Origin of the sequence: Amycolatopsis dongchuanensis, from assembly GCF_039542405.1 — a bacterium.
Taxonomy (GTDB): domain Bacteria; phylum Actinomycetota; class Actinomycetes; order Mycobacteriales; family Pseudonocardiaceae; genus Amycolatopsis_E; species Amycolatopsis_E sacchari.
In genome coordinates this window covers 1-48,184 of the sequence record NZ_BAABIB010000100.1, presented here as the reverse complement: position 1 = coordinate 48,184, position 48,184 = coordinate 1, and the positions used below count along the sequence as shown (strand labels likewise).

The 48,184-nt window shown below is 68.6% G+C and carries 47 protein-coding genes; 19 read left to right on the top strand and 28 right to left on the bottom strand.

The genetic code is table 11. From position 1 onward, the window contains the following. Positions 1-56: 56 nt before the first annotated feature. On the bottom strand, positions 57-731 hold the full coding sequence (locus ABFX51_RS27145; RefSeq protein WP_017984999.1) for a helix-turn-helix transcriptional regulator: 675 nt from the start codon (positions 729-731) through the stop codon (positions 57-59). Between the two features lie 233 nt (positions 732-964). On the opposite strand from ABFX51_RS27145, the gene ABFX51_RS27140 reads away from it, so the two are divergent. The 4 genes from ABFX51_RS27140 to ABFX51_RS27125 are packed head-to-tail and all read left to right on the top strand — an operon-like array spanning position 965 to position 4,484. Beyond that, complete coding sequence (locus ABFX51_RS27140; protein ID WP_017985000.1) at positions 965-1,663, top strand: DUF2249 domain-containing protein; 699 nt, start codon at positions 965-967, stop codon at positions 1,661-1,663. Next, a complete protein-coding gene (locus tag ABFX51_RS27135; RefSeq protein ID WP_346055302.1) occupies positions 1,656-2,093 on the top strand; it encodes a cupin domain-containing protein in 438 nt (145 codons plus the stop codon). The genes ABFX51_RS27140 and ABFX51_RS27135 overlap by 8 nt, the downstream gene beginning before the upstream one ends. Continuing rightward, on the top strand, positions 2,090-3,829 hold the full coding sequence (gene ctaD / locus ABFX51_RS27130; RefSeq protein ID WP_346055301.1) for an aa3-type cytochrome oxidase subunit I: 1,740 nt from the start codon (positions 2,090-2,092) through the stop codon (positions 3,827-3,829). Before ABFX51_RS27135 ends, ctaD begins: the two co-directional genes overlap by 4 nt. Positions 3,830-3,860: 31 nt before the next feature. After that, the gene (locus ABFX51_RS27125; protein ID WP_017985003.1) at positions 3,861-4,484 is read left to right on the top strand and encodes a TetR/AcrR family transcriptional regulator; all 624 of its coding nucleotides are present in this window, start codon (positions 3,861-3,863) and stop codon (positions 4,482-4,484) included. 15 nt (positions 4,485-4,499) lie between these two features. Here ABFX51_RS27125 and ABFX51_RS27120 read toward each other — a convergent pair whose 3' ends face one another. From ABFX51_RS27120 to ABFX51_RS27065, 12 genes are all read right to left on the bottom strand, one after another. Next, positions 4,500-5,216 (bottom strand): hypothetical protein, encoded by a 717-nt coding sequence (locus ABFX51_RS27120; protein WP_346055300.1) that lies wholly within the window; start codon positions 5,214-5,216, stop codon positions 4,500-4,502. Positions 5,217-5,240: 24 nt separating this feature from the next. After that, entirely contained in the window at positions 5,241-5,792 is a 552-nt protein-coding gene (locus ABFX51_RS27115; protein ID WP_346055299.1) for a hypothetical protein, read from the bottom strand. Positions 5,793-5,824: 32 nt separating this feature from the next. Then, a complete protein-coding gene (locus tag ABFX51_RS27110) occupies positions 5,825-7,075 on the bottom strand; it encodes an MlaD family protein (RefSeq protein ID WP_346055298.1) in 1,251 nt (416 codons plus the stop codon). Further along, positions 7,075-8,253 (bottom strand): MCE family protein, encoded by a 1,179-nt coding sequence (locus tag ABFX51_RS27105; RefSeq protein WP_017985007.1) that lies wholly within the window; start codon positions 8,251-8,253, stop codon positions 7,075-7,077. Before ABFX51_RS27105 ends, ABFX51_RS27110 begins: the two co-directional genes overlap by 1 nt. Continuing rightward, a complete protein-coding gene (locus ABFX51_RS27100; RefSeq protein ID WP_346055296.1) occupies positions 8,253-9,425 on the bottom strand; it encodes an MCE family protein in 1,173 nt (390 codons plus the stop codon). Before ABFX51_RS27100 ends, ABFX51_RS27105 begins: the two co-directional genes overlap by 1 nt. After that, on the bottom strand, positions 9,422-10,453 hold the full coding sequence (locus tag ABFX51_RS27095) for an MCE family protein (protein WP_017985009.1): 1,032 nt from the start codon (positions 10,451-10,453) through the stop codon (positions 9,422-9,424). The genes ABFX51_RS27100 and ABFX51_RS27095 overlap by 4 nt, the downstream gene beginning before the upstream one ends. Further along, positions 10,450-11,490: an MCE family protein gene (locus tag ABFX51_RS27090; protein ID WP_017985010.1), complete on the bottom strand. Its 1,041-nt coding sequence runs from the start codon at positions 11,488-11,490 to the stop codon at positions 10,450-10,452. The genes ABFX51_RS27095 and ABFX51_RS27090 overlap by 4 nt, the downstream gene beginning before the upstream one ends. Then, on the bottom strand, positions 11,487-12,845 hold the full coding sequence (locus ABFX51_RS27085) for an MCE family protein (RefSeq protein ID WP_346055295.1): 1,359 nt from the start codon (positions 12,843-12,845) through the stop codon (positions 11,487-11,489). Before ABFX51_RS27085 ends, ABFX51_RS27090 begins: the two co-directional genes overlap by 4 nt. Continuing rightward, positions 12,842-13,702, bottom strand: coding sequence for an MlaE family ABC transporter permease (locus ABFX51_RS27080; protein WP_017985012.1), 861 nt, complete (start codon positions 13,700-13,702; stop codon positions 12,842-12,844). The genes ABFX51_RS27085 and ABFX51_RS27080 overlap by 4 nt, the downstream gene beginning before the upstream one ends. Before the next feature lie 3 nt (positions 13,703-13,705). Further along, the gene (locus tag ABFX51_RS27075) at positions 13,706-14,497 is read right to left on the bottom strand and encodes an MlaE family ABC transporter permease (protein ID WP_017985013.1); all 792 of its coding nucleotides are present in this window, start codon (positions 14,495-14,497) and stop codon (positions 13,706-13,708) included. Beyond that, the gene (locus tag ABFX51_RS27070) at positions 14,494-15,600 is read right to left on the bottom strand and encodes an ABC transporter ATP-binding protein (protein WP_017985014.1); all 1,107 of its coding nucleotides are present in this window, start codon (positions 15,598-15,600) and stop codon (positions 14,494-14,496) included. The genes ABFX51_RS27075 and ABFX51_RS27070 overlap by 4 nt, the downstream gene beginning before the upstream one ends. Before the next feature lie 248 nt (positions 15,601-15,848). Next, entirely contained in the window at positions 15,849-17,147 is a 1,299-nt protein-coding gene (locus tag ABFX51_RS27065; RefSeq protein ID WP_346055293.1) for a PucR family transcriptional regulator, read from the bottom strand. Positions 17,148-17,314: 167 nt separating this feature from the next. Here ABFX51_RS27065 and ABFX51_RS27060 point away from each other — a divergent pair, with 167 nt between their 5' ends. The 4 genes from ABFX51_RS27060 (at position 17,315) to ABFX51_RS27045 (ending at position 23,168) form a co-directional block, all read left to right on the top strand. Then, the gene (locus ABFX51_RS27060) at positions 17,315-18,355 is read left to right on the top strand and encodes an AraC family transcriptional regulator (protein WP_346055291.1); all 1,041 of its coding nucleotides are present in this window, start codon (positions 17,315-17,317) and stop codon (positions 18,353-18,355) included. A gap of 130 nt (positions 18,356-18,485) precedes the next feature. Beyond that, entirely contained in the window at positions 18,486-19,955 is a 1,470-nt protein-coding gene (locus tag ABFX51_RS27055; protein WP_346055305.1) for a class I adenylate-forming enzyme family protein, read from the top strand. 35 nt (positions 19,956-19,990) lie between these two features. After that, positions 19,991-21,760: a DUF3556 domain-containing protein gene (locus ABFX51_RS27050; RefSeq protein ID WP_346055290.1), complete on the top strand. Its 1,770-nt coding sequence runs from the start codon at positions 19,991-19,993 to the stop codon at positions 21,758-21,760. Beyond that, positions 21,753-23,168 carry a phytoene desaturase family protein gene (locus ABFX51_RS27045; RefSeq protein WP_346055289.1) on the top strand — a complete coding sequence of 472 codons (1,416 nt, stop codon included), beginning with the start codon at positions 21,753-21,755 and terminating at the stop codon, positions 23,166-23,168. The genes ABFX51_RS27050 and ABFX51_RS27045 overlap by 8 nt, the downstream gene beginning before the upstream one ends. Positions 23,169-23,441: 273 nt before the next feature. On the opposite strand, the gene ABFX51_RS27040 is transcribed toward ABFX51_RS27045, so the two are convergent. Further along, complete coding sequence (locus ABFX51_RS27040) at positions 23,442-24,119, bottom strand: response regulator (RefSeq protein ID WP_346055288.1); 678 nt, start codon at positions 24,117-24,119, stop codon at positions 23,442-23,444. Positions 24,120-24,194: 75 nt separating this feature from the next. On the opposite strand from ABFX51_RS27040, the gene ABFX51_RS27035 reads away from it, so the two are divergent. The 6 genes from ABFX51_RS27035 to ABFX51_RS27010 all read left to right on the top strand — a co-directional run bounded on the left by ABFX51_RS27035 (position 24,195) and on the right by ABFX51_RS27010 (position 32,019). Further along, positions 24,195-25,484, top strand: a complete 1,290-nt coding sequence (locus ABFX51_RS27035; protein ID WP_346055287.1) for a sensor histidine kinase — start codon at positions 24,195-24,197, stop codon at positions 25,482-25,484. Positions 25,485-25,620: 136 nt separating this feature from the next. After that, positions 25,621-26,601 (top strand): R2-like ligand-binding oxidase, encoded by a 981-nt coding sequence (locus ABFX51_RS27030; protein WP_017985023.1) that lies wholly within the window; start codon positions 25,621-25,623, stop codon positions 26,599-26,601. After that, positions 26,598-27,599, top strand: coding sequence for an NAD(P)/FAD-dependent oxidoreductase (locus ABFX51_RS27025; protein ID WP_017985024.1), 1,002 nt, complete (start codon positions 26,598-26,600; stop codon positions 27,597-27,599). The genes ABFX51_RS27030 and ABFX51_RS27025 overlap by 4 nt, the downstream gene beginning before the upstream one ends. Positions 27,600-27,613: 14 nt before the next feature. After that, complete coding sequence (fdxA, locus tag ABFX51_RS27020) at positions 27,614-27,931, top strand: ferredoxin (RefSeq protein WP_017985025.1); 318 nt, start codon at positions 27,614-27,616, stop codon at positions 27,929-27,931. Further along, entirely contained in the window at positions 27,931-29,970 is a 2,040-nt protein-coding gene (locus ABFX51_RS27015) for a fatty acid desaturase (protein WP_428832503.1), read from the top strand. The genes fdxA and ABFX51_RS27015 overlap by 1 nt, the downstream gene beginning before the upstream one ends. A gap of 324 nt (positions 29,971-30,294) precedes the next feature. Beyond that, positions 30,295-32,019, top strand: coding sequence for a GMC oxidoreductase (locus ABFX51_RS27010; RefSeq protein WP_346055286.1), 1,725 nt, complete (start codon positions 30,295-30,297; stop codon positions 32,017-32,019). 846 nt (positions 32,020-32,865) lie between these two features. On the opposite strand, the gene idi is transcribed toward ABFX51_RS27010, so the two are convergent. Then, the gene (gene idi, locus ABFX51_RS27005) at positions 32,866-33,468 is read right to left on the bottom strand and encodes an isopentenyl-diphosphate Delta-isomerase (RefSeq protein ID WP_346055285.1); all 603 of its coding nucleotides are present in this window, start codon (positions 33,466-33,468) and stop codon (positions 32,866-32,868) included. A 172-nt stretch (positions 33,469-33,640) separates the two neighbouring features. Here idi and ABFX51_RS27000 point away from each other — a divergent pair, with 172 nt between their 5' ends. The 4 genes from ABFX51_RS27000 to ABFX51_RS26985 all read left to right on the top strand — a co-directional run bounded on the left by ABFX51_RS27000 (position 33,641) and on the right by ABFX51_RS26985 (position 36,789). Then, positions 33,641-34,384, top strand: a complete 744-nt coding sequence (locus ABFX51_RS27000; protein ID WP_346055284.1) for an IclR family transcriptional regulator — start codon at positions 33,641-33,643, stop codon at positions 34,382-34,384. A gap of 135 nt (positions 34,385-34,519) precedes the next feature. Then, positions 34,520-35,494: a thiamine pyrophosphate-dependent dehydrogenase E1 component subunit alpha gene (locus ABFX51_RS26995; RefSeq protein WP_017985030.1), complete on the top strand. Its 975-nt coding sequence runs from the start codon at positions 34,520-34,522 to the stop codon at positions 35,492-35,494. A gap of 18 nt (positions 35,495-35,512) precedes the next feature. Beyond that, positions 35,513-36,559, top strand: a complete 1,047-nt coding sequence (locus tag ABFX51_RS26990) for an alpha-ketoacid dehydrogenase subunit beta (RefSeq protein WP_345397946.1) — start codon at positions 35,513-35,515, stop codon at positions 36,557-36,559. Next, positions 36,556-36,789: a biotin/lipoyl-containing protein gene (locus ABFX51_RS26985; RefSeq protein WP_346055283.1), complete on the top strand. Its 234-nt coding sequence runs from the start codon at positions 36,556-36,558 to the stop codon at positions 36,787-36,789. Before ABFX51_RS26990 ends, ABFX51_RS26985 begins: the two co-directional genes overlap by 4 nt. A 5-nt stretch (positions 36,790-36,794) precedes the next feature. Here the strand turns inward: ABFX51_RS26985 and ABFX51_RS26980 are convergent, their stop codons facing one another. The 12 genes from ABFX51_RS26980 to ABFX51_RS26925 all read right to left on the bottom strand — a co-directional run bounded on the left by ABFX51_RS26980 (position 36,795) and on the right by ABFX51_RS26925 (position 45,801). Beyond that, positions 36,795-37,766 carry an AraC family transcriptional regulator gene (locus tag ABFX51_RS26980; protein WP_026153516.1) on the bottom strand — a complete coding sequence of 324 codons (972 nt, stop codon included), beginning with the start codon at positions 37,764-37,766 and terminating at the stop codon, positions 36,795-36,797. A 146-nt stretch (positions 37,767-37,912) separates the two neighbouring features. Next, the gene (locus tag ABFX51_RS26975; protein ID WP_013673005.1) at positions 37,913-38,203 is read right to left on the bottom strand and encodes a putative quinol monooxygenase; all 291 of its coding nucleotides are present in this window, start codon (positions 38,201-38,203) and stop codon (positions 37,913-37,915) included. A 20-nt stretch (positions 38,204-38,223) separates the two neighbouring features. Further along, positions 38,224-38,985: an iron-sulfur cluster assembly protein gene (locus tag ABFX51_RS26970; protein WP_017985034.1), complete on the bottom strand. Its 762-nt coding sequence runs from the start codon at positions 38,983-38,985 to the stop codon at positions 38,224-38,226. Between the two features lie 27 nt (positions 38,986-39,012). Then, positions 39,013-40,254, bottom strand: coding sequence for an NAD(P)/FAD-dependent oxidoreductase (locus tag ABFX51_RS26965; protein ID WP_346055282.1), 1,242 nt, complete (start codon positions 40,252-40,254; stop codon positions 39,013-39,015). After that, positions 40,251-40,577 (bottom strand): Rieske 2Fe-2S domain-containing protein, encoded by a 327-nt coding sequence (locus tag ABFX51_RS26960; RefSeq protein ID WP_346055281.1) that lies wholly within the window; start codon positions 40,575-40,577, stop codon positions 40,251-40,253. Before ABFX51_RS26960 ends, ABFX51_RS26965 begins: the two co-directional genes overlap by 4 nt. Beyond that, a complete protein-coding gene (locus tag ABFX51_RS26955; RefSeq protein WP_013673009.1) occupies positions 40,577-41,629 on the bottom strand; it encodes a ferritin family protein in 1,053 nt (350 codons plus the stop codon). Before ABFX51_RS26955 ends, ABFX51_RS26960 begins: the two co-directional genes overlap by 1 nt. Then, the gene (locus tag ABFX51_RS26950; RefSeq protein ID WP_013673010.1) at positions 41,626-41,943 is read right to left on the bottom strand and encodes an MmoB/DmpM family protein; all 318 of its coding nucleotides are present in this window, start codon (positions 41,941-41,943) and stop codon (positions 41,626-41,628) included. The genes ABFX51_RS26955 and ABFX51_RS26950 overlap by 4 nt, the downstream gene beginning before the upstream one ends. After that, on the bottom strand, positions 41,940-42,248 hold the full coding sequence (locus tag ABFX51_RS26945; RefSeq protein WP_013673011.1) for a toluene-4-monooxygenase system B family protein: 309 nt from the start codon (positions 42,246-42,248) through the stop codon (positions 41,940-41,942). Before ABFX51_RS26945 ends, ABFX51_RS26950 begins: the two co-directional genes overlap by 4 nt. Next, entirely contained in the window at positions 42,245-43,777 is a 1,533-nt protein-coding gene (locus ABFX51_RS26940) for a ferritin family protein (protein ID WP_017985037.1), read from the bottom strand. Before ABFX51_RS26940 ends, ABFX51_RS26945 begins: the two co-directional genes overlap by 4 nt. Positions 43,778-43,820: 43 nt before the next feature. Further along, positions 43,821-44,297, bottom strand: a complete 477-nt coding sequence (locus tag ABFX51_RS26935; protein WP_026153521.1) for a nuclear transport factor 2 family protein — start codon at positions 44,295-44,297, stop codon at positions 43,821-43,823. Between the two features lie 8 nt (positions 44,298-44,305). Continuing rightward, positions 44,306-44,785, bottom strand: a complete 480-nt coding sequence (locus ABFX51_RS26930; RefSeq protein ID WP_013673014.1) for a nuclear transport factor 2 family protein — start codon at positions 44,783-44,785, stop codon at positions 44,306-44,308. Then, a complete protein-coding gene (locus tag ABFX51_RS26925; protein ID WP_017985040.1) occupies positions 44,782-45,801 on the bottom strand; it encodes a DJ-1/PfpI family protein in 1,020 nt (339 codons plus the stop codon). The genes ABFX51_RS26930 and ABFX51_RS26925 overlap by 4 nt, the downstream gene beginning before the upstream one ends. A 260-nt stretch (positions 45,802-46,061) precedes the next feature. Here ABFX51_RS26925 and ABFX51_RS26920 point away from each other — a divergent pair, with 260 nt between their 5' ends. Next, complete coding sequence (locus tag ABFX51_RS26920; protein ID WP_017985041.1) at positions 46,062-46,787, top strand: type 1 glutamine amidotransferase domain-containing protein; 726 nt, start codon at positions 46,062-46,064, stop codon at positions 46,785-46,787. 74 nt (positions 46,788-46,861) lie between these two features. Here ABFX51_RS26920 and ABFX51_RS26915 read toward each other — a convergent pair whose 3' ends face one another. Further along, on the bottom strand, positions 46,862-47,842 hold the full coding sequence (locus ABFX51_RS26915) for an AraC family transcriptional regulator (RefSeq protein ID WP_017985042.1): 981 nt from the start codon (positions 47,840-47,842) through the stop codon (positions 46,862-46,864). Positions 47,843-48,184: the final 342 nt, after the last annotated feature.

Below are 48,184 nucleotides of genomic sequence, written 5' to 3'. Positions count from 1 at the left end.
GCCGACTGACTGCAACACCAGCCCCACCAACCACAACACGAGTTACGAGACATCCCTTAGGCGGTCCGCGCGTTCGCGGGCGCAAGGTGGGTGACGCAGGCGTCTGGCTCTGCGAACGGTTCCAGCGCGGTCGCGGTCACCGGGGCCCGCAGTTCGCTCAGCGCGCCCTGCATCAGCCCGAGGTGCAGGGGACAGACGATGTCGCGATGCCGCTCGGCGAGTTCCAGGAAGGGACAGTGCCGGAGCAGCACCCGGTCGGGTACGCCTCCGTCGCGGGGAACCGCTTCCGGCGCGAACCCGAGGTCGTCGAGCATCGCGACCAGGCGGTCGGTCGCGCCTGCTCGGGTGATCGTCTGGGACGGGACCGGCCGGTCGATCAGGTGCGCCCCCCAGGCGCGGCCCATCTCGGTCGCGGCCGGCGCCGGCTCGGTGGTGGTCGAGGTGACGTAACCGAGCAGGATCTCCGCCAGCATCCGGTAGCGGCGCTCGTCGCCGCGGGCCCGCCCCGGCCTTGGCAGGTACACCGCGCGCGGCCGTCCAGGACCGGAGGGCGTGCCCATGATCCGCTCCACGATCCCGGCATCGACCAGGGCGTCGAGGTGGAATCGAGCGGTGTTGGGGTGGATGCCGACCTGCTCGGCGATCCCGGCAACGCCCACCGGTTCCGTGGCGCGCTGGATCGCCTGCAGCACCTGGCGGCGGCGCTCGCCACCCGGGTCGTGCGCGGTCATCGTCGCCTCCCTGGCATCGGTGGATGACGCTGAGACGGAGTTTACACTATTACCACTTGTATTAATTGGGCATACCTGCTGAGCTGGTTCCACCGAGTCACGCTGCGACCGCCGATCACCTCGATGCCGGGCGCACGGGGCATCTTCGATCCGGAAAAGGACACGACATGGGGTCGGCAACAGAGATCTACCTTCGGGGTTCGGCCGGCGATCCAGCGGTACGTGCGCTCGCCTTGCTGCGCGACCGCAATGACGAGCTGCTCGCCGAGACGTGGGCGAAGGCGGCGCTGCTCAGCGAACTGCGGCTCGCCGCCGCGGACCGGCAGACCGCGCGAGACGGCATGGTCGTGTTCTGCACCGACCGGGTCCTGTGCCACCTGGTCTCGGTCGACTGGGCGCTCTACGCGCCCGCATCGGGAGCCGCCGACACCCGCCTGCTGGTGCGCGCGCTGCGCGCCCAGCACCAGATCATCACCGGCCACATCCACGATCTGCGCGCGGCCAGCACCGCCGACCAGGTGAACGCCGCCGCCCACGCGGTGGCCACGGCGCTCGCCGCCTGCCAGGAGGTCGAGCGCAGAGTGTTGCTGCCCGCGCTCGCCGAGCTGCCCGGGGTAGACCTCGTCTCCCTCGTCGAGGACCTGGAAACGCTGCTGGACGGGGGCAGCCTGGAGCCGCCGGACGAGCTCGACGTCCGCGGGATCCCGCACGGCCAGCGGCATCCCCGCATTTTCGGCAGCTTTGCCCGGCTGGCGAAGGGCGAGTCGTTCGTGCTGGTCAACAACCACGACCCGAAGCCGCTTCGGCGCGAGTTCGAAGCCACCTACCCGGGGCAATTCGCTTGGGAATACGTCGAATCCGGCCCCACCGAGTGGCGCATCAGGATCGGCCGTTTCCCGGTGGCCGCGCACGACGGCCAGGTCGATGCCTGACCCGCACCAGGCCGTGTCGCCCAGTCGGCCACGCGTGCTGTGCGATGCGCACGCCACGCTCGCCGACACGGCGGTGCCGGCAGGCGTGCTCTGGCGGCTGGCCGAAACGGATCGGCAACTCGACGCGAACCTGGTGCGCCTGGCACCGGGTGAACATGTTGGCACACATGCGGAATCCGCCCTGGACGTGCTGCTCGTCGTGATCGCCGGAACCGGGATGCTGACCACCCGCGACGGCGCGCTGGCGCTCACCGAAGGCGCGGTGACCTGGCTGCCGAAGGGCTCGACCCGCGCCATCGCCGCCGGCGCTCACGGCCTGGCCTACCTCACCGTGCACCGGCGGCGGCCGGGCCTGCGGATCGGCAGCAGGCCGCCGGGCTGGCCGGAGCAGGCGAACCGCCGGGCCGCCGGCGAGACGGACCTACCGTGACCGGCGTCATCCACCCACCACGCCCGGCCCGCCGGTACCCGCCACCGCGAGCGGCCAAGGGGTCGGCCCTGCTCGGGAATCTGCGCACGGCCGACCCCAAACGGCTCGGGATCATGTACCTGACCACGTCGTTCGGGTTCTTCCTCGTTGGCGGCGTGCTGGCCCTGCTGATGCGCACCGAGCTCGCCCAACCGGGACAGCAGTTCCTGTCCCCTGAGCAGTACAACCAGCTGTTCACCATGCACGGCACGATCATGCTGCTGCTGTACGCGACGCCAACCGTCTTCGGGTTCGCCAACTACCTCCTGCCGTTGCAGATCGGTTCCCCCGACGTCGCGTTCCCCCGGTTGAACGCGTTGTCCTACTGGCTCTTCCTCTTCGGCGGGTTGATCGTGCTCTCCGGTTTCCTCACCCCTGGCGGTGCCGCGGATTTCGGCTGGTTCGCCTACACCCCGCTGTCCGACGCGATCCACTCCCCCGGCATCGGGGCCGACCTATGGATCAGCGGGCTGGTGGTGTCCGGGCTCGGCACCATCCTCGGCGCGGTCAACATGATCACGACGGTGGTCTGCCTACGCGCCCCGGGAATGACGATGTTCCGGATGCCGATCTTCACCTGGAACATCCTGATCACCAGCATGCTCATCCTGGTCGCCTTCCCGATCCTGACCGCGGCGCTGCTCGGTCTGCTCGCCGACCGGCGGCTCGGCGCGCACGTGTTCGACCCGGCAAATGGCGGGGCGATCCTGTGGCAGCACCTGTTCTGGTTCTTCGGCCATCCCGAGGTCTACATCGTCGCGCTGCCGTTCTTCGGCATCGTCACCGAGATCATTCCGGTGTTCTGCCGCAAACCGCTGTTCGGCTACCAGGGCATGGTCTACGCGACCCTGGCGATCGCCGGGTTGTCCGCGACCGTGTGGGCACATCACATGTTCGCCACCGGGGCGGTGCTGCTGCCGTTCTTCTCCCTGATGAGCTTCCTGATCGCGATCCCGACCGGATTCAAGTTCTTCAACTGGATCGGCACCATGTGGAAAGGGCAGCTCACCTTCGAGAATCCGATTCTGTGGTCGATCGGCTTCATGGTGACGTTCCTGTTCGGCGGGCTGACCGGCGTGCTGCTCGCCTCTCCGCCGATCGATTTCCACGTCACCGACACCTATTTCGTTGTCGCGCATTTCCACTACGTGCTCTTCGGCACGATCGTGTTCGCGACCTTCGCCGGAATCTATTTCTGGTTCCCCAAGATGACCGGCCGGATGCTCGACGAGCGATGGGGCAAGCTCCATTTCTGGACCACGTTCCTCGGTTTTCACCTCACCTTTCTCGTCCAGCACTGGCTCGGCGCGCAGGGCATGCCCCGGCGCTACGCCGACTACCTGAGCTCCGACGGGTTCACCGTGCTCAACACGGTTTCCACGATCGGCTCCTACGTCCTCGGCGCGTCGATGCTTCCGTTCATCTACAACGTCATCAAGAGCTACCGGTACGGCGAGGCCGTCACCGTGGACGACCCGTGGGGCTACGGGAACTCACTGGAATGGGCCACCTCCTGCCCGCCGCCAAGGCACAACTTCACCGAGCTGCCCCGCATCCGCTCCGAGCGCCCGGCCTTCTGGCTGCACTACCCGCACATGATCGAGCGGATGACCGCGGAAGCCCATGTCGGCCATCGCCGACCGTCTGCGGAGCGGCACCCGCCTGGGGTGAACGGCGGTCACCGCCCCCGCGGTTGACCCGGTATCACGGCCCCCATAATCTCGCGGCATGAACAAGCGTTCTCCCGAAACCACGCTGATCCGCGACTCCGGGCGCGGCAACGAGGCCGCGATCCTCAACGCGGCGCTGCAGGCGTACGGGGAGAAGGGTTTCAACGGGGCATCGATGCGCGATGTGGCCCGTGGAGCCAACACGAGCCTGTCCAACCTGTACAACTACTTTCCGTCGAAATCGCATCTGCTCGCCGAACTGTTGCGGCGGGCGAACAGCGAGCTGCTGGCCAGGACCACCGCCGCGATCGAGGCCGCCGGCGACGACCCGGTCGCGAAGCTGCGTGACGCCGTCAAGGCTTATGTCGGCTTCGTGGTGGACCACCAGACCGCCGCGCTGGTGGCGATCAGTGAGGTCCGCTACCTCACCGGCGAGGAGCGCAGCCGGGTGGTGGACGCCAGGGACCGCACGCAGTCACTGTTCGAGCAGATCGTCGCCGACGGTGCCCGCACCGGCGTGTTCGCCACCCCGTACCCCAAGGACGCGGCCCGCAGCATCGTGTCGCTGTGCTCGGCGATCTCCACCTGGTACCGCCCAGGCGGCCGGCTGTCCAAGAAGACACTCGGCGAACAGCACGCCCGCTACGCCCTGGCCCTGCTCGAAGCCCCCCTCACGCCATGAGGCCCGGGCCCGCGATCACAGCACGGTGAGGTCGCTGATCTTCCAGGTGTCGCCGGTCTTCTTCGCCACCACCGACAGCTGGGCGGCCGCATTGCTGGTCTGGTTGGTGTCCCCGCGGGTCGATCGCTGATCCGCCATGACCAGCAGCTGGGCCTGGTCACCATCCAACCTGGTCACCGCGGTCGCCCTGATGGTCGTGGTGAGCACCAGCTTCTGTGCCGGGGCGAGCCGTTTCACCTGCTCGAACAGCTGGTTGTACTGCTCGACCGCGCCGTCGCGGAGCAGGTTCTGCGCGGCGTTCTGGGTCTTCGCGGTGTCGCTGAAGTCGAACGAGAACACCGTCTCGACCGCCTTGTTGACCTGCCCGAGCACATCGCTGGTGGCCGCCGCGTCGGTGAGCGCGGTGTTGCGGGTGTCGTCGTCGGAGGCCGGCGCCCCGGCGATACCCGCCGCCACCGCCGTTGCGGTGAACACCACCAGCAGCACGAGCAGGATGATCACCTGCCGCCGGCGCCGGGGGTCGACCTCGACGGTGTCCGACGCCGGCGACGGCTCCCCGGTCTTCCGCTGGTCCCCGGTCTCCCGCTGGTCCACCGCATCCGTCTGGTCCACGGTCTCCTGCTCGGACCGGCGGACCGGGCTCGGTGCCGCGTCGCCGCGTGACCGCCCGGCCACGGTCGGCCGGCGTCGATGTGGTGCTGGCGCGCTGCCCTTGCTTCGCACGTGTGGCATGGCCGGTACTCCTTTCGCGATGGGTCAGCCGCCGATGGCGAGCGCTTGGATGGAGCTGAGCTTCCATCCCTGGTCGGTCCGCTGGAGATCGGCCTGGAAGCGGTTCCGTTTGGTCACCGGCTGCCCCTGGTCCGGCGTCACCACGATCTCGGCCACCGCGATCATCTTCGCGGTCCCGCCGGCCGCGTCCAGCTCGGTGAGGCCACCGCTGAGGATCTTGGCACTGGTCGAGGTCCGGCCGTTCTTGATCACCTGGCTCTGCTGCTGCCGGGACTTCTTGACCTCCTCGTTGAGCGGCCCGGTGGACACCCGTTCCCACTCGTCGAGCCCGGCGTCGACGTTGCGGTAGTCGAGCGTGCCGAACACGGCGATGGCCTGCTCCCCCGCCCGCTCGGCCTCTCCCCTGGTGTGCGCGGCGGCCGCCGCGGCGTCGCCGCCGGAGAGCCAGGCCGTCACGAACCAGACGGCGGCCGCGAGGGCCACCACGGTCAGCGCGGACAGCGTGACGAGAAACGGCTTGCCGACCCACATCGGGGCACCGGCCCGCTTCCGCGCGTTCTCGGTTTGGTCCGTCATGCGTTCTCCGTTCGGCACGCTGTTGTCGTGGTTCACCGTGGCAGCCCGAGCAATCCGGCAAGGTCGGTCGGCCCGCTGATCCCGGTCAGCCCGGCCAGTCCCGGCAGCGGCGCCGGGCTGCCGGCCGGCCCCGGCTGCTGCTGGGTTCCCGGCGCGCTCGGCGCGCGCCGCGGGGTCCCGCCGTACGGCGCGTTCTGCGCGCCGCGAACCGAGGTGGGGCTCCCGGGGGGCTCGGCGCAGTAGAGGTCGGGGTTCGCCGGCCGGGGCGCGACCTGGTCGGCCGGTCGCAGCCGGGTGCCCTGATAGCCCTTGGTGCACACGAGCGGGTCGAAGAAGTTCAGCACCAGGCCGAGGTGGGCGGTGCCGTCGCCGGGCACCACGGTGTTCGCGGCCGCGGTGAGCACCGGGTAGGTGGCGAGGATGTTCTCCAGCCCGCTGGTGCGCGGGCCGAGGATGTCGGCCGTGGTGAGCAGGTTGGCGATCACCTTGCCGAGTCCCGGCCCCGATTCCGCGAGCAGCCCGGACAGCTCGGCGGAGACCGGTGGCACCGCCCGGATGAAGTGGTCGAGGTTCGGGTTGGCCTTCTTCAGCTCACCCGCGAGCAGCCGCAGGTCCGAGCTGAACGACCGCAGGTTGCCGGCTTCGGCGTTCTGGGTGGTCAGCACCGTACGGGCCGAGGACAGCAGGTCCTTGGTCGCCGGCAGGTACTCCTTGGCCGTGGCGGCGAAGGCACTGGTCGAGTCCAGCACGGTGCGCAGGTCCGGCCCGGCCCCGTTGAACGCGTTGTACAGCTCGTCGACCACGGTCTTCAACGAACCGGTCGGCACGCTGGCGGCCAGCGCGTCGACGTTGCCGAGCAGCTGGTCGAGCGGCACCGGGGTGACCGTGTCCTTGGCCTTGATCGTGGACCCCTCGGTGAGGAACGGCCCGTTGCTGGTCCGCGGCCGCAGGTCGACGTACTGCTCGCCGACCGCGGACCGGTTCGCGACAACGGCCTCCACGTCGGCGGGCACCGCGGGCGCACCGTCGTTGATGACCAGCTCCACCTCGGTGCCGTCCGGGACGACGTTGAGGTCGCCGACCTTGCCGATGGTCACCCCGCGGTAGGTCACGTCGGCGTTGGTGAAGATCCCGCCGGAATCCGCCAGCTGCAGTTTGACCACCATGCCGCCGCGGCCGAACAGGCTCTGCAGCCCTGCGTAGCGGAAACCGGTGTATCCGATCCCGGCCACCGCGATGACCAGGAAGATCGCGACCTGGATCCGAACCCTCCGAGTGAGCATCAGGCACCGCCAAGCAAGGAGTTCAGCACCCCGGCCAGTCCCTGCTGCCCGGCGGCCGGCGGCGGTGCCGATGAAGGCACCGGCGACGCCAGCGGCAGCGGGGCGGCCGGAGCCGGGGCGACCGGCGGGTTCCCCATACCGGGCAGCGCGATCGGCGGCTGCTTCGGGTTGAGGAACAGGTTGGTCAGCAAGCTGTCCAGCTTGAGGTCGAGCCGGAGGTCCAGGTTGGTGTAGTCACCGCGGATCGCTTCCCGGGAATGGCTGGTGAACGGGAAGGTCAGCAGGGTGTCCAGGGCCCTCGGCAGCTTGTCGCCCGCCTCGGTCAGCTTCTGCAGGGTCGGCTGCAGCGCGCGCAGGTCGGCGATCAGGTCCTCGCGGGACCTGGTGATGGTGTCCACCGCGACGCCGGACAGCCCGTCCAGCGACTGCAGCATGTGCACCAGGTCACCGCGCTGCTCGGCGAGCACGCGCAGCCCGGGCTCCAGGTTGTCCAGCGCGTTGCCGATGTTGTCGTTCTGCCCGACCAGCGTGGCGGAGAGCCGGTTCAGCCCGTCGATGGCCCTGGTGATGTTGTCGCGTTGCCCGGCGAGGTCGCCGGTGAGCTTGTCGACGTTGGTCAGCAGCGCGCGGATGTCGCCCTCCTTGCCGGCCAGCGCGTCGTTCACCTCGCGGCTGATCGTGCGCAGCTGCTCGACACCGCCCCCGTTGAGGAGCATCGACAGCGCGCCGAAAACCTCCTCGACCTCCGGGTTGCGGTTGGTCCGCTGCACCGGGATCACCGCGCCGTCCGCGAGCTGCGTCGGGGCGGGCGCGGTGGGGCTCGTCAACGACACGTACTTCTCACCGAGCAGGCTGGACTGCACGAGCATGGCGTTCGCGTTCGCCGGCAGCTTCACGTCGCCGTTGATGGCCACCGTGACCTCGGCCGTCCAGCCGTCCGGGGCGAACCCGATGTTCTCCACCCGGCCGACCGGGACGTCGTTGACCTTCACCGCCGCCTGCGGCACCAGGTCGAGCACGTCGGCGAACTGAACCTTAAGCTGGTACGGGTGGTCGCCGAGGTCGGCGCCACCCGGCAGGGGCGCGCCGTACAGGCCGCTGAACCCACCGGACCCGCAGCCGGTCACGGCCACGCTGAGCACCGCGGCAAGGCAGCCAAGGGACACACGCCTCTTCATCAGCGACCACCTCCGGACTGGGTGGGCGAGAGCAGCGGCAGCGGCGGGAGATTCCCGCTCTGCAGCCCACCGACGATCTGCGCCGCCGACGGCAGCGGAACCGCACCGTTGAGCACCGGGGCCAGCTTGTCGCAGGTATCCGCCAGCGCCTGCGGGAGCTGGGTCGGCGTGCCGCGCCGGAGCAGCCCGCAGATCGTGACGATCGGCGGGGTGGACAGCTCGTTCGGGTTGGCCCGGATGTCCAGCGTGCCGGAACTGGCGTTGTAGGCGTTCGCCAGGTTGCCCAGCGTCAGCGGTGCCACGTCAAGGGATTCGGCCAGCGCGCCACGCTGATCGACCAGCACCTGGGTCACCGCGGCCAGCTTGTCCACATTGGACTTGATCCGGCCACGGTTGTCCGCGACGAAGGTGCGGACCGAGTCCAGCGCGGTCGCCAGCTCGCCGAGCGCCTGGGTGAGGTTCTGCCGCTCACCGGCGAGGAACGCGCTCACATCGGTGAGCTGGCCGCTCAGATCGCGCAGCTGCCCGTCACTGGTCGCCAGGGTTTCGGTGAACTTCCGGAGATTGTCGACGGTCGAGAACAGGTCACCGCGGTTGTCCGACAGCGTCGCGGTGAGACCGGCCAGCTTCGTGATGGTCTCGTTGATCGCCGCACCGTTACCGGCGAGGTTGCGCGCCCCGACGTCGAGCAGCGCGGACAGGGACCCGTCCGCGTTGGCGCCCTTGGGCCCGAGCGCGGTGGTGACCTGGTCGAGGCTCCGGTACAGCTCGTCGACCTCGACCGGGGTCGCCGTGCGCGCCATCGGGATGACCGCGCCATCGGCGATCTTGGGGCCACCGGTGTAGACCGGGGTCAGCTGCACGTACCGGTCGGCGACCAGGCTGGGCGGGACGACGACCGCGCCGGCGTCCGCCGGCACGTCGATGCCGGGGTCGATGGTCAGCTCGACCCGTACCTGCTCCCCCTCCGGGGTCACCGAGTCGATGGTGCCCGCCTTCACCCCGAGTATCCGGACGTCGCCGCCCTCGAACACGCCGATGCCCTGGGAGAACAGCGCCGTCACCTTCGTTCCGGCCGAGCGGGACGTGATCCACCACGCGCCGCCCGCCGCGACCAGCGTCAGCACGAGCACGATCGACAGCCGCCGCACGGCCTTCGTGGGAATGCTCATCGGCCGCCTCCGGTGACCCCTGAGTTCGTCGCCGGGGGCTCACAGCCACCCGGATTGATGTTGAGCAGGTTGAGGTTGACGGTCGGCGGCAGCAGGCCGCACACATACACGTCGAACCAGTGGCCGTTGCCGAGGGTGTTGGCGAACAGCCGGTAGAACGGGGCGAGCTGGTTGAGGCTCACGTTCAGGTTCTCCTGGTTGCGTTCCAGCAGCCCGGTCACCTGGTCGAGCTGGGCCAGCGCGGGCGCGAGCTGCTGCTGGTTGTCCGACACCAGCCCGGCCAGCTGCACCGAGAGCGCCCTGGCGCCCTGCAGCAGCGAGCTGATCGCCGTCTTGCGGGCCTGCACCTCGTCGAGCAACAGCGTGCCGTCACCGATCAGCCGCTGGAACTGGCCGCTGCGGTCGGCGAGGGTCTTGCTGAGCTGACTGGTGTTGTCAAGGAGCTTGTGCAGCTGCTCGTCGCGGCCGGCGATCGTGGTGGACAGCGCGGACAGGCTGTCCAGCGCTGGCCGGATCTGCTCCGGGGTACCGGAGAACTCCTGCGCGATGGTCTGGAAGCTCTGCGCCAGCTGCTTGGTGTCGATCTGGTCGACCGTCCTGGACAGCCCGGTGAAGGCGTCACTGACGTCGAACGGCGCCTTCGTCCGTGCCACCGGGATCGGGCTGGCGGGGTCGAGCGGGGCCTTGCCGGCGGACTCCAGCGCGACGTACTTCTGCCCGAGCAGCGTCTTGATCTCGATGGACGCCCTGGTCTGGTCGCCGAGGAAGGCGTTCTTCGCCCGGAAACTCACCAGGACGTGCCCGCCGTTCAGTTCGATCTTCTTGACCTGACCGATCTTGACGCCGGCCATGCGGACCTCGTCGTCCGCCTTCAGCCCGGCGGCCTCGGTGAATTCGGCCTGGTACACCGCTCCACCACCGATCAGCGGCAGGTCGTCGTAGAAGTAGGCGGCGACGGTCAGCAGCGCGATGATCACCACGCTGGCGATGCCGATCGGGACGGGATTGCGTTCCTCGAAGGCTTTCACGATGTACACCTCGACGGGGTCTGGGCGAGCGGCACCGGGAGCACCGGGACGTTCAGCCCGAGCGACTGCACGCCGACATTCCCGACCGCCGCGCACAGGTAGAAGTTGAACCAGGAGCCGTACGAGGCCGTTGGGGTGATGGTCTCCACGTTGCGCGGCAGGTTGTTGAGGAACTGCTCGACCAGGCTGGAACCGCGGTTCAGGTTGGCCGCGAGCGCGCCGAGCCCCGCGATGTCCTGCTTGAGCGGTTCCCTCGCCTCGGCGAGGAACCCGCTCGTGGTCGCGCTCAGCTCGGCGAGCGCGCTGACCGACTCCCCGATCGGCTCCCGGTCCGCGGCGAGCCCGGTGACCAGTTCCTGCAGGGTGCCGACCAGCCCGGAGAGTTCGTCCCCGCGGCCGTTGACGGTGTCCAGCACGGTGTTCAGGTTGTCGATCACCTGGCCGATCGCCTGGTCCTTGCCGGCGATCGTCGACGCCAGCTCCGTGGTGTGCCGAAGCAGCGAGTTGATCGTGCCGCCCTCGCCCTGCAGCACCTGGATCAGTTCGTAGGACAGCTTGTTGACGTCATCCGGCGACAGCGCCTGGAACAGCGGCTTGAACCCGTTGAACAGCTGGGTCAGGTTGAGCGCCGGCTTGGTCTGCCGCAAGGGAATGGTGTCCCCCGGGTTGAGCACCCCGCCGGCGTCGCCCGGCTGCTGTTCCAGCGCGATGTAACGCTGGCCGACCAGGTTGCGGTACTTGAGCACGGCCTGGATCGAGCGGGGCAGCTTGCGGCCGGCGTCGACCGAGAAGTCGACCCTGGCCACGTTCTCGTTGTCGCCGCCGACCTCGATCGCGTCGACCTGGCCGACTCGCACGCCGGACACCCGGACGTCGTCGCCGACGTTCAGCGAGGTCACGTCCGAGAACACCGCGTGGTAGGAGTTCGACGGCTGGAAGGTGATGTTGGCGATGGTGGCCGCGAGCAGCAGGGTGGACAGCACGGTGAACACCACGAAGATGGACAGCTTCGTCACCGGCCCGACGAGCGACTTCACCGGACGGTCACCTCCTGGCCGCGATAGAGCGGCCCGACCAGCACGCTGCTCCACTGTGGAACGTCACCGGGGGCGGTGCCCATCGACGGCGCGAGCAGCGTCGCGACCAGCGCACGTTCCGCCGCCGAATTGGCCAGCGACGGCACCTGCTGCCCGGCCGCGGCCGGCGTGGCCATGGCGCCGTCGAGTAGCGAGTTCATGCCGGAGGGAGTCCTGGTGGAACCGGCCGGCGGCGGGGTGGAGCCGTCGCGGAGCGGCCCGGCGCCCGGGTACTGCGGGAAGTTCCCGTTGGTGGCGATCGGGTAGCAGGCCGGGCCGCGTTTGTCGTTGTACGCCGGCGTGTCCCTGCCCGGCACGTATTTGCCGCGGCTGGCGGTGATCTCGATGGTCAGGTTCAGGGCATGGTTGTTGTTGCGCCCACCGCCCCAGATCTCGTCGAGTTTCGGCACCAGGTCGGAGAGCTGGCCGAGCAGGCACGGGTACTCCGGCGCGTACTTGGCCAGAAGCTCCACTGTGGACCTGCTGGCACCGACCAGCCCGATCAGGTTGTTCTTGTTCACTTCCAGGAAGCTCCGCAGGTCCGCGGAGGTCGCGGACAGGCTGTCGAACAGCCCGTGCAGGTTCTGTTGCTGGTCCACCAGGGTTTTGCTCGTCACCGTGAGATCGGACAGGGTTTGCAAGAGGTCGGGCGCCGCGTCGCGGTAGGCGTCGGCGACCCCGGCGAGCTGCCGGATGTCCTCGGTGAGGTCGGGCAGCGACGGGTTGAGCTCCCGCACGTACTCGTTGAGAGTGACCAGGGTCTGGCCGAGGTCCTTGCCACGGCCGTCGGAGAGCGCGTCGGACACCGCGGTGAGGGTGCTGGACAGTTTCTCCGGCTGGACCGACTTGAGCACCGGCATCAGGCTGTCGAGCACGCGGTTCAACTCGACCGCGGCCGACGAGCGGTCGAGGCCGATGGTGTCGCCGGCCTCGATCCGCCCGACCGCGCCGGTCTTCGGCAGCACCAGGTTGACGTAGCGCTCACCGAAGAGCGTCTTGGGCAGCAACCTGGCCGTGACGTTCTTCGGGATCAGGTCGATCTTGTCCGGGTTCAGTGCGAGGTGCAGCGTCGCGCCTTCGAAGGAGGTGTCGATGCTGCGCACCTCGCCGACGATCACGCCGCGCACCTTCACGTCCGACTGCGGCAGCAGCTGGTCGCCCAGCTTCTGCACGCGCAGGTCCACCATGACGACCGGGGTGAAGCGCTTCTGGTAGAAGGCGATCGTCAGCGCGAAGAACAGCACGATCGCGAGCAGGTACACCAGGCCGAGCACCCGACGCGGAATCGCCGGCAGCACACCACGTTCGGCGCTCATCCGGCCACCCGCACCGTGGTCGTGGTGCCCCAGATCGCGAGGCTGAGGAAGAAGTCGAGGATGACCACGGTGACGATCGCGGTCTTCACCGCGCGCCCGACCGCGACCCCGACGCCCGCGGGACCGCCGCCAGCGGTGTACCCGTAGTAGCAGTGGATGAGGATGATCACCACGGCGAAGACCAGGATCTTCGCGAAGGACCACAACACGTCCTCCGGCGGCAGGAACAGGTTGAAGTAGTGGTCGTACGTTCCGGCGGACTGGCCGTTGAACGTGATCGTGATGAACCTCGACGCGACGTAGGAGGCCAGCAGGCCGAGGGTGTACAGCGGCAGGATGGCCACGAAGCCGGCGACCATCCTGGTGGTGACCAGGTAGGGCAGGCTCGGGATGCCCATCGTCTCGAGCGCGTCGATCTCCTCGGCGATGCGCATCGCGCCGAGCTGCGCGGTGAACCCGGAGCCGACGGTCGCCGAGAGCGCGATCCCGGCGACCAGCGGGGAGATCTCGCGCGTGTTGAAATAGGCGGACACAAACCCGGTGAACGCCTCGGTACCGATCTGGTTCAGCGCCGCATACCCTTGCAGGCCGACCACGGTGCCGACGAACAGGTTGAGCGCCACCATCACGCCGATCGTCCCGCCGATCACCGCCAGCGCGCCGCTGCCGAAGGACACTTCGGACAGCAGCCGGATGATTTCCTTGGAATACCGGCGAATCGTGCGAGGAATCCACAGGAAGGCACGGATGTAGAACCAGAGCTGGTTGCCGTAGTCGTCGAGGCTCGCCACCGGTTTCCTGGCGGCCTTCCTGGCGCGATCGGCGATCACGGCACGCTTGGGCATGGTGTCGACCACGGATCAGCTCCCCTTCGGCGGCACGATGTGCAAGTACAGGGTGGTCAGCACGAAGTTGACGAAATACAGCAGCAGGAACGTGATCACCACTGCCTGGTTGACCGAGTCGCCGACGCCTTTCGGGCCGCCACGCGGGTTCAGCCCGCGATAGGAGGCGACCACCCCGGCGACCAGACCGAAGATCAACGCCTTGAGCTCGCTGATGTAGATGTCCGGCAGCTGGGCGAGCGCGTTGAAGCTGGACAGGTACGCGCCGGGCGTGCCGCCCTGCAGGAAGACGTTGAAGAAGTAGCCACCGGCCACACCCACGATGCTGACCAGGCCGTTGAGCAGCACCGCGACGAACGCCATCGCGAGCACGCGTGGGACGATCAGCCGCTGCACCGGGGAGACGCCGAGCACCTTCATCGCGTCGATCTCTTCCCGGATCGTCCTGGACCCGATGTCCGCGCACACCGCGGAGCCACCGGCGCCGGCGATGATCAGCGCGGTGACGATCGGCGCGGCCTGCTGCACAGTGGCCAGCACCCCGGCGGCCCCGGTGAAGGACTGCGCACCGAGCTGCCGAGTCAGCGAACCGAGCTGGAGCGCGATCACCGCGCCGAACGGGATGGACACCAGCGCGCTCGGCAGCAGCGAGACGCTGGCGACGAACCAGGCCTGCTGCAGAAACTCGCGCAGCTGGAACGGGCGCTTGGGCAGCAGCCGGAACACATCGAGGCCGAGCGCGAACAATCGGCCGGTCTCACGGAACGCGCCGACGCCGGGGAAGGAGAACTGCTTGGTGCCGCTCACGAAATGCTCCCGCTGTTCCGGATCACCGGCAGCTCGACCGTGTCGGTGGGCCCGGCCCGGAAATCGCTGTGGTGGCGCCCGGACGCGGCGAGCGTGCTCGCGTCAACGCCGTAGCGGTGTTGTTCTTCCGGGGTGAGTGAGTCGATGATGCCTTCCTGCGCGGCGGGCGGCAGGGTGTGCAGGATCTTCATCACCCGGTCCTTCCGGCGGCGCACCCCCTTGCGCTCGGGCAACCCCGGGGTCGGCTGCAACTGCGGCACCACCCCCCGCACATCCTCGGTGGACCCGTCGTGATGACCCGCATCCGCCTGCGCCTGCTCCCGCGCCATCTGCGCGGAATCCTTCTCCTCACTCATCCCGATCGGACCAAGCCGGCGACCATTGAGGAACTGCTCCACCACCGGCTCATCACTGGTCAGCAACACCTCCCGCGGACCGAACATCACCAGTTCCTTGCGGAACAACATCCCAATGTTGTCCGGCACCGTCCGCGCCAGGTTGATGTTGTGCGTGACGATCAGGATCGTCGCATCGATCTGCGCATTCAAATCGATCAGCAACTGCGACAGATACGCCGTGCGCACCGGATCCAAACCCGAATCCGGCTCATCACACAAAATGATCTCCGGGTCCAGCACCAACGCCCGCGCCAGCCCGGCCCGCTTCCGCATCCCACCGGAGATCTCCCCCGGCAACTTCTTCTCCGCACCGGCCAAACCGGTCATCTCCAGCTTTTCCAGCACGATCCGCTTGATCTCGGACTCGGACTTCTTCGTGTGCTCACGCAGCGGAAACGCCACATTGTCATACAGATTCATCGAGCCGAACAACGCGCCGTCCTGGAACAACACCCCGAACAGCTTCCGCGTCTCGTACAACCGGTGCTCAGAACACGTCACGATGTCCACACCGTTGATCACACAGGAACCCCGGTCCGGCTTCAGCAAGCCGATCATCGACTTCAAAAACACCGACTTACCGGTACCCGACGGCCCCAACATCACCGAGACTTCACCCGGCGGCAGCGTCAACGACACATCACGCCAGATGGCCTGCTTACCGAAAGACTTGGTCAAGCCCTCGATGACCACCTCAGCACCCATCAACACTCCTCGTCGAGTCGATCTGCCGGGACTCTGCCGGGTGGTGACGCCGGCCACCATGGCCACGGGGGCCAACCATGGCCTCCGAGGGCCAAGAACACCGGACTTGGACAGAATCCACAGTGGGCGGCCGCCGGGATGGTCCGCGACAGCCGGCACGTCCGCCGTGCACGTCGCGGTGATCTTCCCAGTAGCGCCGGTCACATGTGTCGTTCCGCGGCGACGATAACCATCGCCGCGGTTGTCACTTACGAACAAAAACGGGGCGGCCGCTCTGTGCCGGAGAGCACCGCGGACCCCAGCCAGCGGCACGCGGTCAACGCCATCTCGACGTCGACCCGGTCGCCGTTGATCGGCCGGCCGCGTACCTCCTCGGCCTTGAGCACCCGGTACTTCACCGAGTTCTTGTGCAGGTTCAGCGCCGCGGCGGCCGCGGTATAGCTGCCACCGCCGGCAAGGAAGACGCGGAGGGTCTCGCGTAACCGCGCATGCTGCTCGTCGTCGGCGGCCAGCGGGCCGAGCACGTGGGTGAGCCAGGCGCGGGTATGTTTCAGGTCCGCGCAGAGCAGTGCCACGGTGCCGACCTGCGCGAACCGGGAGACCAGCGGGGCCCGCTGGCCGGCCGTCACCGCGACGGTCTGCGCCTGGGTGGCCTGCCAGTGCGTCGTGCGGAAGCCTTCCAGGTCGCTCTCGATCTCACCGAGGGCCACCCGTGCCGGGAAATCCCACTCCTTCAAGGTGTTCTCGATGATGTCGTGGTCGACCCGCGCGCCTTCCGCGAAGGGCAGCCAGGCCCAGGAGCTCGCCTCGTCGCAGGGCACGGTCAGCGGGCGTGCCACGCAACCGAGGCGTTCTGCGATGGTCACGATGAGACGGTCCAAATTGGCCAGTTCGAACTCGCGGCGGGCCACGTCGTCGATCCACACCACGATGCCGAGGTGCTGCTGCCGCAGGCGGTAGCCGAGCACGCCCTCCACCACCGACCGGTTCACCGAGCGCCCGGCGAGCAGCTCGCGGATCCTGGCGGCCCGCGCGGTGCTGCGGTTGCGCAGCCAGCTCTCCCGCTCCTCCTCGTAGACCACCGCGACCCGCTGGGACATCAGGTCGATGTAGTCGAAGCTGAAGGTCACGATCCGGCTGGTGATCGCGCTCGTGCGGGTGGCGTCGAAGCCCTCGCGGTGCACCTCCTCGATGAGCAACCGGACCAGGCTGTCCTGGCCGAGGCGGTACGCCCGGATCAAGGCCACCAGCGGCACGTCGTGCTGGGCCAGCCGCCGCGCGTACTCACCGGCCGCCCACGGCGTCTCGAACCCGTCCAGCGCCATGCCGTGCTGCAGCAGGTGCAGCACCGTCTCGACGTTGCTCTCCACGCTGGCGTTGAGCAGCGGCGTCAGCCGCTCGTCCACCCCGAGCTCGGGGATCTCCTCGGACATCCGCTCGATCATGTGCCGCACGAGCGCGGGCACCCGCGAGCGCAGCCGGCTCGCGATGGCCACGATGCTGGCGACTTCGGCATCCTGGATCTCGTCGTCGGCGTCTTCGGTCATGGCTTGGTCACTCGTTCATGGTCTCCACGGCGGTACCCGGCGTGGCCGTCTTACTGGGGGCTACTGAGGGTAAGCGGCGCCGCGGCGACCTCCCAGGGTCATCGAGGCCAGTGAGTTGATATTTTTGGCCAAGCGGTTCGACAGCGGAGTCGGCGGGAGGTGCCATCGTGGGATCCGAGAGTGTGCTGCGCGCGCCCGCGAGCGCCCTGCTCCTGACCAGGCTGGGGATGGAGCGCGGGGTACCGGCCGCGGAGTCCCTTCGCGGGACCGGGCTGCGGATGGCGGATCTGGCCAACCCCGACCAGCCGGTGACCGCCGAGCAGGAAATGACCGTCATCGCCAACCTGGTGCGCACCCTGGGTGACCCGCCGGGGCTGGGCCTGGACGCCGGCCTGCGCTACCACCTCACCACCTACGGCATCTGGGGTTTCGCGCTGATCAGCAGCCCCACCCTGCGTAGCGCCATCTCGGTCGGCCTGCGCTACCTCGACCTGACCTACTCGTTCTGCCGGATGACCCCGGTCGAGGCCGGCGACGAGCTCACCCTGGTCCTCGACGCATCCGCGGCACCGGAGGAGCTGAGACGCTTCCTGCTGGAACGGGACGCGGCGGCGATCCACACCATCCAGCGCGAGCTGCTCGCCGCGCCGAGCCGGCTGCATCGGGTCAGCTTCGCGTTCGCTCCACCCGCCGGCGGCCTCGCTCGCTACACCGAGGTCTTCGGGCTGCGGCCCGAGTTCGGCGCGGCGGCCGACTCGGTCTCGTTCGACCGGGCGAGCCTCGATTCGCCACTCCCCCAGGCGGAACCCCTCACCGCGAGCCTGGCAGAAGCCCAGTGCCGGCGGCTGCTCGAACAGCGGCGGACCAGGACCGGGCTGCCGAACCGGGTCCGCGAGGTGCTGCTCGGCCGGCCGCAGGCGCCACCGACGGTGGTCGAGGTGGCGAGCAGGCTGCACCTGTCGCCGAGAACGCTGCGCCGGCGGCTGTCCGAGGAGGGAACGTCCTACCGCTGCCTGCTCGACGAGGTGCGTGAGGAGCTGGCCGACGAACTGCTGGACGCCGGGCGGCTGACGGTCGAGGAAGTCGCCTACCGGCTGGGGTACGCCGAGACGTCCAGCTTCACGCACGCCTTCCGGTGGTGGAAGGGGGTCAGCCCCAGGGCGCACCGGCGGGCAGTCCGGGCCCACCCGCGACCGGGTCACCGCTGACCAGGGCCTTTGTACGTTTCGAACAAACGGGTTGCGCAGATTCGTCTTCCGAACCTATGGAACGGATCACAGTGGGTTCGTACCTTTGCCCGCACTGGAGCGGTATATCTGCTGTAACCCGAGGAGCGACATGCACTTGGCAACGCTGCCGGACGTGCGCGCGGAACAACGACCCGATGCCCCCGCACTTGCCGACGATGCCGTGAACCTGAGCAACGCCGATTTCCTGGATCGGGTGCTCCGGGCCGCAACAACCCTGCGGCGGCACGGGATCGCCAGCGGCGATGTGGTGGCGGTTCGGCTCCCCAATCGCGTCGAACTCGTCATCACCCTGTTCGCGGCCTGGCGGCTCGGTGCCGCGGTGACCCCGATCAACCCCGCGCTGACCGCCGCCGAGGCCGAATATCAGATCGCCGATTCCGGCGCGAAGATCGTCATCGCCGAGTCCGCGGATATTGCGGTGAAAACAATCGGCGTGGCCGAACTCGAAGGCTCGATCGACGACGCCGTCCTGGCGTCCTCGCCGCCGGTCGAGGTCGACACGCTGGCCTTGCTGATCTATACCAGCGGCACCACCGGCAAGCCGAAGGGCGTGATGCTCGATCACGCCAACCTGCTGGCGATGTGCTCGATGGCCATCGAGTCCGTCGGGCTCGGCGATGACCAGCACAGCCTGCTGATCCTGCCGCTGTTCCACGTCAACGGAATCGTGGTCAGCATCCTGTCGCCACTGATCGCCGGCGGCCGCGCCACGATCGCCGGGAAATTCAGCCCGAAGACGTTCTTCCGCGTCATCGAGACCGTGCGGCCGACCTACTTTTCGGCGGTGCCCGCCATTTACGCGATGCTGACGGCACTACCGGAGGAGGTGCGGCCGGACACATCCTCACTGCGGTTGGCGGTCTGCGGTGCCGCGCCGATGCCGGCCGAACTCATCGAGCGGTTCGAAAACCGTTTCGGCGTCACCATCATCGAGGGCTACGGGCTCTCGGAAGGCACCTGCGCGTCGACGATCAACCCGATCGACGGTGTCCGCAAGCCCGGCACGGTCGGGCTGCCGATGAAGGGGCAGGAAGTCGCGATCATGGACGCCGCCGGCAATCTCCTCCCGGCCGGCGAGACCGGCGAGGTCGTCGTGCGCGGCCCCAACGTGATGCGCGGTTACCTCAACAAGCCGGAGGAGACCGCGAAGACCATTGTGGACGGTTGGCTGCACACCGGCGACGTCGGCCGGTTCGACGAGGATGGCTACCTCGTGCTCGTCGACCGGATCAAGGACATGATCATCCGCGGCGGGGAGAACATCTACCCCAAGGAGATCGAATCCGTGCTCTACGGCCATCCCGGGGTGCTAGAAGCCGCGGTGATCGGCGCCCCGCACGAGGTGCTCGGTGAGGTGCCGCTGGCGTTCGTCGCCCTGCGGCCGGGAGCCTCGGTCGGCACGGACGAACTGCACGAGCTGTGCCGCGGCTCGTTGTCCAAGTACAAGCTTCCCGCCGACATCGTCACGATGGACGCGCTGCCGAAGAACTCCGTCGGCAAGATCGACAAGCCTGCCCTGCGCGCGGGCCTCGCGGCCACGGCGGGCTCACCCGCCTGATTCGCCACCGGCATCCCCCAGAACGAAGGACCACCATGGGATTCATCTCGCCCTTGTTACCCGACCTCGACCTCAAGGAATGGCGGTCGAGGCCGCATCTCCAGCGCATCCGTCCGCTCGCCCAGCACTGGGCGGAAAACGGCTTCGGCACGCCGTATGCCGTGTACCTGCTCTACGTCGTCAAGCTCGTCGGCTACGTGCTCGGTGCGATCGCGGTCATCTCGGCGACCCCCGGCCTCGGCTCGGTCGGAGATTTCGGGTCCTGGTGGACCGAACCGATCGTCTACCAGAAGGTCGTGGTCTGGACCCTGCTCTACGAGGTGCTCGGGTTCGGTTGCGGCTCGATGCCGCTGACCTTCCGGTTCCTGCCGCCGATCGGCGGCTTCCTCTACTGGCTGCGGCCGGGCACCGTGCGGCTGCCACCGTGGCCGGACAAGGTGCCGCTCACCCGCGGCACCCGGCGCTCCATTGTGGACGTCGCGCTGTACGTGGTGGTGATCGCGTCGGCGGTGTGGCTGCTCTGCTCGCCGGGGACCGCGGACAGCGTCCCGCCGGGCAACACGGTCGGGCTGCTCGACCCGGTCCGGATAATCCCGCTGGTGGTCGCGCTGCCGCTGCTGGGCCTGCGGGACAAGACGATCTTCCTGGCCGCGCGCGGTGAGCAGTACTGGCTGACCCTGCTGGTGTTCTTCTTCCCCTACCTGGACATGATGGTCGGCCTGAAACTGATCATGGTCGGGCTCTGGTGGGGCGCGGCGACCTCCAAGCTCAACCGGCACTTCCCGTTCGTGGTCGCCGTCATGATCAGCAACAGCCCGTTGCAGCGGGTCAAGTGGATCAAGCGCAAGCTCTACCGCGACTTCCCGCACGACCTGCGGCCCTCGAAGCTCTCCGGATTCGCCGCGCACACCGGAACGGTCATCGAGTACCTGCTCCCGCCGGTGCTCTTCTTCTCCCACGGCGGCATCGTCACCACCGTCGCGCTGACCATCATGGTGATCTTCCACCTGCACATCCTGTCCACCTTCCCGATGGGCGTGCCGCTGGAATGGAACATCTTCTTCATCTTCTCCGCGCTGTTCCTGTTCGGGCACTACGCCGAGATCGGGCTGTCCGACTTCGGTTCGCCGCTGCTCGCGGCGCTGCTGCTGGTCTGCCTGGTCGGGCTGCCGGTGCTGGGCAACATGAAGCCGCACCTGGTCTCGTTCCTGCCGTCGATGCGCTACTACGCGGGCAACTGGGCCACCAGCCTGTGGGTGTTCCGCAAGGGCAGCGAGCAGAAGCTGACCAAGCACATCGTCACCGCCGCGGCCACCCCCAAGGAGCAGCTCACCAAGCTCTACGACGAGGAGAAGGCCGAGCTGATGCTGCAGAAGGCGATGGCGTGGCGGTCCATGCACAGCCACGGCCGGGCGCTCAACGGCCTGCTGTGCCGGGCGGTGGACAACCTCGACGACTACGACGTGCGCGAAGGCGAGTTCGCCGCCGGCATGGTGCTCGGCTGGAACTTCGGCGAAGGCCACCTGCACAACGAGCAGCTGATCGATGCCGTCCAGCAGCGGTGTAACTTCGCCCCGGGCGAGCTGCGGGTGATCATGCTCGAATCGCAGCCGATCCAGCGCCAGCGCCAGCACTACCGGATCGTCGACGCGGCGACCGGGCAGCTCGAGGAGGGTTACGTGGCCGTCAAGGACATGGTCACCCGCCAGCCGTGGCTCGACGACCAGGACCCGAGCATCCCCGTCCAGGTCCTGCGCCGCACGCCGTGGCAGCGCGACCGGCGTGGTGCGCCGGCCCATGACTGACGCGATCGTGGTGGGGGCCGGCCCGAACGGGCTGGCCTCCGCCGTCGCACTGGCCAGGCGCGGCCTGCGCGTCACGGTCGTCGAGGGCGCGGACGAGATCGGCGGTGGCACCAGGAGCAGCGAGCTGACCGTGCCGGGGGTGCTGCACGACCACTGCTCCGCGGTGCACCAGATCGCCGTCGGTTCCCCGTTCCTCGCCTCGCTCGGCCTGGATCGCTACGGCCTGCAATGGGCCCTGCCCGAAGTGGACCTCGCCCACCCGCTCGACTCCGGCGACCCCGGGGTGCTGCTGCGGGCCGTCGACGCCACGGCCGACGGCCTCGGCGTCGACGGCCCGGCGTGGCAGCGCCTGTTCGGCCCGCTCGCCGACGGCTTCGACGCGCTGGCCGAAGAGCTGATGCGGCCCGTGGTCCACCTGCCGAGGCATCCGATACACCTGGCGCGGTTCGGGCTGCGCGCGCTGCAACCGGCCACCGCCGTCGCGCGCCGGTGGCGGACCGACCGGGCACGCGCACTGTTCGCCGGGGTGGCCGCGCACGCGTTCCATCCGCTGACCCGGCCGACCACCGCGGCGATCGGGCTGATGCTGACCGCGGCCGGGCACCGGTTCGGCTGGCCGGTCGCGGTCGGCGGGTCGAGGGCGATCACCGACGCGCTCGCCGCGATGCTGACCGAGCTCGGTGGCACCATCGAGACCGGGATCGTGGTGCGCTCGCTCGCCGAGCTGCCGCCGTCGAAGGTGGTGCTGCTCGACCTCGCCCCCGCCGCCGCCGCGGAGGTCATCGGCGACCGCCTGCCCGGCCGCGTCCGGCACGCGTACCGGCGATGGAAGCACGGGCCGGGAGCGTTCAAGGTCGACCTGGCCGTCGAGGGCGGGTTGCCGTGGCGCGACGAGGCCTGCCGCAAGGCGGGCACCGTGCACGTCGGCGGGACGCTGGAGGAGATCGTGCACGCCGAGCGGGAGACGGCCCACGGCCGGATGCCGGAGCGCCCGTTCGTGCTGGTGTCGCAGCAGTACCTGGCCGACCCCAGCCGGTCGGCCGGCAACGTCCATCCGATCTGGGCCTACGCGCACGTCCCGAACGGTTACCCGGGCGACGCCACCGACACGATCCTCGACCAGATCGAGCGCTTCGCACCGGGCCTGCGGGAGCGGATCGTCGGCAAGTTCGTCCGGTCCACCACCGAGATGGCGCGGTACAACCCGAACTACGTCGGCGGCGACATCATCACCGGGGCCAACACCCCGTTGCAGGTGGCGATCCGGCCGCGCCTCGCGCTCGACCCCTACCGCACCGGTGTGCCCGGGGTGTTCCTGTGCTCCGCGGCCACACCCCCCGGCGCCGGCGCGCACGGAATGTGCGGCTTCAACGCGGCCGAGTCCGCCCTGCGCTTCCTCGGCCACTGAGACGCCGAGTTGGCCGGTCCGGGCACCGAGTTGGCCGGTTCGGGCGGCGACTTGGCCACTTCAGGCACCGACTTGGCCGGTTCGAGCGGCGAGTTGGCCGGTTCGGTGCGTGACCGGCCGCCTCGGATTCGCGCGGCCGCCGCAGCCCGCCAACACAACGCCCGAAGTGGCCAACCGGACGCCGCAACCGGCCAACTCGGCACCGCAGACAGCCAACTCGGTGCCGCAAGCGGCCAACTCGGTGCCGCAGACAGCCAACTCGGTGCGCGAAGGCTAAGTCGCGTCCTCGGCGAACTTCGAGGTGCTGTCCAGCAGGCCGTAGGTACCGGCCAGCCCGGCGGCCTCCACCCGGTTGGCCGCACCGATCTTGTTCAGCAGCGAGGCGACCATCCGCTTGGCGGTGCGCTCGGAGACCAGCATCCGGTTGGCGATGTCATTGGTCTCCAGGCCACGCGCGAGGAACGTCCACAGCCGCAGATCCTGCGAACCGAGCCCTTCCAGCAGCGCCTCCGGCGGCTTCCTGGTCGCGGTCAGCAGCAGGTCGAGCAGCTCCCCTTCGAGCACCCGGAACCCGGCCGCCACCGTCAGCAACGGCGCGACGAGAACCTCCGGGTCCGCCGACTTGGTCAGGTAACCGTCCGCGCCGGCCCGCAGCGCCTGCTCGGCGAGTTCGAGATCGTCCGAACCGGACAGTGCGAGCACCCTGGTTCCCGGAAAACGCCGCTTGATCTGGCGAATCGCCGCGGTCCCACCGAGCGGCGGCATGGCCAGATCCACGATCGCGAGATCGGCACCGCAGGACTCGACGAGCGCCGGCGCCTCCTCCACGTGGGTGGTGAGGCCGCCGACCTCGAACCGGTCACCGGCATTGGTCGACAGCAGCAGGGCGAGCCCCCTGGCGAACAGTTCGTGGTCGTCCACAATCACGATCACGAGCCGCCGGTCTTTCACCGGCCTAGTATTACACGCACTTTTGACCAAGGGATCCGCACCGCGAGCCCACACAGGGAGGGGTCGGACACGACCATGTCAACTAGCGAGGCCGAGCAAGTCGATCTCGGCGCGACACCGATCGCCAGGGTGATGGTCGGCGTGCGCGTCGTGGTGGTGCTGTCGATCTCGCTGCTGCTGGTCGTCGGCGGCGACAACCTCCGACAGCACCTGCGGCTGGTCATCGTGGTCCTCGTGGTGGCCTGCTGTTACGCGGTCGCGGTCGCCACCCACCCCCGCTGGGAGCTGCGGGGCCGGCGCACCGCCTGGCTGGTCACCGCCCTGGACAGCACCTTCGCGCTGCTCGCGGTCGCCCTGTCCGGCGCGGCAAGCAGCCCGGCGGTGGCCATCCTGCTGCTGGTGGTAACCGCGGCGGCCATCCGCCTGCCGCTGCGGCCCACCGTGCTGCTGGCGTTCACCCTCGGTGCCGCCTACCTGGCGATCGCGCTCTTCGTGGACCCCGGGCTGACGCCCCCTGAGGAGCGGGTTCGCCAGGGCTCCTGGTGGGCCGGCTACCTGGTGCTCACCGGGGTGCTCGGCGCGAGCCTGTCGCGGCTGGTCGAGCGCGAGCGCGAGGCGAGCATCGCGGCGCGGGTGGAGGCGATGGCCGAGCACGCCGCGGCCGAGGAGGAACGGGACCTGCGGCGCCGGCTGCTGGAGTCCTACCAGTCGCAGCAGGACGGGCTGGCCGTGATGCTGCACGAGTTCCGCACCCCGGTGGCCTCGCTGCGGGCGCTGAGCCGCGGCCTGGCCGACCCGGAGAGCAGCATCACCCTGGCCGACCGGGCGGCCAGTACCCGGCTGGTCGCCGAGCACGCGAACCACCTCTCGGACATGCTCGACGCGCTCGCCGACGTCGCCGCGAGCCGCCGTCCCACGTTCAGCACCGGCCGCGTCCGCGCGGTGGAGCTGCGCGGGCTGCTGCTGGCCTCGGCCGACGCCGCGGGCCTTCGCCCACCGCGCCTGCGCCTGCTGCTCGACGAGCAGGATCAGATGGTGACCGCCGATTCGCAACGCCTCCGGCGGGTGCTGACGAACCTGCTGGAGAACGCCGCCCGGCACGGCGAGGGGCATCCCGTGGACGTCGAGGCCAGGGTCGTCGACGAGCATCTCCACGTGCAGGTGCTCGACCGTGGGCCGGGGATCGAACCGGAGAACCTGGAGAAGCTCACCGGCAAGTACACCGCGACCGGTTCGAACCGGGGCACGGCGGGACTGGGGCTGTGGATCGTCGAGCAGATCGTGCAGGCGCTCGGCGGCAAGCTGGAGTTCCGGCAACGCCCCGGCGGCGGCCTGATCGCCCGGTTCGAGGTCCCGGTGGGCTGACCGGGCAACAAAACTGGCACTCCCGGGCCAGAACTGGCGCGCGTGGCCCCCTTCCCGGCGACCCGTTTGCGTAATCCTGTGGGCCCGCGTTCAACGCGGACAACGTAGTTCCCGAACCGGAGTCCAGGGAGTCGTCATGCCCATCGACCGCAGTATCGAACACGGTAACCGCACCGGATTCGGCAGCCTTTCCCAAGGCGGCCTCCGTCTCGACTCGTTCCCGATGAAGCTGTTCCGCAAGGGCAACAAGAAGTTCTGGAACCCCGACGACATCGACCTCTCGCAGGACGCGGCGGACTTCGCGGCGCTGAGCGAGGACGAGAAGCGGATGACCTGCGTCCTTGCCGCGAACTTCATGGCAGGCGAGGAATCGGTGACCCAGGACCTCCAGCCGTTCATGAACGCGATGGCGGCGGAAGGGCGCCTCGGCGACGAGACGTATCTGACGCAGTTCACCTTCGAAGAGGGCAAGCACATGCAGGCCTTCCGGATGTGGTTCGACGCCGTCGGGGTGACCGAGGACCTGCACGCGTTCACCGAGAACGGTGACTCGTACCGCAAGATCTTCATGGAGGAGCTGCCGTCCTCGCTGTACGCGCTGTCCGAGGACACCTCGCCGGCCGCGCAGATCCGGGCCTCGGTGACCTACAACCATGTCGTCGAAGGCTGCCTCGCGCTGACCGGCTACTTCGCCTGGGCGAAGATCTGCCACAGCCGCGGAATCCTGCCCGGCATGCAGCAGATCGTCAAGTACATCGGCGACGACGAGCGCCGCCACATGGCGTGGGGCACCTTCACCTGCCGCCGGCACGTGGCCGCCGACGACGCGAACTGGGACGTCGTGTCCGGGCGCATGCAGGAGCTGCTGGAGCCGGCCGTCGGCCTGATCACCGAGATGCTCGCGCCGTTCGGCGAGAACCCGCCGTTCGGGGTCAGCGTGCAGGCCATGACCGAGTACGCGCTGGACAAGGTCAGCCGCCGCCTGCAGTCGATCGAAAGCGCCCGCGGCCGTGCGGTCGAGGAGATCGACGACGACTACTCGCCGATGACCCTGGAAGACAAGTTCGCCGAAGAAGACCGGGTGCACACCGAGGCCGCGGCCGGAGTGGCCGGTTGAGCGCGCCCACCCGGGTCGATCTCCTGCTGGTAGGCGCCGGACCGGTCGGTCTGTTCGGCGCCTACTACGCGGGGTTTCGCGGGTTGAGCGTGGCCGTGATGGACTCGCTGCCGCAGGTCGGCGGGCAGGTCAGCGCGCTGTACCCGCAGAAGAACATCTATGACATCGCCGGGTTCCCCAGTGTCAAGGGCCAGGAGCTGGTCGACCGCCTGTTCCGGCAGGCCGCGCCGTTCGACCCGCTCTACCTGCTCGGGCAGCAGGCGGAGCGGCTGGAACACCGGGACGGCAAGGTCGTGGTCACCAGCCACGAAGGCGTCACCGTCGAGGCCGGCGCCGTGGTGATCACGGCAGGCGTCGGCTCCGCCAGCCCGCGGCCGCTGCCCTGCGGCGAGCAGTACCTCGGCCGGGGCCTGCACTACTTCGTGCCGGACCTGGACGTGTTCACCGGCCGGGACGTGGTCGTGGTCGGCGGGGGCGACTCGGCGGTGGACTGGGCGCTGGCCGCCGTCGAGAAGGCGAAGAGTGTCCGGTTGGTACACCGGCGGCAGGCGTTCCGGGCGCACGAGCACTCCGTGGCCCAGCTGCACGCGTCGCGATGCGAGCTGCTGCTGGACGCGCAGGTTTCCGCGCTGCACGGCGACGACCGGGTGACCGCGGTCGAGGTCGGCACCGGCGAGGGACCCGTCGTCGTGCCGGCGGACGTCGTGGTCGCCGCGCTCGGCTTCAAGCTGCAGCTCGGCCCGATCGCGTCGTGGGGACTGGAACTGCGCGACCGCTCGATCCTGGTCGACGCGACGATGGCCACCAACCTCCCCCAGGTGTACGCGGCTGGCGACATCGCGACGCACGACGGCAAGGTCAAGCTGATCGCCGTCGGTTTCGGCGAGGTCGCCACCGCCGTCAACAACGCGGCCGCCGTGCTGCAACCGGAAGTCGGCCTGGCCCCCGGCCACTCGTCCGACGCACCGCCGGCCGCGCTCGAACGGGTCCAGGCATAGCGAAGGAGAAGACAATGGCGTTCGTGATCGGCGAACCGTGCGTCGACGAGATGGACAAGTCGTGCATCGAGGAATGCCCGGTCGACTGCATTTACGAGGGCGAGCGGATGATGTACATCCACCCCACCGAGTGCATCGACTGCGGCGCCTGCGAAGCGGTCTGCCCGGTCGAAGCGATCCGGCCCGCGCAACGCCTCGACGAGCGGTGGCTGCCCTTCCAGGAGACCAGCCGCGAGGTGTTCGCCGAGATCGGCTCCCCAGGCGGATCGACGAATGTGGACGGCAAGCTGACCGACCCGCCGTTCGTCGCCGAGCTGGAAAAGGACGTGTGATGGCTGTCCTCGACCGGGAAAACCCTCTGCCCGACCCCTCCGGCCCGGTACTCAGCGAAGCCGAGGCGCGCGCGGTTCGCCGCGGGGTGCCCGACCCCGGCATCCCACTGGCCCGCGCGTCCGCCCCGACGGTGGTGCTGTTCCTGGCTTCCCTGGTGTTGTGGGTCTTCGCCACCTGGCTGGTGCTCGGCACCGAGACCTCCGCGTGGCTGACCATCCCCCTGCACGCCGTGGTCACCTTCACCATGTTCACCGTGCTCCACGAGGCCACCCACCACGCGGCAGGCCGGTGGACCTGGGTCAACGAGGTACTCGGCCGGCTGTCCCTGCCGTTCGTGGCGAGTTACGTGAGTTTCGGCGCGATCCGGTACATCCACATCGAGCACCACCGCAACACCAACGAGGACATCGGCACCGACCCGGACGCGTGGACCAGCCACGGCCCCTGGTGGCAGCTGCCGTACCGGTGGCTGACCATCGACGCCTGGTACGTGCGGTTCTACGTGCCGCGCATGCCACGCCGGCCGAGGGGCGAGTCCTGGGAAACCGTGGTGATGGTGACGCTCAGCCTGGCCGGCGCCTGCGCCGCGATCGCCACCGGCCACCTGTGGGAACTCGCGGTGATCTACCTGATCCCGCAGCGGATCGGCCTTGCCGTGCTCGCCTGGTGGTTCGACTGGTTGCCGCACCACGGGTTGCCGGAAACCGCGGCGCAGAACCGGTTCCGCGCCACCAGGATGCGGGTGGGCATGGAATGGCTGCTCACCCCGGTGATGCTGTACCAGAACTACCACCTGGTGCACCACCTGCACCCGGCGATCCCGTTCTACCGGTACGTGCAGGCGTGGCGGCGCAACCAGGAGGCCTACCTCGACCGCGACGTGCCGATCCTGACCGCCTGGGGCCGCGAGCTCACCGCGTCGGAGTACCGCGCGTGGCGGCGGCTCACCGACTCCTTCCCCAGCGAACCCAGTGCCCGCCCGGAATTCCACCGGCTGACCGTGTCCGAGGTGCGGCCGCTGACCGCGGACAGCGTGTCCATCAGCTTCGACGTGCCCGCCGAGCTGCGTGCCGATTTCCGGTTCCGGCCTGGCCAGCACCTCACGCTGCGCCGGTTCGTCAACGGTGCCGAGCTGCGCCGTACCTACTCGATCTGCGCGTCCGCGAGTTCCGATCTACTCCGTATCGCGGTCAAGCGGATCGGCGAGTTCTCCGGCTATCTCACCGAGCAGGTCCGGGCCGGTGACGTGCTGGAGGTGCTGCCCCCGGCCGGCCGGTTCACCCTCGAACCGTTGCCAGGTAACGCGAAACACTACGTCGGCATCGCCGCGGGCAGCGGGATCACGCCGATCATCTCGATGCTCAGCACCGCGCTCGCGGTGGAGGAGGAAAGCCGGTTCACGCTGCTCTACGGCAACCGGACGAGCGCGTCCACGATGTTCCGGGACGAGCTGGAAATGCTCGCGCGGCAGTTCGAGGGGCGGCTGCGGATCATCCACTTCCACACCGGAGAGCGGACCGAGTTCCGTCCCGGCTCCCATTTCGAGGAGCGGGTGGACGGGCGGATCACCACCGAGCGGTTGGCCGAGTTGCTCGGTGGCGCGCTGTCTCCGGCCAAGGTCGACGCCTGGTACCTGTGCGGTCCGCAGGCGCTGATCGAGGACACCCGCGCGTTGCTCGACGAGCACGGTGTCGCGTCAGGGACCGTCCACTTCGAACTGTTCCGCACCGAGTCCGGGCAGTCCGCTGTGGAGGGTGCGGTGGCCGCCACGATCACCGCGACGGTCGGTGGGAAGCTAGCCACCGCCGACGGCACCGGGCAGGAGTCGGTGCTGGAGTCCCTGCTGCGCGCTGGCGTCGACGCACCGTACGCCTGTATGGGCGGCGCCTGCGGCACCTGCCGCGCCAAGGTGGTGCGGGGCACCGGCGAGATGGAACTCAACTACGCGCTCAGCGACGACGAGGTCGCCGCGGGGTACGTACTCACCTGCCAGACCAGACCGACCAGCGACCGCTTCGACGTCGACTACGACGCCTGAGGCACCAGCCGTGTCCGCGCTTCGTGCGCGCGTGTCGCACCTTCACGCGCACGTGTCCGCACTGCATGCACACGTGTCCGCACTTCCCGACCACGTGTCGCGCATGCGTGCACTCGCACACGGCACGCGCGGCCCGGGAGGCTCGGGTGACCGTGCACGGATCGCGGACACGTGCGCACAGGGCGCGGACACGAACACACGCCCGTACGCAGTCTACGAACACCCGTACACGCATCGCAGACACACGCGCACAGCGTGCGAACACCCGTACACAGGCCGCGGACACGCGTACACAGAGCGCGGACACGAGTACAGAGATGGGACATGACCATGAGCTATGACTACGACGTTGTGGTGATCGGCTCCGGCTTCGGCGGCTCGGTCACGGCGTTACGCCTGACCGAAAAGGGCTACCGCGTCGGCGTGCTCGAGGCCGGCAGGCGGTTCGACGAGTCCAGCTATCCGAAGACGTCCTGGGATGTGCGGAACTTCCTCTGGGCACCCAAACTCGGCTGTTTCGGGCTGCAGCGCATCGCCCTGCTGCGCGATGTCGTCGTGCTCGCCGCGGCCGGGGTCGGCGGCGGCTCGCTGCTGTACGCCAACACGCTGTACGAACCGTCGTCCGACTCCTTCTACAACGACCCGCAGTGGCGGGACATCACCGACTGGCGCGCGGAACTCGCCCCGCACTACGACCAGGCCAAGCGGATGCTCGGCGTGGTGCGCAACCCGCTGCACACCCCGGCCGACACGGTGATGCGCGAGGTCGCCGAGGACATGGGCGTCGGCGACACCTTCCGGCTGACCCCGGTCGGGGTGCTCTTCGGCCCGGAGGGCACGAAACCGGGCACCGAGATCGCCGACCCGTTCTTCGGCGGCGCCGGGCCCACCCGCCGGACCTGCATCGGCTGCGGTTCGTGCATGACCGGCTGCCGGCACAACGCGAAGAACACGCTGCCGAAGAACTACCTGCACCTGGCCGAAGCCAACGGCGCGCAGGTGCATCCGCTGACCACGGTCACCGAGGTGCGCCCGCTACCCGGCGGCGGGTACGCCGTGCGCACGGTCCGCACCGGCAAGGCGCCGAGCCCGAAGCACGCCCGCACCTTCACCGCAGAGCAGGTGGTGTTCGCCGCCGGCACCTACAACACGCAGAAGCTCCTGCACCGGCTGCGCGACGACGGCGCCCTGCCGAACATCTCGCGCCGGCTCGGCGAGCTCACCCGCACCAACTCCGAATCCATCCTCAGCGCCAAGTCACGGCTGCCCGGCGCCGACTACAGCACCGGGATCGCCATCACGTCCTCGTTCCATCCCGACGAGAACACCCATGTCGAGCCGGTCCGGTACGGCAAGGGCAGCAACGCGATGGCGCTGCTGCAGACCGCGCTGACCGACGGCGGCGGGCGGGTGCCCCGCTGGCTGCGCTGGCTGAAGGAAATCGCCAGCAACCCCCGGCACCTGTCCTGGCACCTCTGGCCGCGCCGCTGGTCGGAGAAGTCGATCATCCTGCTGGTCATGCAGTCGCTCGACAACTCGATCACCGTCTTCGGCCGCAAGGGACTCTTCGGGCGCCACAAGCTCAGCTCGAAGCAGGGCCACGGCGAACCGAACCCCAGCTGGATCCCGGCCGCGAACGACGCCGCGCGGCGCACCGCGGAGAAGATCGACGGCATCGCGGGCGGCACGATCGGCGAGATCGCGAACATCCCGCTGACCGCGCACTTCATCGGCGGCTGCCCGATCGGCGACTCGCCGGACAGCGGTGTGATCGACCCGTGGCACCGGCTCTACGGCCACCCGGGGCTGCACGTGATCGACGGCTCCACGGTCTCGGCGAACCTGGGTGTCAACCCCTCGCTCACCATCACCGCGCAGGCCGAGCGGGCGATGTCGTTCTGGCCGAACAAGGGGCAGCCGGATCCCCGGCCACCGGTCGGCGAGCGCTACCGACGACTGCCCGCCGTCGAACCGAAGCGGCCGGCCGTCCCGAGCGGCGCGCCGGGGGCGCTGCGGCTGCCGGTCGTCGAGGTGCGCTCGAAGCGTTGAGCCGAGCCTGGTGCAGCGCAATCGGATGACCGGGCCGCGAAACCCTGCTCCGTCACACGGCTGGGGTCGGCGGCCCGTCTCCACACATCCGGACCATCGGCACGACACGTCCGGCGGCCCGCGCCACCCGGCCTCACGAGACACACGTAGGCATCGGCGGCCAGCTTCACGAAGACACACCTAGGCATCGGCGGCAGCGCGAGGGCCCTGGCGGCGACTCTCCGTCGTCCGCCAGGGTCCAGCGCCCGACGGAGAGTCGCAGCGCCGCCAACGCGCGCTCGTCCGGCAGCCCCATCGCGGCGAGTACCGGCGATGGTCGTTCGCCGCCCTCGTGGCAGGCGGGCCGGCCTCGACTTCACGATCGTCGATGCGCACCCGAACACCGGCGACTCGTGGCGGCAGCGGTGGGACTCGCTCGGGCTCGACTCGGCACTGATCAGCGGGGTCGCGGGCGAGTCAACGCGCCTGCTGCGGCACCTGCTCGTGCCGCGTCAAGCAGTGCTATTCCCGCTGCCCGATCAGGAATGGCGAACACCCGGTCGCCAAGTGCGGACACCCGGTCGCCAACGTCGGACACGCGGTCACAGATCGCGGACACGCGGTCATCAGGTGCGGACACGCCGGGGGCGGAGCCCAAGCCCGATCTCGGGCGTGTCCGCGATCCGTGCGCGTGTGTCCGCGGTCTGCGTACGCGTGTCCGCGGTCTGTGCGCGGGTGTCCGCGGGTGGCGTACGCGTGTCCGCGGTCTGTGCGCGGGTGTCCGCGGGTGGCGGCGTGGGCACCGGCACCGCAGAGGCACCGGCACCGGCACCGGCGACATTCGGGACAACGGTGCCGGACGGAGCGTTACGGAACCGCTGAGCCGGGCTCGGGGATCGCGGCCGGCGGCAGCTCCCGCTGCTCGGCGACCGGCCACCGGTCCGGCCGGCTGCCGAGCGGGTCCAGCTGCTCGATCTGCCACCGGCACCACGGGGAAACCGTGCGACGCCCGGCGAGCACGTCCGTGGCGAACTCCGTCCAGTCCGTCCACGCGAAGTCGGCCACCTCCGCCTCGTCGACCTCCGGTTCGCCGTCGGTGGTCGCTCGGAAGACCGGGCAGACCTCGTTCTCCACCATGCCGTTGTCCATGACCGCCCGGTAGCGGAACCGGGGCAGCACCGGATCGACCCGGTTCGTGGTGAGTCCGAGCTCCTGCCGCAACCGGCGGGCCACCGCCACCGTCAGCGGCTCGCCGGGCGCCGGATGGCCACAGCAGCTGTTCGTCCACACCCCCGGCCAGGTCTTCTTGTCATCCGCTCGCCGGGTGATCAAGAACCGTCCGTCGGAGTCGAACACGTAGCAGGAAAATGCGAGATGCAGCGGGGTGTCCATGCCATGTACCGCCGCCTTCTCGGCGGTTCCCGCCGGCCGGCCGTGCTCGTCGACCAGAATGACGCGTTCCTCGCTCACTACCGACCTCCCCGGGCACCCTGCGGCAGGGCACCGCCACCAGTCCACTCCACACGATCGAATCGCACTACGCCAACCGGGGGCTGCCGTGATCGAGCACACGGCTTGTCAACCGGCTTGCCTGGTCGCATGCTGGAAACGCTCCAGCAACGACGCGTACGGAGGTGCCACGATGGCCGGTGCCCCCACCCTGATCGGTTCCGTTCAGCGCGCACTGCACCTGCTGGACGCGGTCGGTGCGAGCGAGCGCCCGGCGACGGCGAAGTTCCTCGCCCGCGCCCTCGGCCTGCCGCTGCCCACCACGTACCACCTGCTTCGGACCCTTGTCCACGAGGGCTACCTGCGCAAACTCGACGACGGGTACGTCCTGGGCAACCGGGTGGACGCGCTCGGCCAGCGGAACACGGTGCAGGCGGTGGTCAGCAGGGCGAGGCCCGCCCTGCAGTCGCTGCGGGACGAGTTGCGCGGCGCCACCTACCTCTCGCTCTACCAGGACGGTGAGATCAAGCTGATCGACGTCGCGGACGGGCCGAGTATGCCGTCCGTCGATCTGTGGGTCGGCGTGCACGAAGTGGGGCACGCGACGGCGTTCGGCAAGTGCATTCTGTCCTGTTTGGACAAGCCGGGCCGGGACGACTACCTATCGAGGTACAAGCTGGCCGACCTCACCCCGCACACCGTCACCGATCCCAGGGTGCTCGAGCAGCGGCTGCGGCTGAACAGGGGCGTGGTGGCCGATCGCGAGGAGTACCTGCTCGGCACCGCGTGCGTCGCCGCGCCGGTGCGGGCGCCCGGCCTGATCGGCGCGGTCGCGATCTCGGCGCCGGTCCGCAGGTACCCGGCGCTGATGGCCGATCCCGGCGCGCTGAGCCGGGCCGCGAACCGGGTCGCCCGCGCCGTCGCGCTGCGGGCCTAGGACTACCTCGGCCACGGCGCGCCGTGGCCGGCCGAGGGGCACCAGGCCCTCGGCGGTATCACCATTTGAAATCCGCGCCGTTGTCGGCGGTGGCCGCGCAGCGCGAGAGTTACTCCTGGATGCCAGGGAGGTCAGATGGAACCGAAGATCGCACTGGATCTCTATCGCACCATGGTGCTGATCCGCACCTTCGAGGAAGCGATCCTGCGCGAGTACCACGCGGACAAGAAGCCCGTGTTCGACATCGGCGCGGGGCAGATTCCCGGCGAGATGCACCTGTCCGCCGGCCAGGAACCGGTCGCGGCGGGTGTCTGCGCACACCTCACCACCGACGACGCGGTGACCGCGACGCACCGGCCGCACCACTTCGCCATCGCGCACGGCGTCGACCTGCGGAAGATGGCCGCGGAGATCTTCGGCCGCGTCGATGGGCTCGGCCACGGCCGGGGCGGTCACATGCACCTGTTCGACCCCGACACCCACTTCTCCTGTTCCGGGATCATCGCCGAGGGCTACCCGCCGGCGCTCGGGCAGGCGCTCGCGTTCCAGCGCCAGGGCAACGCCCGCATCGCGGTGGCGGTCACCGGCGAGGGCGCGGCGAACCAGGGCGCCTTCCACGAATCCTTGAACCTGGCGTCGCTGTGGAAGCTGCCGGTGGTGTTCGTGGTGGAGGACAACGACTGGGGCATCTCGGTGCCGCGCAGCGCATCCACCTGTGTCACCTCGAACGCGGTCCGCGCCGCCGGCTACGACATGCCGGGCGAGCGGGTCGAAGACAACTCCGTCGAGGCGGTGCACGCGGCGGCGGAGCGGGCCGTCGCCCGTGCGCGGGCCGGGGAGGGACCCAGCCTGATCGAGGTCCACACGCTCCGGCTCTGGGGACACTTCGAAGGCGACGCGCAGGGCTACCGGCCCGACCTCGAAGGCGTGCCCGGCCGCGATCCGCTGCCGACCTACGAGGCCGAGCTGCGCCGAGCCGGCGTACTCGGCGACGCCGGGGCGCGGGAGGCGGCCGACGCGGCGGCGCAACGGGTGGAGGACGCGATCGCCTTCGCCAAGCAGAGCGCCGAACCGGCACCCGAAACCGCACGCGACTACGTGTTCGCCTGACCCGATCGAGGAGAAGCCATGACGCTCACCGAACCCTCGTCACCGGTACCCACCTCGACCCAACGCAAGCTCAGTACCGCCAAGGCCATGGTCGAGGGCATCGCGCAGGAAATGGAGCGTGATCCCGGCGTATTCGTGCTCGGCGAAGACGTCGGCAGTTACGGCGGGATCTTCAGCTCCACCACCGGGCTGCTGGAGAAGTTCGGCCCGCAGCGGGTGCTGGACACGCCGATCTCGGAGACCGCGTTCATCGGCACCGCGATCGGGGCCGCGGTCGAGGGCATGCGGCCGATCGTGGAGCTCATGTTCGTCGACTTCTTCGGCGTGTGCATGGACCAGATCTACAACCACATGGCCAAGATCCACTTCGAGTCCGGCGGCAACGTCACGGTGCCGATGGTGCTCACCACGGCGGTCGGCGGCGGCTACTCCGATGGTGCGCAGCACTCGCAGTGCCTCTGGGGCACCTTCGCGCACCTGCCCGGCATGAAGGTGGTCGTGCCGAGTACGCCCGCGGACGCCAAGGGCCTGATGATCTCCGCCATCCGCGACGACAACCCGGTGGTCTACCTGTTCCACAAGGGGATCATGGGCCTGCCGTGGATGGCCAAGAACCGGCGCTCGATCGGCCCGGTGCCGGAGGACGAGTACGAGGTGCCCATCGGCAAGGCGAGCATCGTCCGCCCCGGCAGGGACGTGACGATCGTGACCCTGTCGCTGTCGGTGCACCACGCCCTTGACGTGGCCGACGAGCTGGCCGGCGACAACGTCGAGTGCGAGGTCATCGACCTGCGCAGCCTGGTGCCCATGGACACCGACACCATCCTCGAATCGGTTGGCCGGACCGGCAGGCTGCTCGTGGTGGACGAGGACTACCTGTCGTTCGGGTTGTCCGGCGAGGTGATCGCCCGCGTCGTCGAGCGCGATCCGACCCTGCTGCGCGCTCCCGCCAGGCGAGTCTGCGTTCCCGACGTGCCCATCCCGTACGCCCGCTCGCTCGAATACGCGGTCCTGCCGACCGCGGATCGGATCCGGCGGGCCGTGCTCGAGGTGGTCACCGCGTGACCGAGATCCCGTGTCCGATCATCTCCGACACCGACCCGGACGCCGAGGGGGTGGTCGCCACCTGGTTCGTCACCGATGGCGACCAGGTGCGGGAGGGCGACCTCATCGCCGAGGTGGCCGTCGACAAGGTCGACATGGAGATCCCGGCCCCCGCATCCGGCGTGATTCGGTTACTGGCCAAGGAAGGTGACGCCCTCACCCAGGGCACCGTCGTGGCCCGCATCGAGTGACCGCGCTACCCGGAGCTCCCGGCTGCTTGCCGCGCGTCGAGGCCGTTGCTCAGCGTGGCGAAGTCGCAGTAGGCGCGCGGTGACAGGCCGAACCGGCGGCGGAACTCGTTGATGAAGTGCGATGCGCTGGGGTAGCCGACCGCGCGCGAGATGCTGGCCACGGTACCGCCACCCGACACGAGCAGCTCCCGCGCGCGGTTCAACCGCATCTCCTTGACGAACTGGTAGGGCGACTTACCGGTGGATTCGCGGAACAGCGCGGTGAAGGCGGACGGGCTGAGGGAGACGTGCTCGGCCATGTCCGCCACCGACAGCGGCTCGGCCAGGTGGTCGCGGGCGTAGGAGATGGCACGGGTGACCGGGTCGTGGAACTGCTGGTCCGCGGCGATCTGCAGGAGCCGGGAGTACTGGTCCGCCTGCAGCACGCGGTACACCATTTCCTGCAGGTAGGCCGGGGCGAGGATGCGCCGGTCCGAACCGCTGTCCAGCGCGCGCAGGAACCGCAGGACGGCGCCCATCAGGCCGCAGTCCAACGCGGAGACGAACGCGGGAGCGGACTCGGCGCCCGGCGACGGTTCGGTCAGCGCGGCCGACCGCCGCTCGACCATCTCGACCGAGACCTTCCGCACCACGGCCGGATCGATCTGCAGCACGAAGGACAGAAACGGCTTGGCGGCACTCGCTTCGACGATCTCCGCCTGGAAATGCAGGTGACTGTTGAGCACGAGGTAGTTCAACGGGTCGTAGCGGTAGGGCACGCCGTCGACGGTCACACATTTGCGTCCCTGCGCGACCACGCAAAGCGACAGCGACTGGACTTCCTCCCAGGTCGGCGCCGCCGGCTCGGCGAACCGGTAGATGGTCAGCCCTGGCCATAGCCCGGTGTTGGCCCCGAGTTCCGGGGCCCGCTCCAGCAACGCGGCGATGAGGTCGCCGGACGTCATCCTCTCTTCGAGGGCGCGCACTTCCTTGTGCATGCCACACTCCCCGCTCGCCAGCAGTCAGCACACCACGGCCGGTGAACCGCGAGCCGCGGTCACGCCGTAATCGAGGAGTTTACTCCGCCGGATGGCCCTCCGGGATGTTCGAGCGCGACGGCACGGGGTTGACCATGAAGGCGGCGTCAGTCGATCGTCTCGAAGGTGGCGACACTGCGCTCCACCAGGTTGGGAATGACCTCGCCGACGACGTAGGACTGAAACGCGTCACTCGCCTTGTGGTCCGCATAGCCGGAGGCGTCGACATACTTCTCGTAGACCACGAACGTGTCCGGGTCGTCGATGCTGACCTGGGCCTGGAAGTGCAGCATCTTCTCCTCGGCCCGATTGATCGGGGTCACCGTTTCCAGCACTTTCCTGATGTGCTCGGCCTGGCCCGGCTTCGCCTTCCAGGTCGCGATCACCACGTACGCCATTCGAACCCTCCTGCGCAAGATCAGAAATTGGTGAAGCCGATTGCCCGCAGCTGCTCGCGGCCTTCGGCACTGATGTCCGCGGGCCGCCAGGTCGGCACCCACACCCATTCGACGAGGAAGTCCGAAACCAGGCCGCCGTTGTCAGTCAGCAGCACGGTGCGGATCTGATCCTCCATCACCTCGGTCAGCGGGCAGGCCGCCGAGGTGAGCGTCATGGTGATGGTCGCGACCCCGTTGTCGTCGACCACGACGTCGCGCACGAACCCCAGGTCGACGATGTTGACCCCGAGATCCGGGTCGATCACCTCGTACAGCGCCTCGCGGACGGTCTCGGCCATCGGGTTCGGTGTGACGTCCTGGTGCGCGCTCGCCTGCGGGCTCGCCGTGGTGCCGGGTCGATCGGGCGGCGCGGGAGCAGTGCCCACCTGAGTGACGTACAGCCCGGCCGGCTGGAGTTCGACGGACACATCGGCGGTGGGGCTGCTGATCCAGTCCGCGATGCCGTGTGCCTTGCGCCGGACGCGAACAATGTCCTCCGCCGGTTCGGCCGATCCACCCGCGACGACCAGCTGGTCCGCCGCGATACCCGCCGCGTCCGCCCGCGCGAGCGCCTTGTCGATCACCCGCGCGACCGGTTCGCAGGTCCGTCCTGGTCCGAGCCTGAGCTTGGCCACCGCTTTGACGGCCGGCAACCCTCGGACCGCTTCGAGCGCGACGCGGGCTTCGTCCGCGACGACCCGCGCCTGCTGCTCCCGGACGGCCAGTATTCCCATCGTGGTCATGGTGACTCCTTCTCCGACACTGGCGGCTCAAGCTCGGGCGGTGGCCCACGGCGACCGCGGTATCAGCCGCTTGAGGGGTACCGATTCGTCGCGCAGTTGCTCGGCGGTCACCTCGTGCGGCGCGAAGAGCATCCGCCGCACCTCAAGCACGTCTCGGGGGCGGTTGAGGGAGATCACCGCTTGGATCCGGCCGTCGACAAGGGAGAACGCCGAGAAGTCGTGGTCCTCCAACGAGCCGCGGATGACGAGGTCTTCGAGGTCGGCCGGCCGGCCGACCGACTGCAGGCTGTGCTCGTACTGATCCGACCAGAACCAGTGCGCCTCGGCGAACGGCTCCGCCGAGCCGGTCAGATTGAGTGCCACATTGGCGCCCTGGCGCAGGGCGTTGTCGTGATGCTCCACCCGGATCGTCCTGCCGTAGACCGGGTGATACTGCGCTGCCACGTCGCCTGCCGCGTAGATATCCGGCGCCGAGGTCCGCCCGTACTCGTCGACCACGATCCCGCCGTCCGTCGCCAGGCCGGCCTCGGCGGCGAGTTCGACATTGGGTTCACAGCCGATCCCCACCACCACCAGGTCACACTCGACACGGTGGCCGAGGTTGGAGGTCAGCAGCAATCCGTCCCCGGTGTGCCGGAGCTCGCTGATGTACTCCCCCGCCCGGATCTGCACCCCGCGCGACCGGTGGATCCCGGTCATCACGGAGCCGATCGTGGCGCCGAGCACCCGCGCCAGTGGGGTCGGCGCCGGATCGAAGATCGTCACCTGCTTGCCGAGCCCGACCGCCGCCGCGGCCACCTCGCACCCGATGAAACCCGCGCCGATGACCACCACCCGCTCGGACTCGGCCAGCTGCGCGCGAAGCCGCTGCGAGTCCGCGGCGGTCCGCAGGTAGTGCACCCGGTCGCCGTCGAACCCGGGCAGCCGCCGTGGCCGCACCCCGGTGGCGAGCACCAGCCCGTCGTACCCGAGCCGCTCGCCGGTGGACAAGGTCACCGACCGCCCCGGCACATCGATCGCGGTCACCCTGATGCCGACGCGCAGGTCGACAGACTGCTCGTCGTACCAGGCCGGCGGCCGCACCTGGAACTCCTCGAATTCGGTGGTCCCGAGCAGGAAGTCCTTGGACAGCGGCGGCCGCTCGTACGGCGGCTGTGGCTCGTCGCCGACCAGCACGATCTCACCGTCGAATCCGTGCTTGCGCAGGTGGGTGGCGGTGGCCGCGGCCGCGACCCCGCCCCCCACCAGCACATGACGCCGGGTGCTCATCGGACGTCCACCAGGATCGTGCCGTCCTCTTCGACCCGGCACGGGTAGGTGATCAGCTCGCAGTTGTCCGGGTTCGTGCCCTTGCCGCTGAGCGCGTCGAACGTCCACATGTGGCGCACGCAGGTGATGGTCTGCCCGTCGAAGTCGCCTTCGTCGAGGGCCCACGCCTGGTGCGGGCACCGGTTCTTGTACGCCCGGACCTCACCGTCGATATTGACGAGCAGGACCTTCTTGCCGTCGATCTCGACGCCCTCCATCTCGCCTTCCCAGAGGTCGTCGAGATGCATGGCTTCCTGCCACTTCCCGGTTATTGCGCTGCTCATCACCCTGCCCTCTTCCCTTCTCCGGCCGCCTCCAGCCCCTCGAACAGTCGCGCGTGGAAGGCTTCCCGCGCCGCCTTGGCCCCGGCCGCGACCTCGTCGGCCGCTCGACCGTGCTCCGGCCGGGTCTCCAGTAACCTGCCGAGCCCGTGTGCCGCCGCGTCCGCGACCGGGGTCCAGCGGGCAATCCAGCGACGGAGCACGTCGGCGTTTTCGGGTTTCTGCTGCAGGCAGAAGCCCGCGAGCGCGGCGCTCCACCGGTTGCGGCGATCGTTGTCCGCCTGCAGGAAGGACAGCAGCAACCAGGAGAGCTGGTCGCCGTTGTCGCGCGAGACCTCCGTGAACTGGCGGACCAGCACGTCATCGATGGTCGGTGCCAGCACCAGGTTGAGCGCGGTGAACGCCTCACCCCAGTCGTAGGCGATCAGTGCCTTCTCGATCGCCTGCCGTGCCGGCTGCCATGCCTCGTCGTTTTCCCAGATCCCGCGCTCCGCGGTGCCGATGCCCGAGTCCGGGTGGGCAAGCTGCAGCTCGCGGGTTCGGTACGCGGTGAGGGTCACCCGGCGCAGGTAGTCCGCGGTCGCGAAGCTGGCCGCGTTGGTGACGTACGACGTCGGCGCCATGTAGCCGATGTAGGCCTCGACCTGCTGGCATCCGTGCAGGAGGTAGCGGGACGGGGTGAACATCGACCCGAGCAGCGCGACCTGGCCGGGGGTGAGCGCCGAGTCCGCGTTCGCCTCGGCGAACTCCTCCAGCACGCCCGCGGTCTTGGTCTCGGCTTCGGCCTGCAGGTTGACGTAGGTCTTGTACGTCATCGAGTCCGGGTCGCGGAACTGCTCCCAGTCCTCCGCCTTGAGCGGTGAGTTCTCCCGGTAGGTGAGGAACCACAGGTTAGGCGGGGACGACGGGTTGTGCTCGAACGCCGACGGGCGGTTGGCACGCATCGTCCAGTTCTGCCCGTGCGTCACGATCTCGTACTCGCTCGGCATCCGGCGCACGTCGCCGAATGCGCTGAAGGTCCGGCGCGGGCGCGCCTTCCTCGGCTGACCGGTCATGACCGCGCTCCTTCCCTCGCCAAGGCGTTCTTCTTCGCCGACACCTTCTCCCACGTGATCGAGTCACTCGTGGTGGTGATGCGGCCGTTGAAGGACGACATCATCGACTCGAAGGTGCGGATCTCGTAGTCCGCGCCGAGGTAGGCGCGGAGCGTGTCCTGGGTGACGACCAGGCGATCTTCGCCCTGCACCCGGATGTACGAGCCGCGGTCGATGACCTCGATCTCGTGGTCCGGGTTGTCGTCTTCGATGGCGGCGATGATCTGCTCGACCTCGTCGCCCATCCGCAGGATCGGCCCGACAGGATTCTTCATGACTTGCCCTTCGGGATGTCGTACTCGACGCGGACGTGATCCAGCGGCGCTATGCCCGCTTCGGCGACGGTCATCTCCGGTGGCAGGCGCCTGCCGTTGTGGAAGACGACCTTCTCGTAGGGCAGGGCGCGGACCCGCTTGCCCTCGACGTGGTGCGCGACCGCGGCCGCGACCTCGCGGACGGTGTCTGCGGTGGTCACCGGCACCAGGATCTGCACGAAGTCGTCGGCGAAGACCGCGTTCAGCGGCACCACCTGCGGCGCCTGGTCCTCGATGGGCAGCTCCACCGTGGCATTCTCGGTCATGACTGGTCACCCTTCGCCGTGCTCAGCGCGAGCCCGGTCGCCGGCCGGCCGGTGTAGTCCTTAGTCCATGCGGCGTAGTCGGGGTCGTCGCCCATCACGTCCGGGGTCATCCCCATGTAGTTGAGGATGCCGCCGACGTCCATCGGCTGGATATGGCCGGCCAGAAAGCGATCGATCAGCGTCTCGTGGTTGACGTTGTCACGGTCCTTCCACCAAATCTGCCGGCACGCGTTGGTGCAGAAGTGATAGGTCTTCCCGCCGTAGGACAGGGACCAGTCACGCACCCGCCAGGTGCCGTCGCGCGACTGGGTGGCGTTGCACGCCGGCAGGTGGCACATGCTGCACAACCACGGCAACGTCTCGGGCAGCGTGGCCTCGACGTTGTTCGCGTTGATGTTGTCGATCATGGTGTCCCACTTGCCGCCGTACACCTTCTCCCAGTTGGGGTACTTCTCCTGCAGCCACTCGCGCTCGTCCTTGCTGACCCCGGCCTTCGGCCGCCACCACAGGGTCGGGCGCCAGTACCACAGGCCCATGTGCAGCCCGTGGTGCCAGGTGTCCAGGCCACGCATGAACTCGTCCCAGAACCAGGGCTTCTTCAGCCCGTAGTCCTCGATGGTGTGGATGAACTGGTCGATGATCCACTCCTCCATGAACTCCCGGTAGGACTGCTTCCGGTGTTCCAGAGGGGTGTAGTAGTCCATCGCCGGGCCGGTGAGCGCGGCGAACGCGCGAGCGGAACCCCAGAAACTGCGGTCGATGACCCATTGCGCGCGCACCGGGTCGTGCTCGACCAGGATCTCCATGGTCGGCCCGCCCTGCTGGGAGTGCCTGGCCTCGTCGGTCTGGATCGACGAAATCATGTTTGCGAAGTTGACGTCGCCGGACTCCAGCGCGTCGGCCGACAGCGCGACGAACTGGAGGTTGGTGAAGCCGGTCTCGAAGGTGAACGGCAGCTCGATCGCCAGGTCGACCACGTTCGGCGAGATCATCATGTTGTCGAAGAGGTTCCGCAGCGCGATCGGCACCCAGTCGTTGGTGTGGAAGGTCTTCTGCGTCCAGTCGTACTGCGGGTCCTTGCCGACGAACTCGTGCCCGAAGAAGGTGGTGATCTGCGCGTGGCGCAGCTCGTCCAGCTGACCGAAGGTCGCCATGTTGCGCCAGGCCCCGTTGAGGCCGAACCGAGCCATCTTCAGCTCGCCGAGGACCGCGGCGTACTCGACGAGGGCCACCCCGCCGAAGTGCATCTTGGTGGAGGATTTCCAGCCCTCGTCCAGGTTGTCGAAGGCGGTGGACCGCTGCAGCGCCGCCTTCACCGCGTACGCCGACGCTTCCTTCTCACGCTGTGTCGCGACGTACTCAGGGTAGGTGACCTTGTAGTTCTCCTCCCAGGACAACCACGCCTCACGCGGCACCTTGCCGGTACCGCTGTGCCACTCCGGGAACACCGCCTCGTCGTCAACGTAGCGGAAGGTCCAGTCGACGTCACGAACGAAGTGCTGCCACTCTTCGCGTTTCAGCAAGGTCATTTCTCCGAGATTCCTTTCACTGCGCTGTGCAAGAAGGGGATTGTCAGTCGACTTCGAGGTGGCCGAGCTGGCGGTTGATTCCGGCCCCATTCCAGTAAGCCTTGATCTTGTCGATGAGGCCGTTCTCGTCGACGTGGAAGATGAACAGGTGTGGCTCGCTGAACCTGCCACCCTTCGGTGCGGCGAACCCCCACGGGGACTGCTGGGTTCCGCCGATGTCGCACATCACAACGACATCGCCCTTGTCATTGGCGTCGATGCTGTGGACCACGTTGAACAGATCGGGAAAGGAGTTGATCAGGCCGCTCCAGATGACCTTGCCGACGGTGCGCACCTTGCCGTCCCCGCGCAGCACCCGCTGCTTCCCCCACACCTCGTACGGGACATAGGAGAAGTCGGCGTTGTCGGTGCACATCTCGGTCATCGTCTCGACGTCGTGGCGCGAGTATGCCTCGAAGAACGCGGCGACCACATCGGCGGGGGACGTGAGCTCTCGGGTTGCTGGTTCCGTGGTAGTCATGGGAGCCCTCACACAATCGCGATCTGGTCGAGTCGTTTCACGGCAAGGCGGCGGTAGAGCTGGTTCTGGCACCAGTAGACGTGGATACCGACGATGTGGTCACCATCCACTGTGAACCGCCACGCCTGATCGACGTCCAGGTGCTTCTCCTGGTTGACCGCGCCGGCGTAGTCCGCGGCCTGGGTGCCCTCGACCTTGAGTTCCGCGGTGACCACCGAGCCGGTTTCGATGACGTCCTTGATCACCAGGTGAAGATCGGGGAATGCGGTGACGATGTCCGTCAGCGCGGTGCGGATGTCGTCGAAGCCGCCTTCTCGGACATCGAGGGGAAAGATCTCCACTCGGACCGACTTGTCCACAACGGACAGTGCTGCCTCGACATCCCTGAGCTGGAAGGCGTTGAGGAATGCCCTGACGGTCTGTTCCGGCGTAGTGTTCACAATCCCTTGCTCCTCACGGGGAATCGACTTGCGTTTGAAGAGCTTCATCGGATCTGGAGTGCCTTGAGGACAGCGTCCGCGGTGGCCTCGGTCGATGCGGGGTTCTGACCGGTGATCAGATTGCGGTCGACCACCACATGCGAGACCCACGCGGCCGGGCCGTCGTCGAACACCGCGCCGGCGTTCTTCAGTGCGGTGTCCACGTACCACGGCAACCCGAGCTTGCCGGGGGCCGTCTGGTCCTCCTCCTCGTCGGTGAAACAAGTCATGCGGTAGCCGTCGAACAGCCACTGCCCGTCTTCCCGCTCCGGCGCGGACAGCAGCAGGGCGGGGCCGTGGCACAGCGAGGCGATCGGCGCGGTCTTCTCGTGCAGGATCGTCAGCAGGCGGGCGACGTGCGGGTTGTCTGCGAGGTCGACCATCGGCCCGTGCCCGCCTGGGGCGAACACGGCGTCGAACTCGGCGAGCTGCTCGTCGGTCAGATCGGCTAGGGAAACGGGATTGCGGAAGCCCGGAATGGCTTCGAGTCGCCTGCGGCGCTCCGCGGCGAGCGCCCGGCTCGCCTCGTCTAGCTCGTCGACGGCCGCCTGGATCTCCGCACGGGACAGACCGCCGTCGATACCCTCCTCCACCATCACATCGATCAGCTGGCGGTCCTCCCGCCACGCGATCTTCGCCGCCTTGCTGACCAGCGCATGCGCGTCGCTCGCCGACATCCCGCGCTCCTTGAGTCGCGCCGCGATGCGGCGTGCCGCGACCAGACCCTGTTCGGTCATATGGTGCAGCGTCACCCGGACGTCGTCGGGATCCTGGTGGAACGTACGGGTGACGGAGGCGAAGTAGTCCTGGTCCTCTTCGGGATAGTGGAAGAAGTTCTCGAGCCCGTACGGGTCGGCGAAAGGCTCGCGGCCGTCCGGGGTGACCACTACGACGTCGGCGCCCGCGGCAACAAACCGTTCGTACGGTTTCAAGGCTTCTTCGGCGAAGTAACCGGTGGGATGCAGTGTGCCGTCTGCGAGTTCGATCTCGCGAGCACTCGAGACCAGGTAAGCGATACGCGGCATGTCAACTCCAGGTGAACGGCTGGTTATCGAAGACCGTGGCGGAACGGTACCCAGCGTGTGACCCGGCTCGCATCGAAGATTCCTACGAGAGTTGTGCGGATTCCGACACGGTTGGGAGGGGTGTGTGGATTCCTGCTGATCTCTGCAAGATTCAGCCGAAGGAGCTGACCGTTCAGGTTCGCCGCGATTAGGGTCATAACATGTTTCCGCGTGCGTGGCGCCGCGGAAACCTCATCACATCCGACGCAGAGAGGCATTCCATGACGCGCGTACTGTTCGCAGTGTCCGGAAAGGACTACTGGACGCTGGCCGACGGCACCCGGCACTCCTGCGGTTTCTGGCCCGAGGAGCTGGCCGTTCCGCACCAGGTCTTCCGCGCCGCCGGTTTCGACATCACGATCGCCACCCCTGGCGCCGCCGTCCCGACGGCGGACGAAGCCGGTTTCACCGCGGCCATGAACGGGGGTTCGGAAGAGCCGGGCAAGCGATTCCGCGCATACCTCGACAGCATCGCCGCCGAGCTCAACTCGCCGGTGGATCTGGACGAAGTGGACGCCGGCGACTTCGACTTCGTGTTCGTCCCCGGTGGACACGGGCCGATGGAGGATCTTGCCGTGTCGGAGAAGTTCGGCGCGCTCGTCCGCAACTTCACCGACTCCGGGAAAGCGGTCGCGGCCGTCTGCCACGGCCCGGCCGCCCTGTTACCGGCCAAGGACGACAACGGAAACTGGCTGTTCGCGGGCCGTCGGGTCACCGGCTTCAGCAATGTCGAGGAGGGGCAGGTCGGCTTCGCCGACAAGGCGCCGTGGCTGCTGGAAGACCGGCTCATCGCCAGCGGCGGCAAGTTCGAGAAGAGCGGCGGCCCATGGGAACCGCACGTGGTGGTGGACGGGAACCTTTACACCGGACAGAATCCGGCGGCCTCCGAGCCTCTGGCGGAGCAGCTCGTCAAGGCGCACAGCGCGGTGCTGGAAACCGTGAAGTAACGCGGATCGCTTCCGCCGTCACGAGGCCGTGCTCGTGGGGCACCCTGCCGCCCCACGAGCACGGCCTCTCGTCGTCAGCCCTTCTGGATTCGCAGCTCATGACTGAGCGACTGCAGATCGCAGTACGCACGCGGGGTCGCACCGAACCGGTCGCGGAACTCATTGATGAAATGGGATGCGCTCGAATAGCCGACCGCCCGCGAGATCTGCGTTACGCTCAGCTTGTTCTCGATCAGCAACTCCCGCGCGCGGTTGAGCCGCGTCTCTTTCACGAATTGGTAAGGCGACTTACCCGTGACGTCGCGGAAGAGATGAGAGAACGCGGACGGGCTGAGTGAAACCTGCTCCGCCATGTCGCTCACCGTCAGGGGCTCGGACATGTTTTTCCGCACGTAGGAGATGACCTCGCTGACCGGGTTGCTGGCGGCCTGGGTGGCGGCGATCTCCAGCAGCCGGGCGTACTGCTCCGCCTGCAGCACCCGGTAGACCATCTCCTGCAGATAGACCGGCGCCAGCACCCGCCGGTCGGCCCCGGTGTGCGTCGCACGGAGGAACCGCATCGCCGCGCCCATCAGGTTACAGTCGAGCGCGGTGACGAACGCGCGCTCCGGCTTGCTCTCCACCGGCCGCCCGAAGGTCGTGGTGCGGCGGTCGAGGATGTCCGACGACACCCGCCGGACCAGGGTGGGATCGATCTGCAGAACGAAGGACAGGAAGGGCTTGGCCGGGGTGGCTTCGAGGATCTCGGCCTGGAAGTGCTGGCTGCTACTCAGCACCAGGTAGTTGAACGGGTCATAGAAGTACTTCTGCCCGTCGACCGTGACGCATTTGCGCCCCTGCGCGATGATGCACAGCGACAGCGACTTGACCTCGGCCCACTTCGGCGCGACCGGATGCGTGAAACGATAGAACGTCAGCCCTGGCCATCCCCCGTTATTGCCGCCGAGCTCCGGGGCACGGGATCGGATCTCGGTGAGCAGGTCACCCGAGGTGTGGATCTCGTGGAGCTGACGAAGCATTTCGGTCATGTCGGCATCTCCCGTGGTGTCGATCATCGAGCCCGGCGTCCGATCGAGGAGTAGCCGACTGGGGCTGCGAGTGCCGCGCTCGGTTCGGCCAGAGCCAGTGCCGCGTGCGACTCGGCGGGGGCCAGCGATGCCGCGCTCGGTTCGGTCGAAGCCAACGCCCCACCGCGCGGCTGGGCCGAGGCCGGTGCCACGCCGTACCGCTCACCTGCAGGTACCAGCGCCGCTGCGTACGGCCCAGTCGGGACCACCTCCGTCGCCACCTGCGGCTCGGCCGGAGCTACCAGCGCCGCGCCGTATCGCCCAGCGCTCGCCCTAAGGGATGTCTCGTAACCCGGTGGGCGGCTGGCCGGTCCGGTAGTTGATCATGTT

Bases quoted from the DNA above. Each gene is read 5' to 3' on its own strand.
- ABFX51_RS27010 (WP_346055286.1), top strand. From the start codon at position 30,295: ATGACCATGAGCTATGACTACGACGTTGTGGTGATCGGCTCCGGCTTC.
- ABFX51_RS26925 (WP_017985040.1), bottom strand. From the start codon at position 45,801: ATGCCGCGTATCGCTTACCTGGTCTCGAGTGCTCGCGAGATCGAACTC.
- ABFX51_RS27085 (WP_346055295.1), bottom strand. From the start codon at position 12,845: ATGAGCGCCGAACGTGGTGTGCTGCCGGCGATTCCGCGTCGGGTGCTC.
- fdxA (WP_017985025.1), top strand. From the start codon at position 27,614: ATGGCGTTCGTGATCGGCGAACCGTGCGTCGACGAGATGGACAAGTCG.
- ABFX51_RS27055 (WP_346055305.1), top strand. From the start codon at position 18,486: ATGCACTTGGCAACGCTGCCGGACGTGCGCGCGGAACAACGACCCGAT.
- ABFX51_RS27135 (WP_346055302.1), top strand. From the start codon at position 1,656: ATGCCTGACCCGCACCAGGCCGTGTCGCCCAGTCGGCCACGCGTGCTG.
- ABFX51_RS26995 (WP_017985030.1), top strand. From the start codon at position 34,520: ATGGAACCGAAGATCGCACTGGATCTCTATCGCACCATGGTGCTGATC.
- ABFX51_RS27105 (WP_017985007.1), bottom strand. From the start codon at position 8,253: ATGAAGAGGCGTGTGTCCCTTGGCTGCCTTGCCGCGGTGCTCAGCGTG.
- ABFX51_RS27030 (WP_017985023.1), top strand. From the start codon at position 25,621: ATGCCCATCGACCGCAGTATCGAACACGGTAACCGCACCGGATTCGGC.
- ABFX51_RS26965 (WP_346055282.1), bottom strand. From the start codon at position 40,254: ATGAGCACCCGGCGTCATGTGCTGGTGGGGGGCGGGGTCGCGGCCGCG.
- ABFX51_RS26940 (WP_017985037.1), bottom strand. From the start codon at position 43,777: ATGACCTTGCTGAAACGCGAAGAGTGGCAGCACTTCGTTCGTGACGTC.
- ABFX51_RS26990 (WP_345397946.1), top strand. From the start codon at position 35,513: ATGACGCTCACCGAACCCTCGTCACCGGTACCCACCTCGACCCAACGC.
- ABFX51_RS26970 (WP_017985034.1), bottom strand. From the start codon at position 38,985: ATGACCACGATGGGAATACTGGCCGTCCGGGAGCAGCAGGCGCGGGTC.
- ABFX51_RS27000 (WP_346055284.1), top strand. From the start codon at position 33,641: ATGGCCGGTGCCCCCACCCTGATCGGTTCCGTTCAGCGCGCACTGCAC.
- ABFX51_RS26950 (WP_013673010.1), bottom strand. From the start codon at position 41,943: ATGAAGAATCCTGTCGGGCCGATCCTGCGGATGGGCGACGAGGTCGAG.
- ABFX51_RS26960 (WP_346055281.1), bottom strand. From the start codon at position 40,577: ATGAGCAGCGCAATAACCGGGAAGTGGCAGGAAGCCATGCATCTCGAC.
- ABFX51_RS26930 (WP_013673014.1), bottom strand. From the start codon at position 44,785: ATGAAGCTCTTCAAACGCAAGTCGATTCCCCGTGAGGAGCAAGGGATT.
- ABFX51_RS26945 (WP_013673011.1), bottom strand. From the start codon at position 42,248: ATGACCGAGAATGCCACGGTGGAGCTGCCCATCGAGGACCAGGCGCCG.
- ABFX51_RS26955 (WP_013673009.1), bottom strand. From the start codon at position 41,629: ATGACCGGTCAGCCGAGGAAGGCGCGCCCGCGCCGGACCTTCAGCGCA.
- ABFX51_RS26920 (WP_017985041.1), top strand. From the start codon at position 46,062: ATGACGCGCGTACTGTTCGCAGTGTCCGGAAAGGACTACTGGACGCTG.
- ABFX51_RS27045 (WP_346055289.1), top strand. From the start codon at position 21,753: ATGACTGACGCGATCGTGGTGGGGGCCGGCCCGAACGGGCTGGCCTCC.
- ABFX51_RS27100 (WP_346055296.1), bottom strand. From the start codon at position 9,425: ATGAGCATTCCCACGAAGGCCGTGCGGCGGCTGTCGATCGTGCTCGTG.
- ABFX51_RS27015 (WP_428832503.1), top strand. From the start codon at position 27,931: ATGGCTGTCCTCGACCGGGAAAACCCTCTGCCCGACCCCTCCGGCCCG.
- ABFX51_RS27050 (WP_346055290.1), top strand. From the start codon at position 19,991: ATGGGATTCATCTCGCCCTTGTTACCCGACCTCGACCTCAAGGAATGG.
- ABFX51_RS27115 (WP_346055299.1), bottom strand. From the start codon at position 5,792: ATGACGGACCAAACCGAGAACGCGCGGAAGCGGGCCGGTGCCCCGATG.
- ABFX51_RS26915 (WP_017985042.1), bottom strand. From the start codon at position 47,842: ATGATCGACACCACGGGAGATGCCGACATGACCGAAATGCTTCGTCAG.
- ABFX51_RS27110 (WP_346055298.1), bottom strand. From the start codon at position 7,075: ATGCTCACTCGGAGGGTTCGGATCCAGGTCGCGATCTTCCTGGTCATC.
- ABFX51_RS27120 (WP_346055300.1), bottom strand. From the start codon at position 5,216: ATGCCACACGTGCGAAGCAAGGGCAGCGCGCCAGCACCACATCGACGC.
- ABFX51_RS27145 (WP_017984999.1), bottom strand. From the start codon at position 731: ATGACCGCGCACGACCCGGGTGGCGAGCGCCGCCGCCAGGTGCTGCAG.
- ABFX51_RS26980 (WP_026153516.1), bottom strand. From the start codon at position 37,766: ATGCACAAGGAAGTGCGCGCCCTCGAAGAGAGGATGACGTCCGGCGAC.
- ABFX51_RS27035 (WP_346055287.1), top strand. From the start codon at position 24,195: ATGTCAACTAGCGAGGCCGAGCAAGTCGATCTCGGCGCGACACCGATC.
- ABFX51_RS27125 (WP_017985003.1), top strand. From the start codon at position 3,861: ATGAACAAGCGTTCTCCCGAAACCACGCTGATCCGCGACTCCGGGCGC.
- ABFX51_RS26975 (WP_013673005.1), bottom strand. From the start codon at position 38,203: ATGGCGTACGTGGTGATCGCGACCTGGAAGGCGAAGCCGGGCCAGGCC.
- ABFX51_RS26935 (WP_026153521.1), bottom strand. From the start codon at position 44,297: ATGACTACCACGGAACCAGCAACCCGAGAGCTCACGTCCCCCGCCGAT.
- ABFX51_RS27065 (WP_346055293.1), bottom strand. From the start codon at position 17,147: ATGACCGAAGACGCCGACGACGAGATCCAGGATGCCGAAGTCGCCAGC.
- ABFX51_RS27070 (WP_017985014.1), bottom strand. From the start codon at position 15,600: ATGGGTGCTGAGGTGGTCATCGAGGGCTTGACCAAGTCTTTCGGTAAG.